The organism is Seohaeicola zhoushanensis, assembly GCF_014656415.1.
GTDB lineage: Bacteria > Pseudomonadota > Alphaproteobacteria > Rhodobacterales > Rhodobacteraceae > Seohaeicola_A > Seohaeicola_A zhoushanensis.
The window spans coordinates 1-54,871 of sequence record NZ_BNCJ01000020.1 but is presented as its reverse complement, the minus strand read 5'-3'; the positions used below and the strand labels follow the sequence as shown (position 1 = coordinate 54,871).

General features: G+C 67.4%; 53 protein-coding genes, 1 other RNA gene and 1 pseudogene (1 of these 55 cut by a window edge). 25 read left to right on the top strand and 30 right to left on the bottom strand.

Annotated elements, in window-relative coordinates; genetic code table 11:
- The 7 genes from IE266_RS21990 to IE266_RS21960 all read right to left on the bottom strand — a co-directional run.
- A protein-coding gene (locus tag IE266_RS21990) for an aminotransferase class V-fold PLP-dependent enzyme (protein WP_189682282.1) crosses the window boundary here: on the bottom strand, window positions 1–406 show its start. Its footprint begins 818 nt before the window's first position; 406 of the gene's 1,224 nt are visible here — the first part of the coding sequence; the start codon lies at window positions 404–406; its stop codon lies beyond the left edge, outside the window.
- A gap of 77 nt (window positions 407–483) precedes the next feature.
- Entirely contained in the window at window positions 484–2,127 is a 1,644-nt protein-coding gene (locus IE266_RS21985; protein WP_189682281.1) for a BCCT family transporter, read from the bottom strand.
- A gap of 46 nt (window positions 2,128–2,173) precedes the next feature.
- Window positions 2,174–2,590: a universal stress protein gene (locus tag IE266_RS21980; RefSeq protein ID WP_189682280.1), complete on the bottom strand. Its 417-nt coding sequence runs from the start codon at window positions 2,588–2,590 to the stop codon at window positions 2,174–2,176.
- A gap of 205 nt (window positions 2,591–2,795) precedes the next feature.
- Complete coding sequence (acuI, locus tag IE266_RS21975; protein WP_189682279.1) at window positions 2,796–3,791, bottom strand: acryloyl-CoA reductase; 996 nt, start codon at window positions 3,789–3,791, stop codon at window positions 2,796–2,798.
- 41 nt (window positions 3,792–3,832) lie between these two features.
- Window positions 3,833–4,339, bottom strand: coding sequence for a DinB family protein (locus tag IE266_RS21970; protein WP_189682278.1), 507 nt, complete (start codon window positions 4,337–4,339; stop codon window positions 3,833–3,835).
- On the bottom strand, window positions 4,336–5,040 hold the full coding sequence (locus tag IE266_RS21965; protein WP_189682277.1) for a DUF1326 domain-containing protein: 705 nt from the start codon (window positions 5,038–5,040) through the stop codon (window positions 4,336–4,338). Before IE266_RS21965 ends, IE266_RS21970 begins: the two co-directional genes overlap by 4 nt.
- 3 nt (window positions 5,041–5,043) lie before the next feature.
- Window positions 5,044–5,826 (bottom strand): DUF2182 domain-containing protein, encoded by a 783-nt coding sequence (locus IE266_RS21960; protein ID WP_229864387.1) that lies wholly within the window; start codon window positions 5,824–5,826, stop codon window positions 5,044–5,046.
- Between the two features lie 102 nt (window positions 5,827–5,928).
- Here IE266_RS21960 and IE266_RS21955 point away from each other — a divergent pair, with 102 nt between their 5' ends.
- From IE266_RS21955 to IE266_RS21930, 6 genes are all read left to right on the top strand, one after another.
- Window positions 5,929–6,153, top strand: coding sequence for a hypothetical protein (locus tag IE266_RS21955; protein WP_189682276.1), 225 nt, complete (start codon window positions 5,929–5,931; stop codon window positions 6,151–6,153).
- Between the two features lie 126 nt (window positions 6,154–6,279).
- Window positions 6,280–6,628: a transfer-messenger RNA gene (gene ssrA / locus IE266_RS21950) on the top strand.
- Window positions 6,629–6,724: 96 nt separating this feature from the next.
- Window positions 6,725–7,126, top strand: a complete 402-nt coding sequence (locus IE266_RS21945; protein ID WP_189682275.1) for a hypothetical protein — start codon at window positions 6,725–6,727, stop codon at window positions 7,124–7,126.
- 118 nt (window positions 7,127–7,244) lie between these two features.
- Window positions 7,245–8,060, top strand: a complete 816-nt coding sequence (locus tag IE266_RS21940; RefSeq protein WP_189682274.1) for a chromate resistance protein ChrB domain-containing protein — start codon at window positions 7,245–7,247, stop codon at window positions 8,058–8,060.
- Window positions 8,057–9,334, top strand: coding sequence for a chromate efflux transporter (gene chrA, locus IE266_RS21935; RefSeq protein ID WP_189682273.1), 1,278 nt, complete (start codon window positions 8,057–8,059; stop codon window positions 9,332–9,334). The genes IE266_RS21940 and chrA overlap by 4 nt, the downstream gene beginning before the upstream one ends.
- A gap of 42 nt (window positions 9,335–9,376) precedes the next feature.
- Entirely contained in the window at window positions 9,377–9,850 is a 474-nt protein-coding gene (locus tag IE266_RS21930; RefSeq protein ID WP_189682272.1) for an SspB family protein, read from the top strand.
- Window positions 9,851–9,875: 25 nt separating this feature from the next.
- Here IE266_RS21930 and IE266_RS21925 read toward each other — a convergent pair whose 3' ends face one another.
- Window positions 9,876–10,418 (bottom strand): hypothetical protein, encoded by a 543-nt coding sequence (locus IE266_RS21925; protein ID WP_189682271.1) that lies wholly within the window; start codon window positions 10,416–10,418, stop codon window positions 9,876–9,878.
- Window positions 10,419–10,582: 164 nt separating this feature from the next.
- Here IE266_RS21925 and fumC point away from each other — a divergent pair, with 164 nt between their 5' ends.
- From fumC to IE266_RS21905, 4 genes are all read left to right on the top strand, one after another.
- Window positions 10,583–11,977 (top strand): class II fumarate hydratase, encoded by a 1,395-nt coding sequence (gene fumC, locus IE266_RS21920; protein ID WP_189682270.1) that lies wholly within the window; start codon window positions 10,583–10,585, stop codon window positions 11,975–11,977.
- 111 nt (window positions 11,978–12,088) lie between these two features.
- Window positions 12,089–12,265 (top strand): DUF4169 family protein, encoded by a 177-nt coding sequence (locus tag IE266_RS21915; RefSeq protein WP_189682269.1) that lies wholly within the window; start codon window positions 12,089–12,091, stop codon window positions 12,263–12,265.
- On the top strand, window positions 12,262–12,474 hold the full coding sequence (locus IE266_RS21910) for a ribbon-helix-helix domain-containing protein (RefSeq protein WP_189682268.1): 213 nt from the start codon (window positions 12,262–12,264) through the stop codon (window positions 12,472–12,474). Before IE266_RS21915 ends, IE266_RS21910 begins: the two co-directional genes overlap by 4 nt.
- Window positions 12,475–12,508: 34 nt before the next feature.
- A complete protein-coding gene (locus IE266_RS21905) occupies window positions 12,509–12,739 on the top strand; it encodes an N-(5'-phosphoribosyl)anthranilate isomerase (RefSeq protein ID WP_229864386.1) in 231 nt (76 codons plus the stop codon).
- Window positions 12,740–12,790: 51 nt separating this feature from the next.
- Here the strand turns inward: IE266_RS21905 and IE266_RS21900 are convergent, their stop codons facing one another.
- Genes IE266_RS21900 through IE266_RS21890 form a run of 3 tightly spaced genes read right to left on the bottom strand, consistent with a single transcriptional unit; the run spans window position 12,791 to window position 16,170 of the window.
- Complete coding sequence (locus IE266_RS21900; protein WP_189682267.1) at window positions 12,791–14,131, bottom strand: cytochrome P450; 1,341 nt, start codon at window positions 14,129–14,131, stop codon at window positions 12,791–12,793.
- The gene (locus tag IE266_RS21895; protein WP_189682296.1) at window positions 14,128–15,357 is read right to left on the bottom strand and encodes a hypothetical protein; all 1,230 of its coding nucleotides are present in this window, start codon (window positions 15,355–15,357) and stop codon (window positions 14,128–14,130) included. Before IE266_RS21895 ends, IE266_RS21900 begins: the two co-directional genes overlap by 4 nt.
- Window positions 15,358–15,417: 60 nt before the next feature.
- The gene (locus IE266_RS21890) at window positions 15,418–16,170 is read right to left on the bottom strand and encodes a cytochrome c biogenesis CcdA family protein (RefSeq protein ID WP_189682266.1); all 753 of its coding nucleotides are present in this window, start codon (window positions 16,168–16,170) and stop codon (window positions 15,418–15,420) included.
- 104 nt (window positions 16,171–16,274) lie between these two features.
- Between IE266_RS21890 and IE266_RS21885 the strand changes: the two genes are divergently transcribed.
- On the top strand, window positions 16,275–16,508 hold the full coding sequence (locus IE266_RS21885) for a sulfurtransferase TusA family protein (RefSeq protein ID WP_189682265.1): 234 nt from the start codon (window positions 16,275–16,277) through the stop codon (window positions 16,506–16,508).
- Window positions 16,509–16,564: 56 nt separating this feature from the next.
- On the opposite strand, the gene IE266_RS21880 is transcribed toward IE266_RS21885, so the two are convergent.
- The 4 genes from IE266_RS21880 to IE266_RS21865 all read right to left on the bottom strand — a co-directional run bounded on the left by IE266_RS21880 (window position 16,565) and on the right by IE266_RS21865 (window position 23,349).
- Complete coding sequence (locus IE266_RS21880; RefSeq protein ID WP_189682264.1) at window positions 16,565–19,327, bottom strand: Rne/Rng family ribonuclease; 2,763 nt, start codon at window positions 19,325–19,327, stop codon at window positions 16,565–16,567.
- A gap of 594 nt (window positions 19,328–19,921) precedes the next feature.
- Window positions 19,922–21,391 carry a carboxypeptidase M32 gene (locus IE266_RS21875; protein ID WP_189682263.1) on the bottom strand — a complete coding sequence of 490 codons (1,470 nt, stop codon included), beginning with the start codon at window positions 21,389–21,391 and terminating at the stop codon, window positions 19,922–19,924.
- Window positions 21,388–22,542: a heme A synthase gene (gene ctaA, locus IE266_RS21870; RefSeq protein ID WP_189682262.1), complete on the bottom strand. Its 1,155-nt coding sequence runs from the start codon at window positions 22,540–22,542 to the stop codon at window positions 21,388–21,390. Before ctaA ends, IE266_RS21875 begins: the two co-directional genes overlap by 4 nt.
- Window positions 22,543–22,608: 66 nt before the next feature.
- Window positions 22,609–23,349 carry an RNA methyltransferase gene (locus IE266_RS21865; protein WP_189682261.1) on the bottom strand — a complete coding sequence of 247 codons (741 nt, stop codon included), beginning with the start codon at window positions 23,347–23,349 and terminating at the stop codon, window positions 22,609–22,611.
- Between the two features lie 126 nt (window positions 23,350–23,475).
- Between IE266_RS21865 and IE266_RS21860 the strand changes: the two genes are divergently transcribed.
- Window positions 23,476–24,096, top strand: a complete 621-nt coding sequence (locus tag IE266_RS21860) for a thiamine phosphate synthase (protein WP_189682260.1) — start codon at window positions 23,476–23,478, stop codon at window positions 24,094–24,096.
- Between the two features lie 11 nt (window positions 24,097–24,107).
- Here IE266_RS21860 and IE266_RS21855 read toward each other — a convergent pair whose 3' ends face one another.
- Window positions 24,108–25,247, bottom strand: a complete 1,140-nt coding sequence (locus IE266_RS21855; protein WP_189682259.1) for a HupE/UreJ family protein — start codon at window positions 25,245–25,247, stop codon at window positions 24,108–24,110.
- Here IE266_RS21855 and IE266_RS21850 point away from each other — a divergent pair.
- Window positions 25,246–26,058, top strand: a complete 813-nt coding sequence (locus tag IE266_RS21850; RefSeq protein WP_189682258.1) for a DUF4198 domain-containing protein — start codon at window positions 25,246–25,248, stop codon at window positions 26,056–26,058. The two genes, IE266_RS21855 and IE266_RS21850, sit on opposite strands and share 2 nt — an antisense overlap.
- Before the next feature lie 155 nt (window positions 26,059–26,213).
- A complete protein-coding gene (locus tag IE266_RS21845) occupies window positions 26,214–26,693 on the top strand; it encodes a PaaI family thioesterase (RefSeq protein WP_189682257.1) in 480 nt (159 codons plus the stop codon).
- A 10-nt stretch (window positions 26,694–26,703) separates the two neighbouring features.
- Here IE266_RS21845 and IE266_RS21840 read toward each other — a convergent pair whose 3' ends face one another.
- From IE266_RS21840 to IE266_RS21825, 4 genes are all read right to left on the bottom strand, one after another.
- The gene (locus IE266_RS21840) at window positions 26,704–27,450 is read right to left on the bottom strand and encodes an SDR family oxidoreductase (protein ID WP_189682256.1); all 747 of its coding nucleotides are present in this window, start codon (window positions 27,448–27,450) and stop codon (window positions 26,704–26,706) included.
- Window positions 27,451–27,543: 93 nt separating this feature from the next.
- Window positions 27,544–28,617 (bottom strand): T6SS phospholipase effector Tle1-like catalytic domain-containing protein, encoded by a 1,074-nt coding sequence (locus IE266_RS21835; protein ID WP_189682255.1) that lies wholly within the window; start codon window positions 28,615–28,617, stop codon window positions 27,544–27,546.
- Complete coding sequence (locus IE266_RS21830; RefSeq protein WP_189682254.1) at window positions 28,595–30,892, bottom strand: xanthine dehydrogenase family protein molybdopterin-binding subunit; 2,298 nt, start codon at window positions 30,890–30,892, stop codon at window positions 28,595–28,597. Before IE266_RS21830 ends, IE266_RS21835 begins: the two co-directional genes overlap by 23 nt.
- A gap of 85 nt (window positions 30,893–30,977) precedes the next feature.
- A complete protein-coding gene (locus IE266_RS21825; RefSeq protein WP_189682253.1) occupies window positions 30,978–31,952 on the bottom strand; it encodes a zinc transporter ZntB in 975 nt (324 codons plus the stop codon).
- Between the two features lie 149 nt (window positions 31,953–32,101).
- Here IE266_RS21825 and IE266_RS21820 point away from each other — a divergent pair, with 149 nt between their 5' ends.
- A complete protein-coding gene (locus IE266_RS21820) occupies window positions 32,102–35,224 on the top strand; it encodes a valine--tRNA ligase (RefSeq protein WP_189682252.1) in 3,123 nt (1,040 codons plus the stop codon).
- 18 nt (window positions 35,225–35,242) lie between these two features.
- Window positions 35,243–35,569 (top strand): DnaJ family domain-containing protein, encoded by a 327-nt coding sequence (locus IE266_RS21815; RefSeq protein WP_189682251.1) that lies wholly within the window; start codon window positions 35,243–35,245, stop codon window positions 35,567–35,569.
- 121 nt (window positions 35,570–35,690) lie between these two features.
- Here the strand turns inward: IE266_RS21815 and IE266_RS21810 are convergent, their stop codons facing one another.
- Complete coding sequence (locus tag IE266_RS21810; RefSeq protein ID WP_229864382.1) at window positions 35,691–36,764, bottom strand: NAD(P)H-dependent flavin oxidoreductase; 1,074 nt, start codon at window positions 36,762–36,764, stop codon at window positions 35,691–35,693.
- Window positions 36,761–37,543 (bottom strand): crotonase/enoyl-CoA hydratase family protein, encoded by a 783-nt coding sequence (locus IE266_RS21805; RefSeq protein WP_189682250.1) that lies wholly within the window; start codon window positions 37,541–37,543, stop codon window positions 36,761–36,763. The genes IE266_RS21810 and IE266_RS21805 overlap by 4 nt, the downstream gene beginning before the upstream one ends.
- Window positions 37,544–37,685: 142 nt before the next feature.
- Here IE266_RS21805 and IE266_RS21800 point away from each other — a divergent pair, with 142 nt between their 5' ends.
- The 3 genes from IE266_RS21800 to IE266_RS21790 all read left to right on the top strand — a co-directional run bounded on the left by IE266_RS21800 (window position 37,686) and on the right by IE266_RS21790 (window position 39,468).
- Entirely contained in the window at window positions 37,686–38,072 is a 387-nt protein-coding gene (locus tag IE266_RS21800) for a YbaN family protein (RefSeq protein ID WP_189682249.1), read from the top strand.
- A gap of 36 nt (window positions 38,073–38,108) precedes the next feature.
- Complete coding sequence (locus IE266_RS21795; RefSeq protein WP_189682248.1) at window positions 38,109–39,215, top strand: pyridoxal phosphate-dependent aminotransferase; 1,107 nt, start codon at window positions 38,109–38,111, stop codon at window positions 39,213–39,215.
- A 70-nt stretch (window positions 39,216–39,285) separates the two neighbouring features.
- Window positions 39,286–39,468 (top strand): hypothetical protein, encoded by a 183-nt coding sequence (locus IE266_RS21790; RefSeq protein ID WP_189682247.1) that lies wholly within the window; start codon window positions 39,286–39,288, stop codon window positions 39,466–39,468.
- A gap of 150 nt (window positions 39,469–39,618) precedes the next feature.
- Here IE266_RS21790 and IE266_RS21785 read toward each other — a convergent pair whose 3' ends face one another.
- The gene (locus IE266_RS21785) at window positions 39,619–40,827 is read right to left on the bottom strand and encodes a pyridoxal-phosphate-dependent aminotransferase family protein (protein WP_189682246.1); all 1,209 of its coding nucleotides are present in this window, start codon (window positions 40,825–40,827) and stop codon (window positions 39,619–39,621) included.
- Window positions 40,828–40,986: 159 nt separating this feature from the next.
- Here IE266_RS21785 and IE266_RS21780 point away from each other — a divergent pair, with 159 nt between their 5' ends.
- Window positions 40,987–42,843, top strand: a complete 1,857-nt coding sequence (locus IE266_RS21780; protein WP_189682245.1) for an ABC transporter ATP-binding protein — start codon at window positions 40,987–40,989, stop codon at window positions 42,841–42,843.
- Between the two features lie 58 nt (window positions 42,844–42,901).
- On the opposite strand, the gene IE266_RS21775 is transcribed toward IE266_RS21780, so the two are convergent.
- Window positions 42,902–43,582 carry a TIGR04283 family arsenosugar biosynthesis glycosyltransferase gene (locus tag IE266_RS21775; RefSeq protein WP_189682244.1) on the bottom strand — a complete coding sequence of 227 codons (681 nt, stop codon included), beginning with the start codon at window positions 43,580–43,582 and terminating at the stop codon, window positions 42,902–42,904.
- Window positions 43,583–43,654: 72 nt separating this feature from the next.
- Between IE266_RS21775 and ygfZ the strand changes: the two genes are divergently transcribed.
- Window positions 43,655–44,392 (top strand): CAF17-like 4Fe-4S cluster assembly/insertion protein YgfZ, encoded by a 738-nt coding sequence (gene ygfZ / locus IE266_RS21770; protein ID WP_189682243.1) that lies wholly within the window; start codon window positions 43,655–43,657, stop codon window positions 44,390–44,392.
- 1 nt (window position 44,393) lies between these two features.
- Here ygfZ and IE266_RS21765 read toward each other — a convergent pair whose 3' ends face one another.
- Window positions 44,394–44,768, bottom strand: coding sequence for a hypothetical protein (locus IE266_RS21765; protein WP_189682242.1), 375 nt, complete (start codon window positions 44,766–44,768; stop codon window positions 44,394–44,396).
- Window positions 44,769–45,016: 248 nt separating this feature from the next.
- On the opposite strand from IE266_RS21765, the gene IE266_RS21760 reads away from it, so the two are divergent.
- The gene (locus tag IE266_RS21760; RefSeq protein WP_189682241.1) at window positions 45,017–45,589 is read left to right on the top strand and encodes a hypothetical protein; all 573 of its coding nucleotides are present in this window, start codon (window positions 45,017–45,019) and stop codon (window positions 45,587–45,589) included.
- Between the two features lie 50 nt (window positions 45,590–45,639).
- Here the strand turns inward: IE266_RS21760 and efp are convergent, their stop codons facing one another.
- Window positions 45,640–46,203: an elongation factor P gene (efp, locus tag IE266_RS21755; RefSeq protein WP_189682240.1), complete on the bottom strand. Its 564-nt coding sequence runs from the start codon at window positions 46,201–46,203 to the stop codon at window positions 45,640–45,642.
- A 215-nt stretch (window positions 46,204–46,418) separates the two neighbouring features.
- Between efp and IE266_RS21750 the strand changes: the two genes are divergently transcribed.
- Both IE266_RS21750 and IE266_RS21745 read left to right on the top strand, forming a co-directional pair.
- Window positions 46,419–46,739, top strand: coding sequence for a DUF6280 family protein (locus IE266_RS21750; RefSeq protein WP_189682239.1), 321 nt, complete (start codon window positions 46,419–46,421; stop codon window positions 46,737–46,739).
- Window positions 46,740–46,858: 119 nt separating this feature from the next.
- Window positions 46,859–48,322, top strand: a complete 1,464-nt coding sequence (locus IE266_RS21745) for a cobyric acid synthase (protein ID WP_189682238.1) — start codon at window positions 46,859–46,861, stop codon at window positions 48,320–48,322.
- Here IE266_RS21745 and IE266_RS21740 read toward each other — a convergent pair.
- The 3 genes from IE266_RS21740 to IE266_RS21730 all read right to left on the bottom strand — a co-directional run bounded on the left by IE266_RS21740 (window position 48,307) and on the right by IE266_RS21730 (window position 51,834).
- A complete protein-coding gene (locus IE266_RS21740; RefSeq protein ID WP_189682299.1) occupies window positions 48,307–49,605 on the bottom strand; it encodes a hypothetical protein in 1,299 nt (432 codons plus the stop codon). The two genes, IE266_RS21745 and IE266_RS21740, sit on opposite strands and share 16 nt — an antisense overlap.
- A gap of 75 nt (window positions 49,606–49,680) precedes the next feature.
- Complete coding sequence (locus IE266_RS21735; protein ID WP_189682237.1) at window positions 49,681–51,099, bottom strand: TolC family outer membrane protein; 1,419 nt, start codon at window positions 51,097–51,099, stop codon at window positions 49,681–49,683.
- 81 nt (window positions 51,100–51,180) lie between these two features.
- Window positions 51,181–51,834, bottom strand: a complete 654-nt coding sequence (locus IE266_RS21730) for a protein-L-isoaspartate O-methyltransferase family protein (RefSeq protein ID WP_189682236.1) — start codon at window positions 51,832–51,834, stop codon at window positions 51,181–51,183.
- Window positions 51,835–52,262: 428 nt separating this feature from the next.
- Between IE266_RS21730 and IE266_RS21725 the strand changes: the two genes are divergently transcribed.
- The gene (locus IE266_RS21725) at window positions 52,263–52,895 is read left to right on the top strand and encodes a hypothetical protein (RefSeq protein ID WP_189682235.1); all 633 of its coding nucleotides are present in this window, start codon (window positions 52,263–52,265) and stop codon (window positions 52,893–52,895) included.
- Window positions 52,896–54,257: 1,362 nt separating this feature from the next.
- Here IE266_RS21725 and tcmP read toward each other — a convergent pair.
- A pseudogene (tcmP, locus tag IE266_RS21720) lies at window positions 54,258–54,803 on the bottom strand (three-Cys-motif partner protein TcmP); the annotation flags it as partial.
- Window positions 54,804–54,871: the final 68 nt, after the last annotated feature.

Below are 54,871 nucleotides of genomic sequence, written 5' to 3'. Positions count from 1 at the left end.
CCTCGATCCCGTCCGCCTCCAGCCGCCGCCAGGGGCCGGTATTGGCCTCGTGGTCCTGGTTGGTGACGACGATCGCCTCGCCCGGCTTCATCCACTGCCGGAAGGCCTGCGCCAGCACATAGGTATTGGCGGTGGTCGAGGGGCCGAAGCTCAGCTCGTCCGGGGCAACCCCGAGGATCGCCGCCATCCGGCTGCGCGCCTCGTCCATCTCCTCGCCGCCCAGCCGCGTCGGTGCCGCGGGGCCATAGGGCTGCACCTTGCGCTCGCGGTAGAACCGCGTCAGCCGGTCGATCACCGGCGCGCAGGCGTAGGAACCGCCGGCATTCTCGAAATGCGCGATGTTTGCCAGGGAAGGCTCGGAAAAGGCGGGGAACTGCGCCCGCACGAAATCGATATCGAGTGTCATGTGCGAACTGAAATACGAAACGGCCCCGCAGCGCAAGCTGCAGGGCCGTTCCCCGTCAGGCTATTTTTGGAGCCAGATCAGCGCGGTTCCTCGCGCAGCCCGCGCCAGATCGCCCAGCACATCACCAGCAGGACCACGGTGAAGGGCAACCCGGTCGAGATCACCATCGACTGCAGCGATTGCAGCCCACCGGCCGAGAGCAGCAGCACGATGGCCACCGCGCCCTCGAAGACGCACCAGAACACCCGCTGCGGCACCGGCGCATCGACCTTGCCGCCGGCGGTGATCGTGTCGATCACCAGCGAGCCGGAGTCCGACGAGGTGACGAAGAACACGATCACCAGCACGATGGCGATGACCGAGGTGATGTTGGCCAGCGGCAGCCCCTCCAGCATCGCGAACAGCGACAGCGGCGGGTTGTAGCTGTCGATCACCTGCGCCTTGACCTGGCTGGTCGCCGGGTCGCTCAGCACCTGGTCGATGGCGACGCCGCCAAAGACCGCCATCCACAGCACGCAGACCAGGCTCGGCACGATCAGCACGCAGGTGATGAACTCGCGCACGGTGCGGCCACGGCTGACCCGGGCGATGAACATGCCCACGAAGGGCGACCAGCTGATCCACCAGGCCCAGTAGAACGAGGTCCAGCCCTGCACGAAGCCGGTATCCTCGCGTCCGACCGGGTTCGACAGCGGTACGATCTCGCGCACATAGGCTGCCAGCCCCTGTCCGAAGTCCGTCAGGATCAGCATCGTCGGCCCCGCCAGCAGCACGAAGAGCAGCAGCAGCGCGGCAATCGCGATGTTGATCTCCGAAAGCACCTTCACGCCGCCGTCCAGGCCGCGCAGCACCGAAATCAACGCGATGGCCGTGATCCCGGTGATGAGCATGACCTGCGCCGTCGGCCCGATCGGAACCCCGAAGACATGGTTCAACCCCGCATTCGCCTGCTGCGCCCCGAAGCCGAGCGATGTGGCCAGCCCGAAGAGCGTGGCAAAGACCGCCAGCACGTCGATCACATGGCCCCACCAGCCCCAGACGCGCTCGCCCAGCACCGGGTAGAAGGCCGAGCGGATGGTCAGCGGCAGCCCCTTGTTGAACGAGAACAGCGCCAGCGCCAGCGCCACCACCGCATAGATCGCCCAGGGGTGCAGCCCCCAGTGGAAGATCGTCGCCGCCAGCCCCATCTGCTTGGCCGCCTCGACGTTCTCGGGGATCAGGTTGCCATCGGCATCAAAGGGCGATGGCACCCCCAGCGGCGCGGAGATCGCCATGTGATAGACCGGCTCCAGCACGCCGAAAAACATCAGCCCGATGCCCATGCCGGCCGCGAAGAGCATAGCGAACCAGCCGATATAGCTGTAATCCGGCGTCGCCTCGGCCCCGCCAAGCCGCACCTTGCCCACCGGGGTCACGATCAGCAGCAGGCAGAAGATCACGAAGATGTTCGCCGCCCCGAGGAAGAACCAGTCAAAGCCCTTCGTCACCGCCGAGAACAGCCACGAGAAGGCCGCTCCCGCCTGATCCGGCAGCGCCAGCGTGTAGAAGACAAAGGCCACGATGGCCAAACCCGAGATCAGGAAGACCGGGTTGTGGATGTCAAACCCGAAGGGCCCGACCTGCCCGTCGATATTGTCCTGCCCGATGTTGTAATCGGTTTCGATGATCGCTGCCGCGCCTTCCGGTTCGGGTATGCCCTGGTCGCTTGACGTGTCGGTCATGACGTCTCTCCCTCGAATTGTTCTCTTTGTTCCGCCGCGTGCCGCCTCATCCGCGCACCACCATGACCGAGGCCGCCGCATGGGCAGCGATCTTGCCGCCGTTCGAAGGCCAGAGATAATCGGCCAGCCCCGGAACGTGGCTCGCCATCACCACGAGGTCCGCGCCGGTATCCTTCACCGCCGCCAGCAGGACATCGTCGAGATCGGCGGTCGGGTCATGCGAGACAACGGCATGGCTCTGTGCCGTGATCTGCCGCGCGGCGCCCTGCGCCTCGGCAAAGGCCGCCAGCTTGCGGGCGTATTCCTCGGGATTGTGCGCGATGCTGCCCGGCGTCTGGGCTGTGACGCCCACATAGGTCACGGGAATGCCCCACAACCGCGCCAGTGCGGCCCCGCAGACAAGGCTGCGTTCCAGCCGGTCGGCATGGGCCAGGTCGACCGGCGTCATGATTTTCGTGAACAAGGTTGTCCCTCCTCCTGTGCTGGCGCCGCTGGACCTGATGGTCGCGCTCCGGAAGGGGACCGCAGACGCCCTGGATGTGCCGGGCGCGCGTTGATCTGAACGCCCGTTGGGGGCTCAGACTATGGGCGATCCGCCGCCGAGGCGCAACCTCAGCGGCGGAACTAATTCAAAAAGCGACACCCGATGTCGAAATCGAGCAAAGCGCTCAGGCGTTTACATCCACCACGATACGCCCTTGGACCTTGCCCTTCAGGATATCGGCCCCCAGCTGCGGCAGGTCCGACAGGACCGCCGGCTGCACCATCGCCTCCAGCCGGTCCATCGGCAAGTCGGCCGCGATCCGCTGCCAGGCGCGCAGGCGGTTGTCATAAGGCTGCATCACGCTGTCGATGCCCAGCAGGTTGACCCCGCGCAGGATGAAGGGCGTGATCAGCGCGCCCTCGATGGCCGCGCCGCCGGCAAGGCCGATGGCCGCGACCGAGGTGCCGTATTTCATCTGCTTCAGCACCCGCCCCAGCATCGCGCCCGCCACCGCATCGACGCAACCGGCCCAGAGCTCGCTTTCCAGCGGCTTGCGCGTCACCTCGGTCAGCTCCTCGCGCGGCACGATCTGCGTGGCGCCCAGCGACGTGAGGTAGTCCGCCGTCTCCGGCCGCCCCGTCACCGCCGCCACCTCGTGGCCGAGGTTCGCCAGCAGCGCCACCGCGACCGAGCCGACGCCGCCCGCGGCCCCGGTGACCAGCACCGGCCCATGCCCCGGCTTCAGCCCGTGGTCCTCCAGCGCCATCACCGCCAGCATCGAGGTCAGCCCGGCGGTGCCCACCGCCATGGCCTGCCGCGTGGTCAGCCCCTCGGGCAGCGGCACCAGCCAGTCGGCCTTGACCCGCGCCTTCTGGGCATAGCCGCCCCAATGCGCCTCGCCCACGCGCCAGCCGGTCAGCACCACCTTGTCGCCCGGCTTGTAGCGGCTGTCCTCGCTCGCCTCGACCGTGCCGGCAAAGTCGATGCCCGGAACATGCGGATACTTGCGCACCAGCCCGCCGCCAGGGCCGATGCAGAGCCCGTCCTTGTAGTTTACCGTGGAATATTCGACCGCCACCGTCACCTCGGCATGGGGCAGATCGTCGAGCCCGATCTGACGCACGGCGGCGCTGGTCTTGCCGCTGGCCTCGTCCTTGTCCACCAGCAGTGCATTGAACATGGTATCTCTCCCTTTGAAGTGTATATCCCGCCCGCCGTCTCTCAGGCGTCGTCCGGCATCAGGAACAGGTCGCTCACCGGCGCCTTCGACCCGGTCGCGGTCAGCATCGCATGGACCTGTCCGCGATGGTGCGTCTGGTGATTGAAGAAATGCACCACCAGCAGGCTCAGCGGCTTGCTCACCTCGCGCCCCGCCGCGCCCGAATACCAGGTCAGCGTGCCACGCAGCTCCGCGTCGGTCAGCCCTGCGGCCCAGGCAGCAATGCGCGCGTCGAGCCTGCTGCGCATCTCGGCCCATGCCGCCAGGTCGGCGACATAGCTTACGCTCTCCGAGGCCCCGATGCCCGGCCCCGAGCCACCATCGAAGCGCGACAGCCAGATGTGATCGCCCCAGCAGAGGTGGCTCAGCGTCTTCAGGATCGACCCGAAGAACGCGCCGCGCTCCAGCACCAGCTCGCCCGCCGGCTGCAGTTCAAGGAAACCCAGCAACTGCCTGTTCTGCCAACGGTTATACCGGGCCATCGTCATGGCATAGGCGGTGTCGATCATTTCGGCCCCCGCCAGTCGATCGGGCAGATCTCGGCCGACTTGCCGCCGAAATCCCAGACCCGGCCATAATCGCGCACCTTCGACTTCAGGCCCTTGGCGACGATGATGTCCGGCCCCATCCAGTATTTCGAGTTCGACACCATCACCGGGTGATCCGCGTCCTTGCCAGTGATCATCTCGATCTCGCCCTGGATCCGCCGCCCGATGCTGATGCGCCGCTTGTTGCCGTCGCGCTCGATCTGCACCGGCGCGCGCTCGGCGCCGATGATCTCGCTCACCAGCATGGTGAAGAGGCCCGTGGTCCCGCCCGCCTGGCCGCTGAAGATCTGCAGGATCCCGTTATAGGCCTTGCCGCTGGCACGCTCGTCGACATAGGCCGCAACCTTCCAGTTGCCCTCGCCCATGCGCCCCGGAATGTCGACCAGCAGCCCGACATTCAGCCCCGAGAGATCCTCGCCCTCGTAATGCCCCTCGTCGATGATGATCCCCATCCAGGCGTGGCAATGCCCCTCGGTCGGGGGATGCGCGCCCAGCGAGACCACACAGGGGCAGAACACCTCGCACGAGCAGTTCAGGAACAGCTCGCCCTTGATCGCCCAATGCGTCGGCGTCGCCTCGCGCCGGCGCGGGTTCGGCATCCGGCTGTCGATCCGCTGGCTGACCGGCAGGCGGTCGGCCTCGGAAAGTCGGTTGGTTGCCATGCTCTATCCTTCCATCACGAGGGGCGCCGCAACCACCGCCATTCCGGCGAGGATCAGCAGGACGCCCATGGGCTTCACCACATAGTGTCCGATCTGCGGCAGTTTCTCCACCACCATGAAAACCGTCGCGAGCCCCATCCACAAGAGGCTCATCATCCCGCCGACAAAGCCCAGCACCATGAAGCCCCAGCAGCAGCCGACGCAATAGACGCCGAGCGCGAGACCCATCCGCAAACCGCCGGCGGCACCGGGGCGCCAGTGGCTCAGGAAATAGCCCATCGGGCTGTGGCAGACGCCGTGGCAGGTCTCCTTCAGCCGGGTGAACTGGAACAGCCCGACCACGGCCAGCAGGCCACCGGCGAACCAGCGCGACCGGGCGATGCCCAGCATGTCGATGATCCCGCCATGCAGCAGCGCCAGCTGCACCCCCGCGATCAGCAGCGCGAAGCCGCCCCAGACCAGGCCATAGCCTGCCAGCAGCCCCAGCCAGCCCGCGCGCGAACCGTTGGCGCTGGCCATCAGGTCCTCGTAGGTGGTCAGCGTCGGCACCATGGTCGGCAGCATCATCGCCGCCATCATCAGCGCCCACATGCCCACCAGCGGCCAGAAGGCGGCCATCGGCATGTACATGTCCATGCCCGGATCCATCCGCCGCATCATCTCGGCCGCCGCATCGGGACGGCCAATCAGGTCCAGGCCCATGCCGGTGCTCATGCTGTAGAGCAGGACCCAGGATAACAGGATCGCGGCAAAGTACCCGCCCCAGAGTGTGTTGCGCCAGATCATGCCCTGCTCCCCTTCCTCTCCAGCGGTGTCGCAAGAAAAGCGGTTTCGAACAACGGCGAATTGCGTAACGGAGCGTTAACCAGGCGCGTGCAAGCTGGTGCAATGCAAGGCTCGCCCATCTCTCCCGAAACCTGGCTGCGCGATCTCTTTCTCTGCAAGGCGGTCGCCGAAGGCCATGTGATCCGCCGCAAGCGCCGGGATATCGAACGCTATGTCGGCATGGACCGCTTCACCGAGGAGGTGCAGCGCCGCGGCTTCCGCGCGCTCGAGAATCGCGGCCAGGTGCTCGTCATCTGCAACCAGGAACCGATTCGGCGCCTCGTCTGACGCCCGACGGTTTCCTTCGAGGAAACCGTCCGAAATCCTGCGAGGATTTCGCAACCCTCAACCCATAGTCCCTGTTTTCCTCGCAGGAAAACAGACCGAAATCCTCGCAGGATTTCGGCGCGCCCACCCGTTGCAACACCGATTGAAAGCTCTATATTGTGCCCTGTCCTTCGGGACTATGGACATAAACGCGCCTGTAATAAGCGGATCGGACCCGGGGGCGGTACCCGGCGGCTCCACCAATCACCCCTCGTTGGGGGGACATGGGGCCGAAACAGGATCGACGAACGTGTAAAGAGGATGGCTTTGTCCCGGTGAGGTACCACCGTTATCGGTCCGTAAAGCATAATTGCCAACGACAATCGTGCTCCGGTGGCTCTGGCCGCGTAAGCGGTCGGAAATGCCGAAACTTAAGCCCTTGCGCCTAGCAGCGTAAGGCGGGGTCCGCAGGCACCTGGCAACAGAAGCCTGCACCTTCCCTCACACTTGGCATGTTCCATTTCGCCCGCTAGGCTTCCGCAACGGAACCCCGTTCCGCTTCCGGCCCCTTTACACGAAGGATTGCAGCCCAATGGCGAAAGACCTCAAGGCCCTCGAAAAGGACGTGGCATCGCTCAGCAAGGACCTTGCCGATGTCCTCAAGCGGCTGCGCTACAACGAAGACCGCATCAAGATCCTCGCCGATGCCCTGACCAGCGAGAAGGACATCGAGAAGCTGCTCGACGCGCTCTACGACAAGATGAGCCGCGAGGCCTCCGACAACGTCAAGTCGACCTACAACGACACCGTGCGCGAGATGGAACTGCGGGAGAAGCGCGAGGCCGCCCGCAACAAGGAGTTCGACGCCGAGATCGAGAAATCGAAGAAGGAAGCGCAGAAATACACCGACGAGGCGCTGAAGGAGTTCGAGAAGATGAAGATCGAATCCCGCCTTCAGGTGCTCGAAGCCAAGGTCGCCTCGCTCGGCCGCTGAGCCGATTGACGCACCGGCCGCCGCTCCGGTAATCTGTCCTCATGGGGACCGAACGCGAACGCCCCGTGAGGCCCAGGCCCAAGGTTCGCATGTTTGCCTTGCCACAGGAGACATGCCCATGCCTGCCCCCAACGAGATCACCTGCGAACAGTTGCTGCGCCTGATCGGCACACCGCAGGCACCGGTGATCGTCGACATTTCGACCGATCCCGATTTTGCCGAGGATCCCTTCCTGATTCCGGGCGCCTTCCGCCATCCCCATAGCGATATCGCGGGATTGAAGGCCCGCCTCGACGGCCGCGCCTGCGTCGTCACCTGCCAGAAGGGCCTCAAGCTCAGCCAGGGCCTTGCCGCCTGGCTGCGCAACGATGGCATCGCCGCCCAGTACCTCCAGGGCGGCATGTACGGCTGGCGCGAGACCGCCGGCGCTCCGCGCCTGCCCGCCAGCGCCCTGCCCGCACCGGTCGGCGGCGCGACGCTCTGGGTCACGCGGCACCGCCCCAAGATCGACCGCATCGCCTGCCCCTGGCTGATCCGCCGGTTCGTCGACCCGGCCGCGCGCGTCCTCTACGTCGCCCCCGCCGAGGTGCCGGGCGTGGCCGAGCGTTTCGGCGCCACCCCCTTCGATGTCGAGGGCGCCTTCTGGAGCCACCGCGGCGAATCCTGCACCTTCGACACCATGCTCGACGAATTCGGCCTGCGCACCGAGGCGCTCGACCGCCTTGCGACGGTTGTCCGGGGCGCCGATACCAACCGCCATGACCTCGCGCCCGAGGCCGCCGGGCTGCTGGCCATCTCCGTCGGCCTCAGCCGCCAGTTCCGCGACGACCACGACCAGCTGGCAGCGGGAATGGTGCTCTACGACGCGCTCTATCGCTGGGCGCGCGACGGCCAGGGCGAAGGCCATGACTGGCCCGCGGGGCGCGCGGCATGAGCAGGCCATCCTGGGCCGAGATGGCCCGCGTCTTCGGCCGCATCGGGGTGCTCAGCTTCGGCGGCCCCGCCGCGCAGATCGCGCTGATGCACCGTGAACTGGTGGAAACCCGCCCCTGGCTGGACGAACAGACCTACCTGCGGGCGCTCTCGCTCTGCATGCTGCTGCCCGGCCCCGAGGCGATGCAGTTGGCGACCTATGCCGGCTGGCGGCTGCGCGGCGTGCCGGGCGGTCTGCTCGCCGGCCTGCTCTTCGTGCTGCCCGGCGCGGCGGTGATCGCCCTGCTGGTGGCCGGCTACGCAACATGGGGCGCGCTGCCCGGCGTGCAGGCCGCCTTCGCCGGGATCAAGGCGGCGGTGATCGTCATCGTCCTCCAGGCCCTGCTGAAGGTCTCGAAGAAGGCGCTGACGCGGCCCTCCGCCTGGGTCATCGCCGGGCTCTCCTTCCTCGCCATCTTCGCCTTCAACCTGCCCTTCCCGCTGATCGTCGCGCTGGCCGCGCTCTGGGGCTACGCGAGCGCCAGGGGCGCACCACCACCGGCCGCACCTCCGGTCGCCTTCAACCCGCTCCCGACGCTGGCCACCTGGCTCGCGCTCTGGCTCCTCCCCCTCGTCGCCCTCGATCTCGCCGGGCAGAGCTTCCTCGCCGATCTCGGCTGGTTCTTCGCCCGCCTCGCCGTGGTCACCTTCGGCGGCGCCTATGCGGTGCTGGGCTACATGACCCAGACCGTGGTGCAGGATTTCGGCTGGATCGACACCGCCCAGATGATCGACGCCCTCGGCCTCGCCGAAACCACGCCCGGCCCGCTGATCCTGGTGACCCAGTTCGTCGCCATGCTCTCGGGCCAACTGGCGGGCGGCCCGGCGCTGGCAGCGGCTGCGGGGCTGGTGGCGCTCTGGGCCACCTTCACGCCCTGCTTCCTGTGGATCTTCCTCGCCGGCCCCTACCTCGACCGCATCGCGGCGCGGCCGCGCCTGTCGGCCGCGCTCCAGGCCATCACCGCCGCGGTGGTCGGCGTCATCCTGAACCTCTCGGTCTGGTTCGCCCTGCACGTCGCCTTTGGCCGGGTCGGCCGCCTCGAATCCGGCCCGCTGCATCTTGCCCTGCCCGACTGGACGACACTCGACCCTGCCGCCCTCGGACTGGGCATCCTTGCCGCGGTACTGCTGCTTCGGCTCAAACGGGGCATGGCCGACACACTTGCGCTCATGGCGCTCGCCGGCTGGCTGTTATACTGGTTGGGAATCACCACGCCGGCGGGGTTCCGTTTCTGACGAAATCCCCTATGCTGGCAGCACATAGCCCCGGAAGAGCCCATGGCGCGTCACATAGACTATGGCAATCTGATGCACACAGCGATGCGCGGTCTGATCAAGACCGTGCTGCAGGACGTGGCCGAACACGGGCTGCCGGGCAAGCATCACTTCTTCATCACCTTCGACACCTCGCATCCCGATGCCGAGCTGGCCGACTGGCTCTCCGACCGCTACCCGAACGAGATGACCATCGTGGTGCAGCACTGGTTCGACAACCTGGTGGTGACCGATGACGGCTTCTCGATCACGCTGAACTTCGGCAATGCCCCGGAACCGCTCTACATTCCCTACGATGCGATCATTACCTTCGTCGATCCATCGGTGGAATTCGGGCTGCGTTTCGAATCCGGCGAGGACGGCAGCGACGATCAGCCGCCCGAACCCGAGGGCCACAAGCCGGAAGAGCGCACCGAAAGCAAGGACGCTCCCAAGGCCGACGCCCAGGTCGTCCGCCTCGACACGTTCCGCAAGTAAGGGCCCTTTGGCCGCAAGCAAGCGCCTACTGGCGCTTCAGAACCGTCGTGACCGTGCGGCGAGTCGAGGTGTCTCCCAATGCAGTGAAGTCGAGCCGCAGCCCCTCGGGCACCAGCGTGCGGTCGAACTGTTGCAGCTCGAACCCGCCGCTTTCGCTGACATAGAGCGAATAGACCGTCAGCGTATCGCCCAGCACCCGCGCCCAGACGTATGGCTCGCCCTTCATCGGATCGAGCGGCACCTCATGGCCGAAGACGTTCCGCGTCATGGCCGCCGCGAAGACATTGTCGCGGTCGGTCGGCACGAAGGTGATCTTGTAGGTCTTCTGCTTGCCCTTGCCGTCGCGATAGGTGGTCGAACTCCAGGTGACGGTGAACCCGTCCTTGGCCTCGCGGATCGAAACGCTCATGTCGCGCTGCGCCGTTCCGCCGTCGAAGGTCTGCACCTCCGCGGTGCCGGAATAGTCGCCAACGAAGCGGCTCACCTGCGCCAGGGCGGCAGGCACCAGGATCGCAAGCCAGAGGGCGGCGACAAGCGGCACTGCGAACAGGCGGCGGATAACGGACATGACGGCTCCCCCTTCATCCCGAAATCGGGCATGTGCCTACAGTAGTGAAGCCCATGACACCCGGCAACCGGGGTTTCCTCCGTTCCACGCGCAACTGCGTGATTGCACAGGGATGCGCGGGCCGTTAGACGCCTTGCCAACGTCCTTTCAGAACGGAGTCCGCAATGTCCGACACCCGCACCGAAACCGACAGCTTCGGTCCGCTCGAGGTTCCCGCCGACAAATACTGGGGCGCACAGACCCAGCGCTCGATCATGAACTTCCCGATCGGCTGGGAAAAGCAGCCCGTCGCCATCGTCCGCGCCCTCGGCGTCATCAAGCGCGCCTGCACCGAGATCAACATCTCGACCGGCAAGCTCGACGCCACCATCGGCAAGGCCATGGTCGAGGCCGCGACCGAGGTGATCGAGGGCAAGTTCGACGACAACTTCCCGCTGGTGGTCTGGCAGACCGGCTCGGGCACCCAGTCGAACATGAACGCCAACGAGGTCATCTCGAACCGCGCGATCGAGATCCTGGGCGGCGTGATGGGCTCGAAGAAGCCCGTCCACCCCAACGACCATGTCAACATGGGTCAGTCCTCGAACGACACCTTCCCCACCGCGATGCATGTCGCCATCGGCATGATGGCCCGCGACACGCTGCTGCCAGGGCTGGAAAAGCTGCACGCCGCGCTCGTCGCCAAGTCGGAAGAATTCAAGGACATCATCAAGATCGGCCGCACCCATACCCAGGACGCCACCCCGCTGACGCTGGGCCAGGAGTTCTCGGGCTATGCCAAGCAGGTCGAGAACGGCATCGCCCGCGTGAAGAAGGTGCTGCCCGAGATCTATGAACTCGCCCAGGGCGGCACCGCCGTCGGCACCGGGCTGAACACCGACAAGGGCTGGGACGTCGCCGTCGCCGGCAAGATCGCCGAGATCACCGGCCTGCCCTTCGTCACCGCCCCCAACAAGTTCGAGGCCCTTGCCGCCCATGACGCCATGGTCATGTTCTCGGGTGCGCTCAAGACCGTCGCCGCCTCGCTGTTCAAGATCGCCAACGACCTGCGGCTGCTCGGCTCCGGCCCCCGCTCGGGCCTGGGCGAGCTGATCCTGCCGGAAAACGAACCCGGCTCCTCGATCATGCCGGGCAAGGTCAACCCGACCCAGGCCGAGGCGCTCACCATGGTCTGCGCCCATGTCATGGGCAACGACGCCGCCGTCGGCTTTGCCGGCTCGCAAGGCCATTTCGAGCTGAACGTCTACAACCCGATGATGTCCTACAACGTGCTGCAATCCATGCAGCTGCTGGGCGACGCGGCGGGTTCGTTCACCGACAACATGGTGGTCGGCACCCAGGCCAATACCGCCCGCATCGACAAGCTGATGAAGGAAAGCCTGATGCTGGTGACGGCGCTGGCCCCGACCATCGGCTATGACAACGCCACCAAGGTCGCCAAGACCGCGCACAAGAACGGCACCACCCTGCGCGAAGAGGCCATCGCCCTCGGCTTCGTCGACGGCGAGACCTTCGACCGCGTGGTCCGCCCCGAGGACATGATCGGCCCGAAAGGCTGACCTCCTGCCTTGAGAAACGCGAGGGCCTCCGGATCTCCGGGGGCCCTTTGCATTCGTCTTGCCCAAGACGCTGCCCGGTGGCACGCTGCCGACAGCAACCGGACGCCAGAGATGTCGCAAGTCACCAACCTGAACCAGTTCCGCAAGCAGAAGGCCCGTGCCGAGAAACGCGCGCAGGGCGATGCCAATGCGGCGAAATTCGGCCGCACCAAGGCCGAGCGCGACCTGGAAGCCGCCCGCAAGGACAAGGCACGCCGCGACCTCGACGGCCACAAGCGAGAGACATGAGCCGCCCGGCCAAGCATTCGCTGACACTCAGCGGCCACCGCACCAGCGTTAGCCTCGAACCGGAGTTCTGGGAGGCCTTCCGCGAGATCGCCCAGACCCGCGACATCGCGCTGAACGCGCTCGCCGCCGAGATCGACGCAGGCCGCGATCCCGACACCGGCCTCGCCTCGGCAATCCGGCTCTTCGTACTGCGCCACTATCGCGGTTAACGGATTCGCAAGGAACCTCGGACGATAAACGGGCATGACCGAGACCCGACGTTTCCTGCCGCCCGCGATCTGGATGCAGCGCCTCTTCGACGCCAATGCCGCGCGCCAGGGCGGCGTGGTGCGGCGCAGGCTGCGCGACGTCGAACTGGTCGTTGGCCGCGCCGCTTTCGAGGCGGAAATCCGTCGCCGCGGCTATCACGCCATCCAGAACGGCGACCAGATCGTCGTCTTCTGCAACAACGAACCGATCCGCGTCCTGTGCTAAGGCAAAAGTTTCCCGGAAACTTTTGCCAAGACTTTCCTGGAAAGTCTTGGCTCACCCCCGCGGCATGACTTTCAACCAGATGCCATCCTTCGCCCGCACCGTCAGATGCGCCACCGGAACCGGCGGCTTGCCCTCGACCGGTGCAATCCGAAAGCTCCGCACCAGCAGCGCCAGCAGCAAAGGCCCCTCGATCATCGCGAACCCCGCGCCGGGACAGACCCGCGCCCCGGCCGAGAACGGAATGAAGGCCTCGCGCAGGCAGCTCTGCCCGTTCTCGCTCTGCCAGCGGTCCGGATCGAACCCGTCCGGATCGTCCCACAACCGCTCATGCCGGTGCAGGTGCCAGGGGCTCACCACCAGCTGCGCGCCCTTCGGCACTGCCCGGTCGCGGAACCGCTCGGCCCCCGTCGCCTCGCGCACCATCATCGGCACCGGCGGATAAAGCCGCAGCGCCTCGCGGAACACGTCGCGCGTCACCCGCAGCCGCGACAGCGCCGCGAAACTGCCGTCAAAGGCCGCCGCCTCCGCCGCCACCCGCTCCTGCCAGTCCGGGAACTGCGCCAGCAGGAACAGCGCCCAGGCCAGGGCCGAGGCGCTGGTCTCATGCCCCGCCAGGAAGAAGATCGCCACCTGGTCGACCATCTCGGCCGCATCGAAGCGGTCGCCGGTCTCGGGATCGGGCGTCGTCATGATCTTGGTCGCCAGATCGTCCGGCGCGTTGCCCGCCGCGATCTCGGCCGCCCGCGCCGCCACCAGCCCGCCGATCAGCCGCCGGATATCCCGCGCCGCCGCCTTGGTCGCGCGCCGGTGAAAGCGCGGCATCCAGCGCGGCAGCGGCAGGAAGGCCGCCAGGTTCAGGATCGGCTGGCTGCGCTGGTAGTCACGGAAGCGTTCAAAGACCTCCGCCGCCACCGGCGCGTCGATCGGCAGCGAGAAGAGCGTGCGAAAGATCACGTCCGCCGCCAGATGGCTGGTTACCGCCTCGATCTCGGTCTCGCCCGTCCCGAGCCGCGCCACCGCCGCCTGCCCCGCCGCCACCATCGCGGGGAAAGTATCGCGCAGCCGCCCGCCCTCGAAGGCCGGGTCGATGATGCTCCGCTGCCGCTTCCAGGTTTCGCCATTGCTCAGGAAGACCGAATTGCCCAGCAGCGGCCGCAGCCCCTCGCCCACCCGGTCGGATTTTGGAAAGTCAGAAGGCCGCCGCTTCAGCACCTCGGCCACGAGGTCCGGCTGGTTCAGCAGGAAGCTGCGGAAGAAGGGCGTGCGGAACTCGGCCATCCACGCCCGGTACAGCCGCGCCGGCTGCGCCGAGAGGATGTCCCGCCGGAACAGCCGCAGGTACCGCCAGAGCGAAACCTTGTCGGCGCGCGCGGCGGGCTTCGGCGGGATCATGCGGCGACCGAGGTGTATTTCGACACCGCCGCCTCGATCCGCGATTGCGACGGCGCCCGCCCCTCGAATCGCGCCGCCAGCGTCCTAGGCCCGGCAGTGATGCGGAAATAGTCATAATCCCCGGGCCGGTCGAAGGCGCAGAGATACTGGAAATGCAGTCGGAAGAACCGCCAGCGCAGGGCACGCCACCTCTCGGGGCTCAGCGTCTGGGTGAAGGCGGCCGAGAGCACCAGCGGCCACCGCTTGCCCGCGGGCGCAACCCCCGACACCGCCACCGGATCGCACAGCGCAAAGGCGCAGCCATCCCCCGGCGCGGTCACATCGACCCAGGCCAGCTCGTCCCGCCCCGACAGAAAGGCCAAGTCCCCCCGCAGCCGCTCCGCCCTCGGCAGGAACGACACCATCGGCACCACCTGCCCCAGCGACAGGAACCCCAGCGCCGGCCCGCCCGCCGGCACGTGGCCCGCGCGGATCAGGTCGGCCAGAACCGAGACCGCCAGATGCGCCCCCGAGGAATGGCCCACCACCAGCACTTCATCGGTCTCACCTGCCAGCGCCGCCGCGATGACTTCGCCGAACTCGGCCATCCGCGCCTCCAGCTCGGGCGGGTTGGCGCCGCCGAACTGCGCCGAATAGGCATAATCGTGCATCAGGTAGAAGATGAAGGTCCGCCCGTCCCGCGCCCTGACCCATTCCATCAGGCCCCAGCCCGCCGCGCCCCCGGCCAGAAGGCCGAAAATCCCGCCCGGCGGCCCGAACAGCCCCCAGCCGCCCCAGCCCCCCCCGACGGTCAGGACCAGCGCCACCAGCGCCAGCAGCACCAGCGCCCCGACCGGGTAAAGCGCCGCGATCACCGGCCCTTTGCGCAGCCGCATCAGCCGCCTCAGCGCCCCCGACCCGATATAGGCCCAGGCCGTGCGCAGCATCTGCCCGTAGGTCGCCGCCAGCGTATTCGCCATGCTGCCCCGCACGATATCCGACCAGACCAGCACCTCGACATCGCTCTCGACCCGCGCGCCCTCGATCTCGGCCGCGACATGCCAGCCGTAGGGGCCGGGCGTCGCCTTCGGCGTCAGCTCCAGCGCATAGCCCGAGATCGCCGCCTGCGCCTGCCCCTCCTTGCGGTAGAGCTCGCGGTAACGGCGGGGATGAATCGGATCGTAGCCGGGGATGTAGAACACCCGCCGGCGGCGCACCTGCCGCTCTGTCCCTGCCTGCCCGTTCATGCCGTGCCCTGCCGCGGTCTTGGCCCGCAGCATAGCGCGCATTTCCGGCGAGAGTAAGGCTCAGCCCAGGGCGCCGAGGGCGGGGAAGGTTTCGAGCAGCCAGAACGAGAAGCTGGTGAAGGCCCCGGTGACCAGCGCCAGGCCGACCACCACCAGCAGCAGGCCCATCACCTTCTCGATCACGCCCATGTGCCGCTTGATGCGGTTCATCAGGGTCAACGAGCGCGCCAGGAACATCGCAGCCAGCAGGAAGGGAATGCCCAAGCCCGCCGCATAGACCCCCAGCAGGAAGGTGCCCCGCGCCACCGATCCCTCGGCGGCGGCCAGAGACAGGATCGCGCTCAGCTGCGGGCCGATGCAGGGGGTCCAGCCAAAGGCGAAGGCCAGCCCCAGGATATAGGCGCCGAAGGCCGAGCCGCCGTTGTCACCGGCCTCGATCCGCGCCTCGCGGTCGAGGAAGGGAATCCGGAACAGCCCGAGGAAATGCAGCCCGAAGACGATCACGATCACGCCGGACACCTGCCCGAAGGTCTCGCGGTACTGCAGGAACATCCGCCCCAGCGCCGAGGCGGTGAAGCCGAGCAGCAGGAAGACCGTCGACAGCCCCAGCACGAAGAAGACCGAGGCCAGAACCGCCTTGCGCCGCCCCGCCGCCTGGCCTTGGATCTCGCCCAGGCTCACGCCGCTCATATAGGCCAGATAGGGCGGCACCACCGGCAGCACGCAGGGCGACAGAAAGCTGATGAGGCCGCCCAGCAGCGCCACGGTCATGGCGGGCAGCAGGCCCGCGTCGATGATGTCTATACCGAACATGCACAGGCACTTAGGCCATCGCGTCCGCCCCGTCACGCGCCGTGATGCCGCGCCCCGATCACAAGGCTGTGGACAGCGCCCGGCGCGCCGCATAGTGAATCGGCATGACCGAGATATCCGAGACCCTCGACGCCACCGGGCTGCTCTGCCCCCTGCCCGTGCTGAAGGCCCGCAAGCGGCTCAAGGCGCTGCCCGCCGGGGCGGTGCTGCGCATGCTCGCCGACGATCCAGCGGCGATCATCGACGTGCCCCACTTCTGCGCCGAGGCCGGCCATGCCCTGCTCGACCAGGGCGAGGCCGAGGGCGCGCAGGTCTACCTGATCCGCAAGGGCGGCTGATCCCCAAAGCAAAAGCCCCGGCACCTGGCCGGGGCTTTCATCATCTCAGCGTGGTCTCAGCGCGAGCCGATCGACCACCAGCCGCGCCGTTTCGGCTTGGCGTCTTCCTGGGCGGCCTCGGCCATCTCGGGCTCGGGCGTTTCCGTCACTTCCGCCGCCGGTTCCGGCGCAGCCTCGGCAACCGGTTCCGGCGCGGCTTCCACCACCACCTCGGGGGCAGCTTCGGCCACCACCTCCGGCGCAGGCTCTGCCACCGGGGCAGCTTCTGCGGCGGGCGCAACCTCGGCAACCGGCTCTGCAGCCACCGGCGCTTCGGCGGCTTCCGCCGCCGCGCTGGCCGCCGTCTTGCGACGCGAGGACGACCGGGTGGACGAGCGGGTGACCTTCGGCTTGGCCTTGGGCGCCTCGGCTTCCGGCTCGGCAGCAACCGGCTCTGCCGGTGCGGCCTCTTCCGCCGCGGGTGCCTCTTCGGCAGCCGCCTTGGCCTTGCTCGACCGCGAGCGCGAGCGCGACCGGGTCGTCTTCTTCGCCGGCGCCGCCTCTTCGGCCGCAACGGGCGCTGCCTCGGCCTCGGCGGGCGCTTCGCTCACCTCGGCAACCGCCGGCGCTTCCGGTTCCGCAGCGGGTGCGGCCTCGTCGCCCGAAGCGGCCTCGGCAGCGGCCTCTTCCGCCGCATCCTCCTCGGCCCCGCCATCCTCATCCGAGGACTCGCCCGAGGTCTCGCCGTTCTCGCCGTTCGACGACTTGCCCGAGCGACGACGACGACGCCGGCGCTTGCGCTTCGGCTTGCTCTCGCCTTCGGCGGCAGGCGCTTCGGCCGAGGTCTCGGCAGCGGCTTCCGCAGCGGCTTCCACCTCGTCCTCGTCCTCCTCGACGATATCCTCTTCCTCGGCGTCCACCTGGTCCATGATCGAGGTATCGACCGAGATCACCGGAGCAACCGGCGCCGGGATCGCCCGGGTCGCGGTCTTGAACTTCTCCATGGTGACGTCCGGGCTGACCAGATGCACGTCGCCTTCGATCCGCACGGCCATGCCATAGCGGGCCTCGATCTGGGCGATATGTTCGCGCTTCTGGTTCATCAGGAAGTTGGCGATGGCGACCGGGCACTTGACCAGCACCTCGCGCGAACGGTTGCGCGTGCCCTCTTCCTCGATCTGGCGCAGCACCGACAGCGCCAGGCTGTCGTCCGAACGGATCAGGCCGGTGCCGTGGCAGGCCGAACAGGGCTGCGTCGTGGCTTCCAGCATACCGGGCCGCAGGCGCTGCCGCGACATCTCCAGCAGGCCAAAGCCCGAGATGCGGCCGACCTGGATGCGGGCGCGGTCTGTCTTCAGCTTGTCCTTCAGCTTCTTCTCGACGGCGGCGTTGTTCTTGCGCTCGTCCATGTCGATGAAGTCGATGACGATCAGCCCGGCGAGGTCACGCAGACGCAGCTGGCGCGCCACCTCTTCGGCGGCCTCCAGGTTGGTCTTCAGCGCGGTCTCCTCGATCGAGCCTTCCTTGGTCGCCCGGCCCGAGTTCACGTCGATGGCCACCAGGGCCTCGGTCACGCCGATCACGATGTAACCGCCCGACTTGAGCTGCACCACCGGGTTGAACATCGCCGCCAGGTAGCTCTCGACCTGGTAGCGCGCGAACAACGGCAGGTTCTCGGCGTAGGGCTTCACGTTCTTGGCGTGGGACGGCATGATCATCTTCATGAAGTCCTTGGCGATGCGGTAGCCGCGGTCGCCCTCGACCAGAACCTCGTCGATGTCACGGCTGTAGAGGTCGCGGATCGACCGTTTGATCAGGTCGCCTTCCTCGTAGATCTTCGCCGGTGCGATGGATTTCAGCGTCAGGTCGCGGATCTGCTCCCACAGGCGCTGGAGGTATTCATAGTCGCGCTTGATCTCGGCCTTGGTGCGCTTGGCACCCGCCGTGCGCACGATCAGGCCCGCGCCGGGCGGCACGTCGATCTCGCCAGCGATTTCCTTGAGTTTCTTGCGGTCCACCGCATTGGTGATCTTGCGGGAAATCCCGCCGCCACGCGCGGTGTTCGGCATCAGCACGCAATAGCGGCCGGCGAGGCTCAGGTAGGTGGTCAGCGCGGCGCCCTTGTTGCCGCGCTCTTCCTTGACGACCTGCACCAGCAGGACCTGGCGCACCTTGATGACTTCCTGGATCTTGTAGCGGCGCGGACGCGGCCGGCGCTGCGGGCGCAGGTCCTCGACGTCATCCTCGACGGCGACCGATTCGATGGTGTCGTCGCGGGCGGCGGCGTCATTCTCTTCGGCGGCCTCGGCGGCGTCGTCCTCGGCCTCTGACTCTTCTTCCGGCTCGGCCACCGGGGTCTCGGCGACGCGCTCCATCGGCGAGGAGCCTTCCGGCACCTGCTCGTTCTCGGCTTCTTCCGAGAAATCGATGGTCTCCATCCCGTTGATCTCGGTGATGGCGTCCTGGCCGCCCGTGGTCTCGGGCTTGGCGCGTTCCTTCCGCTTTGCCGCGCGGGCGCTTTCCTCTTCCTCGCGGGCGTGCTGCGCTTCGGCATAGGCACGCTCTTCCTCCATCAGCGCCTTACGGTCGGCGACGGGGATCTGGTAGTAATCCGGGTGGATCTCCGAGAAGGCGAGGAAGCCATGCCGGTTTCCGCCGTAATCGACGAAGGCCGCCTGAAGCGACGGTTCGACCCGGGTTACCTTTGCGAGATAGATGTTGCCGGCGAGCTGCCGCTTGTTTTCGGACTCAAAATCGAATTCCTCGACCTTGTTTCCGTCAACCACCACGACGCGGGTCTCTTCCGCGTGGGTGGCATCGATAAGCATTTTCTTGGCCATTTTTCCTTGGTGCACAAACGCCGCCGCCCGTCCCCTGGCGGGGCCGGACGGTGCAGTGTGTGTCTGATGAGGGCGACATGTGACGCGGCGCGACAGGGCAGGCCTTCGGGCCTTCCTGCCTGAACTTCCAGTGCTCGCACGCGCGTCATCGCGGTTCTTCTCCGACAGACCGGGATCATCCCCGGAATGCCCATTCGACCCCTCGTCAATTCGTTGCGACGAAGGTAGTTCACTGACCCTTTCTGAGGGCCAAATCAGCACATCCGAACCCTGCGGCGCATTGCGCGCATATGGCTCGAAAATGAGAAACTCTATCGGTGCCGGTGCGGATACACCCGCGTCACCGTGTCTTTACATAAGGCCATGGGCCGGAGAAATACAATGGGCATGTTGGCGCCCTGCCCCGAATGTGGCGTGCCGCAGCGTCGCACCGGCCGGCTTTGGCCGCTCCGACATGCCTCCGAACAGCGCCCCCAAACCCCGAAAAACACATGTTTCCCTGGTAATTTGGCGACCGGAACAACCGCCCCGGAACCACGGGGCGGATGTCTCGGGAATACGCGCGAATTCTCTGCGCACGACCGTCCGCTGCCGTCAGAGCCCGTAAAGCGCCCCGAACTTGGCCTCCAGGTAATCCAGCAGCGCGGTTTCACTCACCGCCGCGCCGCTGGCCCGCTCGATCACCTCGCGCGGGGCGTAGAGCCCGCCATGGCGCTGCAAGTTCTCGCGCAGCCAGCCCGTGGCCCCGCTGGTGTCGCCTTCCGCCAGTTGCGCATCCAGCCCCGGCACCGCCTTGCGCAGCGCGGCATAGAGGCATCCGGCATAGACATTGCCCAGGCTGTAGGTCGGGAAATAACCGAACAGCCCGGCCGACCAGTGCACATCCTGCAGGCAGCCGTTCGAGGGCACGTCGACCGCATAGCCGAAGTCCGCCTTGAACCGGTCGTTCCAGGCAGCTTCCAGGTCGCCGACCTGCAGATCGCCCGACATCAGCGCGCGTTCGAGGTCGAAGCGCAGCATGATGTGGAGGTTGTATTGCACCTCGTCCGCCTCGGTGCGGATATAGCCGCGATGTACCCGGTTCACGGCGCCATAGAAGGCCTCGGCATCGGCAATCCCGAAATCGCCGAATAGACCTTTCATCTCGCCGAACAGCCAGCCGGTGAAGGCGCGGCTGCGGCCGAGCTGGTTCTCATAGATCCGGCTCTGGCTCTCATGCACGCCCATCGACACGCCCTGCCCCAGCGGCGTCAGCGCATAGGCGGCGTCGATCCCTTGTTCATAGGCGGCGTGGCCGGTCTCGTGGATGGTCGAGTAGATGCAGTTGAACGGATCCAGCGGGTTGGTCCGCGTGGTGATCCGCACATCAGACCCCGACCCGGAGGAGAAGGGATGCACCGCCTTGTCGACCCGGCCCCGGTGCAGGTCATAGCCGAAGGTCTCGGCCAGCTTGCCCGCGAGCTGCATCTGCAACCTGTCATCGAACTCGCCGCTCACACCCTTTGGCGCCGGCTTCTCCAGCACGGCTGCTCGCAGCGCCACCTGGCGCGGGCGCATGGCGTCGAACAGGGTGGCGATCTCGCCGCCGGTCATGCCCGGCTCGTAATCGGCGACCATCGCGTCATAGACATCGCCGCCCGCCGCCAGCGCCTGGCCCTCCTCGCGCTTCAGCGCAACGATCTTCTCCAGCATCGGCAGGAAGGCGGCGACATTCTCGTCCGCCCGCGCAGCCGCCCAGACGCCATGCGCCTCGGAAGTGATCTGCGCGATGGCCCGCGCCAGCGCCGCCGGTACCTTGCGGTTGCGGTCCCAGTCGCGCCGGATTTCGCGCAGCTGCGCCGCACCGGCCGCGTCCGGGGCCTCGGCCTTATCCAGCCACTCGCCGATCTCGGGCGCCGTGCGGCGCGCATGCAGCACGCCCTCGATCGCTGCCACCTCGGCGCCGCGCTGCGCGGCCGCGCCCTTCGGCATGGTGGTCTCCATGTCCCAGTGCAGCCGCCCCGAGACCTGCGCCAGCGCGCAGGTGTCGCGCTGGAAGGCCATCAACTCGTCAAACGCGCTCATTTCGCCTCTCCTCTGATCGAAACGGCCTTCGGATAGGCCGCCAGGTACCGCGCCCGCAGGATCAGCACGAAGACCACGACCGCCATCAGCTGGTGGGTGATCGCCACATGCAGCGTCGCGCCCTGCAGCACGGTGAGAATGCCCAGCGCCACCTGCACCGCCATCGCCGCGAAGGCGGCATTGAAGGCGAACCGCGTTGCGGCGTGTACGCTCTTACGACCCCGCGTCCAGGCAAAGATCGCATAGGCGAACAGCGCATAGGCCACCATCCGGTGGATGAACTGCACGAGGCCGGGGCTTTCGAGGAAGTTCAGCCAGAGCGGCGTCACCGGGAAGGCATTCGGCGGGAACCACTGCCCGCCCATGGTCGGCCAGTCGTTATAGCTGCGCCCAGCGTCGATACCGGCCACCAGCGCGCCGATCAGGATCTGCAGGAAGGCGAAATGCATCCAGCCCGTCGCCACCCCGAAGATCCGCGCCTCCTTGGCGCGCCGCGCCTGCATCAGCGCCCGCTCGGACCGGCCCAGCAGGAAGACATACCAGGCGATGAAGCCGAGGATCGCAAAGGCCAGGCCCAGGTGCACCATCAGCCGATAGCTCTTGACCGAGGTGATGCCCTCGCCCGAGGTCACGCCCGAGGCGACCATCCACCAGCCGATCGCGCCCTGCGCCCCGCCCAGCGCGCCGATCCACAGCAGCCGCCGCGTCCAGCCCGCCGGGATCTGCCGCGCCACCAGGAAACCGAAGAAGCCCAGCGCCCAGACCAGCCCGATCACCCGGCCCAGCTGGCGATGGCCCCATTCCCACCAGTAGATTTCCTTGAAATCGGCCAGCGTCATCCAGCCGTTCATGATGCGGAACTGGTCGATCTGCTGGTATTTCTCGAATTCCGATTGCCACTCCGCCTCGCTCATCGGCGGCAGCGCGCCCGTCACGGGGCGCCATTCGGTGATCGAGAGGCCCGCATCCGACAGACGCGTCAGCCCGCCCACGACGATCATGGCGACCACCAGCGCGAACAGCACCACCAGCCAGGCTCGGATGCCGCGCCGCGCGCCGCCCCTGCCCTTGTCGATCAGCCCCGGCTGCGCGACGGGTCGCGCCGCGCCCTGTTCCGAGACCTCTTCGAAGATGCTGCGCTTGCCGCTCATCGCACGTACCCCGTCATTTGCTTGGCACGGTTATCTATGGCCCGCGGCGGCTGGCGTCCAGCCGGCTCAGCCCCTTTCCTTCCAGCGGACCATCTGTCGCAGCACCCCGTGCAGCATCCGCACGTCGGCCTGGGTCAGCGGCAGACGCGACCAGAGGTTGCGCAGGTTCATCTTCATGCTGTCGGCCTTGTGCTCGGGGAAGAAGAACCCGGCCTCCTCCATCCGCTGCTCGTAATGGTCGCCCAGCTTCTCGATCTCGCCCGCATTGGCCCAGTCCGACCCGCCCGGCTCGCGCAGCTCGTGCACCACCTCGCCGGTCTTGCGCATCCACTCGTAGGCCACCAGCAGCACGCATTGCGCCAGGTTCAACGAGGCGAAGACCGGGTTCACCGGCACCGAGATGATGGCGTTCGCCCGCGCGATCTCCTCGTTCTCCAGCCCGGCGCGCTCGGGGCCGAAGATCACCGCCACCTTCTCGCCCGCCGCGATCCGCTCGGCGGCCAGCGCCATCGCCTGCTCGGGGCTCAGCACCGGCTTGGTCAGCCCGCGCGGCCGCGCTGTAGTGGCCAGCACCAGCGTGCAGTCGGCCACCGCCTCGGCCATCGTCTCGGTCAGTTGCGCCTCGTCCAGCAGCCGCCCGGCGCCGCTGGCCATCGCCACCGCCTTCTCGTTGGGCCAGCCATCGCGCGGTGCGACAATGCGCATCCGGTCGAGGCCGAAATTCCACATCGCCCGCGCCGCCGCGCCGATATTCTCGCCCATCTGCGGGCGGACAAGGACGAAAACGGGCAGCACAGGGTCAGTCATCGGCGGATCTCCGGGAAAATCCGCCCTCCTCTAAAGGGCCAGACGGCTCAGGGCAAGGCGGCGGCATTTGCAAGGCGGCGCACAACGCGCTAGAGCGGCGCGATACGCCTCGCCAGGACGAGAGACATGAGCACCCAGGATCGCCCGCAGCTTTACCTCATCACGCCCCCCGCCTTCGAACTGGAGAGCTTCCCCGACCGTCTCGCCGCGGTGCTCGACAGCGCCGAGATCGCCTGCGTGCGCCTCGACCTCGCAACCCGCGACGAGGACACCATCCTGCGCGCCGCCGATGCGCTGCGCGAAGTGACCATCGCCCGCGACGTCGCGCTGGTGATCTCCGAGCATGTCCTGCTCGCCCAGCGCCTCGGCCTCGACGGCGTCCACCTGCGCGATGCCGCCCGCTCGGTGCGCGCCGCGAGGAAGACGCTCGGCCCCGACGCCATCGTCGGCTGCTTCTGCGGCACCTCGCGCCATGACGGCATGACCGCGGGCGAGGCCGGTGCCGACTACGTCGCCTTCGGCCCGGTCGGCACCAGCGCGCTCAGCGACGGCAGCCAGGCGCCCTTCGAGCTGTTCGAATGGTGGTCCGAGATGATCGAGGTGCCGGTCGTCGCCGAAGGCGCGCTGACGCTCGATCTGATCCGCACCCTCGCGCCGGTCACCGATTTCTTCGGCATCGGCTCCGAGATCTGGGAGGCCGAGGACGCCGTAGCAGCCCTGAAGACCCTCAACGCCGCAATGGGCTGAGGGCCGGGCGTTCAGAAGAACGCCCGCTCCACGAACCAGTAGGCCCCCACGGCGGCGATCGCCAGCGACGCCGGCACCGCGATCGCCCGCCGATACCATGGCTTGCCGCCGAACCAGTAGCCGACCGCCAGGAAGGCCATCGCGATCACCGTGATCTGCCCCAGCTCGACCCCGACGTTGAACCCCAGCAGCGCCGGGACGAACTGGCCCTCGGGCAGGCCGAATTCCTCCAGCACGCTGGCAAAGCCCAGCCCGTGCAGCAGCCCGAAGCAGAACACCACCGCCGGCCGCCAGGCGTGCAGAGCATTGGTCAGCACGTTCTCGACCGCCACATAGGTGATCGAGGCCGCGATCAGCGGCTCGACGATCCCCGCCGGCACGCTGACCCAGCCCAGCGCGCCCAGCGCCAGGGTGATCGTATGGGCCAGGGTAAAGGCGCTGACCTGCCACAGCAGCGGCCGCAGCCGCGTGGACAGGAAGAACAGCCCCAGCACGAAGAGGATGTGATCCAGCCCCTTGGGCAGGATATGGTCGAAGCCCACCGGCACATAGCCCGCAAAGGCCGAGAGCGCGCCCTTCATGCCACCGCCTCCGATCTCGATCGGCCCGCTGGTGCCGCCCGCCTCGATCAGCCCGGTATAGGGTTTCTCCACCCCCTGCTGGCGCAATACCAACTGCCCCGAGCCCTCGGGCCAGGCCACCTCCAGCACCCGCGTGCCCTCCGGCACCTCCGCCGCGATCACCAGGTGCGAATTGCGCGCAAAGGACAGGTCGCCCACCTCGGGAATGACCACCTCCGCCAGCCGCGTCGCCAGCGGCGCGCCATCGGCGCTCACCCGCACCCCCGGCAGCCAGCCGCCGGCCCAGTCCCGCGCCTCGGCCTCCAGCGCCGCCGGCTCCATCGCCCGCAGCGCGTCATAACGCGCGGCCTCCTCGGCGGTGCTGGTGTCCAGCACGCTGCCCAGGTCGATCCCGGCGACGAAAACCTCGAGGTTCATCCGCAGATCGAGGCGCATCTCGCCATCCTGCACCACCAGGTCGGCGATCACCGGCACCACCTCATGCGCCTCGGCGCGCGCGCTCCAAAGGCTTGACAGCAGCGCCAGCAGCAACAGCTTGATACGCAAGGATCTCAAAAGGCCGTTCCACATGCGCATCTTCCTCGCCGCCCTGGTGCTCCTGCAGTCCACACTCCAGGTCGCCGCGCACGAATACTGGATCGAACCCGAGAATTTTCAAGTCGAAAGCGGCGCGCCGCTGGTGGCCGACCTGCGCAACGGCCAGCAATTCAAGGGCGGCACCCTGGCCTATTTCAGCAAGCAGACCGCCCGTTTCGAGCTGATCACCCGCGACGGCATCACCCCGGTCGAAGGCCGCATGGGCGACATCCCCGCGCTGCATACCGCCGCGCCCGAAGACGGGCTGCTGGTGATCCTCTACGAGACCACCGCCTCGACGCTGAAATACACCAAGTGGGAAACCTTCGCCGATTTCACCACCCACAAGGCCTTCCCCGAGGCGCAGCAGACCCACCGCCAGCGCGGCCTGCCCGAGAGCCTGTTCACCGAAACCTACCGCCGCTTCGCCAAGGCGCTGGTCGGCGTCGGAAGCGCCGAAGGCGCCGATGCCGAAACCGGGATGGAGACCGAATTCGTCGCCCTGACCAACCCCTATACCGAAGATTTGTCAAATGGCATGGCCGTCCGCCTGCTCTACCAGGGCCAGCCGCGCGCCGATGCCCAGGTCGAGGTCTTCGACCGCGCCCCCGACAAGACCGTCACCACCAGCACCCTGCGCACCGACGCCCAGGGCGAGGCGCTGGTCCCGGTGACACCGGGCCATGTCTACCTGCTCGACGGCGTCGTCCTGCGCCCGATGAACGAAGGCGCAGACTTCGCCGAGGACCTGCCGGTCTGGGAATCGCTCTGGGCCGCGATGACCTTTGCAGTGCCAACGGAGTGAGCCGTCCCGGATCTGCACGTCCTCGCCCGGAGAGAGCCATCCCCGCAGGGTCCGAGCGCGCCGACTGACGTTGCGGAACATCGTTCCGCAATCCGCTTCCACGTCTTCACTCCCGAGCCCCGGCCCAATAGCCTCCCCGCCAAAGGGAGAACCACATGACACACGCGAATTCACCGGAAGAGCTTCTGAGCCAGGCCGAAGTCCTGAAGATGTCGGGCCTCGAGTTCATGCAGGGCGTGCTCGACGGCCGCCTCCCCGGCCCGCCGATCTCGCGCACCATGGGCTATCACCTGCACGAGGTCGCCGAGGGCCGCGTCGTCTTTCGCGGCGCGCCCCGTTTCGAGATGTCCAACCCGCTCGGCACCGTTCACGGCGGCTGGTACGGCACCCTGCTCGACAGCGCCATGGCCTGCGCGGTGATGACCCGCGTGCCGAAGGGCTCGGTCTACACGACGCTGGAATACAAGATCAACATCGTCCGCTCGATCCCGCTCGGCACAATGATCGAATGCGTAGGCGAGGTGGACCACGCCGGACGATCCTCCGGCGTCGCCCACGGCGAGATCCGCGGCATCGAGGACGGCCGCCTCTACGCCACCGGCTCGACCACCTGCATCATCATGAAGATGGCCTGAGCCGCCCGGCTCAGCGCATTTCCTCGAACCCCTGGTAGAAGCGGTTCCAGGTCGGAGAGATCAGGATCTCGTTCAGGCAGGCACGGGGTGGCATCTCGGCCACGAAACGGATGGTGCGGCCCAGGTCATCGGCCTGCAGCATCCGGTCCATCTGCTCCTGCGAGGGCGGCACCGGGCGGGTCCTGAGGATATCGGTCGCCACCTCTCCCGGCATGATGACGGTGCAGCGGATCCCGTTGGCCCCCTCCTCGTCGTTCAGCGACTCGCCCACCGCCAGCACCGCGCGCTTGGTGGCGTTATAGGCCGGCCCGGTCAGCCGCGTCGCATAGCGCCCGGCCCAGCTCGCGATCAGCACGACCAACCCGCCACCGCGCGCCCGCATCCCCGGAAGGGCGGCCTGCACCGGGTAGAAGACACCGTTGAGGTTCACGCCCACCACCTTGTCCCAGCCCTCGGCGGTGATCTTCGCAAAGGACCGGTCGGGCACGTTCAGCCCGGCATTGGCCACGAGGATATCCACCGGCCCGATCGCCTCGGCCGCCGCCTGCACGGCGGCAGAGTCGGCCACGTCCAGCTGCCGCAGATCGGCGCGCCCGCCGGATGCGCGAATACCGGCGACCACCGCCTCCAGCGGTTCCGCGCGCCGTCCCGAGACGATCACCTCGGCCCCCGCATCCGCCAGCGCCCGCGCCGCCGCCGCCCCGATCCCCGACCCGCCGCCGGTGATCCAGGCCCGCTTCCCCTCGAGTGTCGCCATCTCCGTCCTCCCCTGTTGTCGTCCTCACCCTAACCGAAGGGCGCCGGAATTCTGCAAGAATTCCGGACGTTTTCCTTGCAGGAAAACGCCCCCCTATCCCAGCGTCGAGGAGGCATCGAAGCGCGCCAGCACCTTGCGCCCCTCGCTCAGGCGCACGCTCTCGTGGATGCGCTCGCTGCGGTCGCGCCCGACGATCCGGGGCCGGCGCAGCAGGAAGACCTTGCCCCAGGACCGCCAGGTGCCGACCGAAGGCGCATCCGGGTCGGTGTAGAACCGCGCGCGCCAGCCGTCGGGCAGCGGCAGCCCGCATTCCTCGGCCCGCTCCAGCATCCAGACCAGCGGGATATTGGCCAGCGGCCGCGCCGCCTCGTATCCGTCGAGCTGCCCGCCCACGTCGCCATGCGAGCCGCGGAACCAGACCTGCTCCACCCGCCCCGGCCAGACCTCGGGGCAATCCCACATCACCGGCGCATAGACCTCCCGCGTCTCGTCCAGCGCCAGCGCGTGAAAGCCGTTGCGCACCGAACGGCCCAGCTGGTGGTTGTGAAAGCCGTGCTGCTCTTCGGTCGCCATCCACAAGAGCGGCAGCCGCAGCCCCAGCGCCTTCACCGTGTCCCAGACCCCGACCATTTCGATCGGCAGTACCTCGTGGCAGTACTTCCGCGCGAAGGCCTGCGCCGCCGCGCTGTCGGGCGTCAGTTCGTAATGGCGATAGGCGGTGCGGATATTGCGCTCGGTCGCGTGCTCGGCCTTGAGAAGCCCGACCATGTCGATCACCCCGGCCAGCGAGCGCACCGCGAAGGCGCCCCGCGAATAGCCCAGCAGGAAGACCTTGTCGCCCGGCCGGTAGCGCGAGGCGAGATAGCCATAGGCGCGCCGGATCTGCCGGTTGATGCCCCGCCCCATCGACACGTCGAGAACCGAGCGCCAGCCCAGCCACTGCACCCCGCTCTCGTAGTAGACCGAGACATCCGCCCCCATCTGCGAGCAGAGCCGGAAGGCCACGCCGGCATTGGTCTCGAACCCGTGTTCCAGGCTCGACAGGGTGCCGTCGAGAATGATGACATGGCTGCGCGGCCCCCGCAGGCGCCGTTCCGGAGAATGCGCGCTGCGCAGCGGCCGGCCGAACCAGCCGAGCAGACGTTTACTCAGCCGCGACAGCACCATCCTGCAACAGACCCCACACCTTCAGCGGCGTCAGCGGCATGTCGACCTGCCGCACGCCCTGCACCCAGAGCGCATCCTGAACCGCATTTGCAACCGCCGCCAGCGCGCCCACCGTCCCGGCCTCGCCGCAGCCCTTCATGCCCATCGGGTTGGCGGTCGAAGGCACCGGCTCGGGCGTGAAGTCGATCATCGGCACATCAGCGGCGCGCGGCACGGCGTAATCCATGAAGGTCGCGGTCAGCAACTGCCCGTCCTCGTCGAAGACGACATGCTCGCTCAGCGCCTGCCCGATGCCCTGCACCACCCCGCCATGCACCTGACCTTCGGCCAGCAAGGGGTTGATGAGGTTTCCGAAATCGTCAACCACGGTGTAGCGGTCGACCCGCGAAACCCCGGTCTCGGGGTCCACCACAACCTCGGTGATATGCACCCCGTTGGGGTAGGACCGTCCCGGCAGCGTCGCCCGCGCCTCGTGCTTCAGCAGCTCGGTGCGGCCATCGGCACGGGCCATCTCGGCCGCCTCCAGCATGGTTGGCCGAAGGTTCGACCCCGGCGCACGGAAGCCATCCTCATCGAAGGTGATCTCCGAAGGCTCCACCCCCATCTTCTCCGCCAGGAAGGGCGTGAAGGCCTCGACCATCTTGCTCACCGTCGCCAGCGTCGCATTGGTCTGCGTCGTGACCGAGCGCGACCCGCCGGTGCCGCCGCCCTGGGCGATCAGGTCGCTGTCGCCCTGCACCACGGTGATGAGATGCGCCGGAATCCCGGTCTGGTCCGCCAGGAACTGGGCATAGACCGTCTCGTGGCCCTGCCCGTTCGACTGCGTGCCGACAAAGATGCTCACCGTGCCATCCTCGTGGAACTCCACCCGTGCGCCCTCGCTAGGATCGCCCAGAATGCTTTCGATATAGTAACTGACCCCACGCCCGCGCAGCAGCCCTTGTGCCGCATCCGCCCTGCGCCGCGCCTCGAACCCGTCCCAGTCGGCCTTGGCCGCGCCCTTCATCATCACGCGGGCGAACTCGCCCACGTCATAGGTCTCGCCGGTGGCCGATTTGTAGGGGAACTTGTCCGGCGCGATGAAGTTGATCCGCCGCAGCTCCAGCGGGTCGACCCCCAGCTCGCGCGCGGCACGGTCCATCAGCCGCTCCAGCACATAGATCGCCTCGGGCCGCCCCGCGCCGCGGTAGGCATCGACCTGCGTGGTATTGGTGTAGAAGGCCTGGGTGTTCAGCCAGACCGTCTGCACGTCATAGGTGCCCATCAGCACCCGGCTGAACAGCATCGACTGGATCGCCTGCCCGAACTGGCTGTTGTAGGCGCCCATGTTGGCCTTGTTCAGCACCCGATAGGCGGTGATGCGGTTGTTCCCGTCAAAGGCCATCTCGGCCAGCGAGACCAGGTCGCGCCCGGCATTGTCGCTCAGCATCGCCTCGGTCCGGTCCGCCATCCAGCGCACCGGTCGCCCCAGCGCCCGCGCGGCCTGCACCACCGAGAAATACTCGGGATAGGTGAAGGACTTCATGCCGAAACCGCCGCCCACATCCGGGTTCGTCACTCGCACGTCGTCCTTGTCGAGCTTGAAGGCAGCGGACATCACGCCCTTCAGCCCCCAGACGCCCTGCCCGCCGAAACACAGGTGCATCCGCCCGCCGTCCCACTCGGCATAGGCCCCGCGCGGCTCCATCGAATTGGCGATGATCCGGTTGTCGCCGATCTCCAGGCTGACGGTCTTCGCCGCCGCCTTGAACGCCGCCTCGGTCGCGGCCTCGTCGCCGACGCCGAAATCATAGGCCATGTTGTCCGGCGCCTCGGGGTGGATCGTCTCGCCACCGGGCGCATAGTCCAGCTTGGCGGGCAGCTCGTCGATATCCAGCTCGATCAGCTCGGCCGCGTCCTTGGCCTGCTCCAGCGTCTCGGCCACCACGCAGACCACCGGCTCGCCGACATGGCGCACCCGGCCCTTGGCCAGCGCCGGACGCTGCGGCGCAGCACCCTTCGAGCCGTCCCGGTTCGGCATCTGCACCCCCGGCAGCGAGATATCGATGCCCGCCGCCTCCAGGTCCGCCGCCGTCAGCACCAGCCGCACACCCTCCGCCTCGCGCGCTGCTTCCACGTCCAGGCCGGAAATCTCGCCATGGGCGACCGGACTGCGCAGGAAATAGGCGAAGAACGCACCCTCCGGCGCGATATCATCGACATACCTGCCCCGCCCGGTCAGGAAACGGGCATCCTCGACCCGCCGCACCGGTTGGCTTTTTCCGAACTTCTCCATGGAAGGCACCTTATTCAGCTGACGTTCGGACAGTATCGCCCAAGACGGGGATGTCCAGCGCCTCCCCCGGAATTTCCCGCAGACCTCACCACCTGAGCAGCCCCATCTTCCGGAACAGGATCACCTGCACCACAAGGATCGCCACAAGCAGCCCGCAGACCTCCCAGAAGGCCCAGGGGTTGTCCGCCCCCGGCACGCCGCCGACGTTGATCCCCAGCAGCCCCGTCAGCAGCCCAAGCGGCAGGAAGATCGCCGCCACCACCGAGAGGATCAGCATCTGACGGTTCGCCACCTCGGCGCGCAACTCCAGGATCTGGTCATGCACCACCTCGGCCCGGTCGCGGATCGCGTCGAGATCCTCGGCCAGCCGCGTCACCCGCTCGGTCGCCTCGCGGATGCGCGACCGCGCCGCCGGCGTCAGCCAGTCCATGTCCTCGATCCCCAGCGTCGAAAGCGCATCGCGCAGCGGGAACATGAAGCGCCGCAGGATGATCGAGACGCGCCGGATCTCGCCCACCTCGCCGCGCAGCCTGACGTGATCGGCCGCCTCGAAACGGTCCTCCAGGTCGTCGATCCGCTCGTTCAGCTCGGCCACCACCGGCTCGGCCCGATCCGCCAGCCGCAGCGCCAGCCGCGCCACCAGGTCGCCGGGGGCGCTCGGCCCGGCCCCGCGCTGGCAGGCCTCGATCAGGTCGCCCACCGCCCGCACCTGCCGCCGCTGCACGCTGACCACCAGCCGCCCCGTCACCCAGAGCCGCAGCGACACCATGTCCTCGGGCTGGGCGCCCTCCGACAGGTTGACCCCCCGCAGGTTCAGCAGCACGCCGTCCTCGAAGACCGTGCAGCGGGGCCGCGTCTCGGCGGCGTCCAGCGCATCCAGCACCGGCCCCTCCAGCCCCGCCGTGGTGAGCCAGTCCTGCTCGGCGGGCGTCGGCCGCGCGAAATGCAGCCACAGGAACCCCGCACCCGGCGCGCGCAGCGCGGCCACCGACCGCCTCGCGATCTCGACCTGTTCCGCCCCGCCATGCCCGTCCAGACGATAGGCCGCAATCAGCGCCATACCCTGCCCTCCAATGCCTTTTCCCCCAATCTGCGTCAGCAAACCGCCCATTTCCACGCCGAATTGCCTTCACCGCCCGCCAGCTTGGCCTTTAACTCGCACCCGGCATTCGCTAGACGGAGCCGAACGACTTTCGCAGGGTGACGATCATGGCCATGGAAAAGACATTCGACGCAGGCGCCGCCGAGGCCCGCCTCTACGCCGCCTGGGAACAGGCCGGCTGCTTCACGGCCGGCGCCAACGCGAAACCGGGCGCCTCCGCCTTCTCGATCATGATCCCGCCGCCGAACGTGACCGGCAGCCTGCACATGGGCCACGCCTTCAACAACACCCTGCAGGATATCCTGATCCGCTGGAAGCGGATGAAGGGCTTCGACACCCTCTGGCAGCCCGGCACCGACCACGCCGGCATCGCCACCCAGATGGTGACCGAACGCGAGATGGCCGCCAACCAGGAACCCTCGCGCACCGAGATGGGGCGTGAAGCCTTCCTCGCAAGGGTCTGGCAGCAGAAGGTAAAGTCTCGCGGCACCATCATCGGCCAGCTCAAACGCCTCGGCGCCTCCTGCGACTGGAGCCGCGAGGCCTTCACCATGTCCGGCGCCCCCGGCGCGCCCGAGGGCGAAGAGGGCAATTTCCACGATGCCGTCATCAAGGTCTTCGTGGACATGTACAAGAAGGGCCTGATCTACCGCGGCAAGCGGCTGGTCAACTGGGACCCGCATTTCGAAACCGCCATCTCCGACCTCGAGGTCGAGAACCTCGAAGTCGCCGGCCACATGTGGCACTTCAAGTATCCGCTGGCGGGGGGCGAGACCTACGAATACGTCGAGAAGGACGCCGACGGCACCGTCACCCTGCGCGAGACGCGCGACTATATCTCCATCGCCACCACCCGCCCCGAGACCATGCTGGGCGACGGCGCGGTGGCGGTGCATCCCTCGGATGAACGCTACGCCCCAATCGTCGGAAAACTCTGCGAAATCCCGGTCGGCCCCAAGGCGCACCGCCGCCTGATCCCGATCATCACCGACGAATACCCCGACCCGACCTTCGGCTCGGGTGCGGTGAAGATCACCGGCGCGCATGACTTCAACGACTATGGCGTCGCCAAGCGCAACGACATCCCCTGCTACCGCCTGATGGACACCCGCGCGCGGATGCGCGCCGACGGCGCCCCCTACGCCGAGGCCGCCGCCACCGCCCTGGCCGTCGCCCGCGGCGAGCGCGAGATATCCGAGGCCGAGGCCGACACCATCAACCTCGTCCCCGACGACCTGCGCGGCCTCGACCGCTTCGAAGCCCGCAAGCGGGTGGTCGAACAGATCACCGCCGAGGGCCTCGCCGTCATGATCCCCGGCCCGCGGAACGAAGAGGGCGAGGTCTGCATGGACGGCGGCATGATCCCGCTGGTCGAGAACAAGCCGATCATGCAGCCCTTCGGCGACCGCTCCAAGGTCGTCATCGAACCCATGCTCACCGACCAGTGGTTCGTCGACACCGCCAAGATCGTCGGCCCGGCGCTTGACGCCGTGAAGGACGGCACCGTCAAGATCCTGCCCGAGAGCGGCGAGAAGACCTATTACCACTGGCTCGAGAACATCGAGCCCTGGTGCATCTCGCGCCAGCTCTGGTGGGGCCACCAGATCCCGGTCTGGTACGGCCTCGACCTCGGAACCCACGGCTTCCGCGACGACGAGGGCGATGGCGACCTCGACGCGGTAGAACTCGGCCGCCTGCTGAACGAGGGCGGAATGCTGCACGCCGGCGAAGTCGCCCATTGCGGTTCCTCGCTGGAAGAGGTCACCAAGGCCTTCCTGCACGAGCTTGACGACACGCCGACCCCGATCAACCACTCGCGCATCGTCGAGGTGGCCGACAAGCACGCCGCGATCGAGACGCTCGCCCGCAGCCTCGCCGAATACAACGTCACCCAAGACCCGACCCAGCTGGTCTACCCGGTCTGGCGCGACCCGGACGTGCTCGACACCTGGTTCTCCTCCGGCCTCTGGCCGATCGGCACGCTGGGCTGGCCCGACAAGACCCCGGAACTGGCGCGCTACTTCCCGACCTCGGTGCTGGTCACCGGGCAGGACATCCTGTTCTTCTGGGTCGCCCGGATGATGATGATGCAGCTCGCCGTGGTGAACGAGATCCCGTTCCACACCGTCTACCTGCATGGCCTCGTGCGCGACGCCAAGGGCAAGAAGATGTCCAAGTCGCTCGGCAACGTGGTCGACCCGCTGGAAATCATCGACGAATACGGCGCCGACGCGCTGCGCTTCACCAACGCGGCGATGGCCTCGCTCGGCGGCGTGCTGAAACTCGACATGGAGCGCATCAAGGGCTACCGCAACTTCGGCACGAAGCTGTGGAACTTCGCCCGCTTCGCCGAGATGAACGGCGTATTCGAGGCCGCTTCAACGACGCTGCCCAGGCCCTCGCAGACACTCAACAAGTGGATCGTCGGCGAGACCGCCAAGGTGCGCGCCGAAGTCGATTCCGCACTCGACGCCTACCGCTTCGACGACGCCGCCAACGCGCTCTACCGCTTCGTCTGGGGCAAGGTCTGCGACTGGTACGTGGAATTCTCCAAGCCGCTGCTGCTCGATCCGGGCCCGCACCAGGCCGAGACCCGCGAAACGATGAAATGGGTGCTCGACCAATGCCTGGTCCTGCTGCACCCGATCATGCCCTTCGTGACCGAGGAACTCTGGGCGCTCTCGGGCAGCCGCGACCGGATGCTCACCGTCTCCGACTGGCCGTCCTACGGCACCGAACTCGTCGATGCCGCCGCCGACCAGGAGATGAACTGGGTCATCAACCTGATCGAACAGGTCCGCTCGGCCCGCGCCCAGATGCATGTCCCCGCCGGCCTGCAGGTGGCGATGCTGGTCAGCGACCTCGACGCCGCCGGCCAGGGCGCCTGGGAGCGCAACCAGACGCTGATCCAGCGCCTCGCCCGGATCGAGAGCCTCGACCAGGTCGACGCCTTCCCCAAGGGCACCGTCACCATTGCGGTGCCCGGCGGCACCTTCGGCCTGCCGCTCGCCGGCCTGATCGACATCGCCGAGGAAAAGGCGCGACTCGAAAAGACCCTGGGCAAGCTCGCCAAGGAGATCGGCGGCCTGAACGGACGCCTCACGAACCCCAACTTCGTCGCCTCCGCTCCCGAAGAGGTGGTCGAGGAAGCCCGCGACAACCTCGCCGCCCGCGAAAGCGAGGCCGCGCAGCTGCGTGCGGCATTGGACCGCCTCGCCGAGCTCGGCTGAACCGGCTATGACGGGGCCATGCCCGGCCCCTTCGACCGCCTCGTGGAACGCCAGATGCTCAAGGCCTCGGCCGATGGCAAACTCACGGGCCTCGCCGGCGAGGGGCAACCGCTTCCCGACCGCTCCGGCGAAGGCGACGCGGCCCTCTCCGCCGCCATGCGGGTCATGGCCGAAGCCGGGGTGCGGCCGCAGGAATTCGACCTCAAGGCCCAGCTCGACGCCGCCCGCGCAGCCTATGCCGCGCTGACCGACCCGGCCGAGAAGAAGGCCGCCATGGCCCGCATCGCCGATCTCGACATGCGCTACACCATGGCCCGCGACGCCCGCCGCAGCTTCTTCCGCTAGGACGCCTATCCCCCTTGCCACAGCAAGGATATCCGGGTGCCCCACCCCTGATTTCTCTTCTTCAAAAATACCTCCGGGGGGGCCGCGCCCCAAGGCGCGGCGGGGGCAGCGCCCCCAACGACTACACCAGCCCCAGCAGCGCCCGCGCCTCTTCCCAGAGCCGTGTCACCACCTCGCCCGCCGGCTCGGCCCGCGCCAGCCCCGCCGCCTGCCCGGCCCAGGCCTGCATCGCCTCGAGCCGCCCGTCCTTGGCCGCCTGCGCCCGCATCGGCCCGGTCAGGCCGCGCTGCACCGGATAGGGTGCCGCCTCGGGCCCGGCCTCCGCCGCCTCGGCAAAACCTGCGCGCAGCGCCCGGCCAAGCCGCCCGGAATAGGCCCGGGTCGCCAGCGTGTCCTCGGGCCGCGCGCGGGCCAGGCCATCGGCCCAGGCCGGGGCGATCCCCGCCTCGGGCGTGCGCAAGAGGCCGGTGCCGATCTGCACCGCGCTCGCCCCCAGCATCAAAGCCGCCGCCACGCCACGCGCGTCGGCGATGCCGCCGGTGGCCACCACCGGCAGCTTCACCGCATCCGCCACCGCCGGCAGCAGCGCGAAAAGCCCGACCAGTCGCCGCGCCGCCTCGCCCGCCTCGAAGGCGCCGCGATGCCCGCCCGCCTCCATGCCCTGGGCCACGATCACATCCGCACCCGCCGCCTCGGCCTCCAGCGCCTCGGCCACCGTGGTCACCGTAGCGAACCAGCGGATGCCCGCCGCCTTCATCCGCGCCACGAACTCCGGCGGATAGACCCCCATGATCGACGAGATCACCGCCGGCCCCGCCGCCAGCATCGCGGCGCATTGCGCCTCGAAATCCTGGCCCTTGGGGTCGCCTGCCTCCGCCGGCACCTCCGGCCCCCAGCCGCCGAGAAAGCCGCGCAGCGCCGCCTCCTGCGCCGCATCCCGCACCGGGGCCGGGTCGGGAATCCAGAGGTTCATCTGGAACGCCCCGTTGCTGGCCGAGCGCACCTGCGCCGCCCAACCGGCAATCTCCTCCGGCCCCATCAGCAGCGCCCCGCAGGCGCCCATGCCGCCCGCCGTCGCCACCGCCGCCGATAGCGCCGGCGGGCAGGCCCCGGCCATCGGCGCCATCAGGATCGGCAGCTGCAGCGCATAGGCCTCGCAGAAGGCCCGGACCCGCGCCTCCAGCGCGGCGCTCACTTGAACACCGGCTTGCGGCCCTGCATCTGCGCCGCGATCACTTCCATCTGGTCCGCCTTGCCGATCAGCCCGACGCTCTCATGCGACTCGTTCCACAGAACCTCCGAGCGGTCCGAGCTCTCGGCCACCTCGATCAGCCGCTTGGCCGCCCGGATCGCCGAGGGGCTCTTGCCAGCGATCTCCGCCGCCATCGCCAGCGCCGCCTTCAGCGGCTCCTCGTCCAGCGTGGTCACCAGCCCCCAGCGTTCAGCCTGCTCGGCCCCGATCGGCGCGGCGGTATAGACCAGCTGGCGCAGCACGTCCGACCGCACCAGCCGCGGCAATAGCGCCATGCCGCCCATGTCGGGCACCAGCCCCCATTTCATCTCCATCACCGAGAGCCGCGCCTCGGGATGGGCGATGCGGATATCGGCCCCCAGCGCCAGCTGCAGCCCGCCGCCATAGACCGCGCCCTGCAGCGCCGCGATCACCGGCACCTGCACCCGCCGCCAGACCATGGCCACTTCCTGCACGTCATTGGTGTCGCCGTGCTTGCGCGGCATCAGCCAGCCCTCGGCATCCATCTTGCCCATCTCGGCAAAGCTCGACAGGTCCAGCCCGGCGCAGAAGCTCCTGCCCTCGCCCGCCAGGACGACGGCCCGCGCGTCCGAGGCCGCCACCTCCTGCCCGGCGCTGATGATCGACTGGATCATCGCACTGTCGAGCGCATTCATCTTGTCGGGCCGGGTCAGCGTGACCCTGGCAACGTGATCTTCATATTCCACCGATACGCGTGACATGCCCGGCCTCCTCTTTCCGCAACACGGCCAGCTTGCCCAAAGCGACGGGCCGGCGCCAGTGCAACCTCGCGGCAGGGCGCGCGGGGGGCGAATTTACTTTCACACCATCCCGCCCTATCTCTGGCCTCTGGAGTTTTCGCCCATGCCCACAGACCAGCCCGCCCCGAACCGAAGGACGCGCCCGCTCTGGACGCTCGCGGGCATCCTGTCGCTGGTTCTCGGCGTGATCGGCATCGTGCTCCCGGTGTTGCCCACCGCCCCCTTCGTGATCCTCGCCGCCTTCTGCTTCGGCAAGGGCTCGCCGCGGCTGCGGGCCTGGCTCATGTCGCACCGCCAATTCGGCCCGATGATCGCCGATTGGGAGGCCACCGGCGCCATCCCCCGCCGGGTCAAGCTCTGGGCCTGCTCGGTCATGGTGATGAGCTTTGCCGCCTGCGCCGCGCTCGGCGTGCCGGGGCGGGTGCTGATCGCGCAGGCCCTGCTCATGGGCATCGGCGCGGCCTATGTTCTGACCCGCCCCGACAGATAGCTTGCCTGCCTCCTGGCAGTTGGATTATCTGCCGTCATGACAGATCCGCGCTACACCCCGCTTGCCGCCGCCCTCCCCTCCACCGTGCCCTTCGTCGGGCCCGAGACGCAGGAGCGCGCCCGTGGCGCGGCCTTCCGCGCCCGCCTCGGCGCCAACGAGAGCCTCTTCGGCCCCTCGCCGAAGGCCATCGCCGCAATCGAAGCGGCGGCGCGCGACATCTGGATGTATGGCGACCCCGAGAACCACGACCTGCGCGCGGCGCTCGCCGAGGCTCATGGCGTGACCCCGGCCCACGTGGTGGTGGGCGAAGGCATCGACGGGCTGCTCGGATACCTTGTGCGCCTGCTGGTCGAACCGGGCGACGCGGTGGTCACCTCGGAGGGCGCCTACCCGACCTTCAACTTCCATGTCGCGGGCTTCGGCGGCGTGCTGCACAAGGTACCCTACCGCGACGACCGCGAGGATCCCTCGGCGCTCTTCGCCAAGGCCGCCGAGACCGGCGCAAAGCTCGTCTACCTGGCAAACCCCGACAACCCGATGGGCAGCTGGCATTCGGGCGCCGATATCGCCGCCGCGCTCGACAGGCTGCCCGAAGGCTGCCTGCTGGCGCTCGACGAGGCCTATGTCGAATGCGCCCCCGAGGGCACCGCGCTGCCGATCGATCCCGACGATCCGCGGGTGATCCGCTTCCGCACCTTCTCCAAGGTCCATGGCATGGCCGGCGCGCGGGTCGGCTATGCGCTCGCGGCGCCGGGGCTCGCCTCGGCCTTCAACAAGGTGCGCAACCATTTCGGCATGAACCGATGCGCGCAGATCGGCGCGCTGGCTGCTCTGGCCGATACCGACTGGCTCGACCACGTGCGCGGAGAAATTGCCCGCGCCCGCGACACCATCGCCGGCATCGCCCGCGAGAACGGCCTGACCCCGCTGCCCTCGGCCACCAACTTCGTCACCATCGACTGCGGCTCCGACGGCGCCTTCGCCAAGGCGGTGCTCGACAACCTCGTCGCCCAGGGCGTCTTTGTGCGGATGCCCTTCGCCGCCCCGCAGAACCGCTGCATCCGCGTCAGCTGCGGCCGCCCGGAAGACCTCGCGATCTTCGCCGAGGCGCTGCCCCAGGCCCTCGCGCGCGCACGCGGCTGATCTGCCAGGCGCCCCCTGACTTCCGCCGAGGGCGCGCTATCTCTTGGCGCGGATCCCTCGGAGATGCGCCATGCAGCACCAGCCCCTGGGCGTTGCGCCGAATTACACCACTGCCGCGCTGGTCATGCTCGGCGTCAATTTCGCCTGGGTGTTCTTCGCCCTCTGGGCCGCCGCCGGGCTGATCCCGGTGCTGCTTCTCGCCGCTGGCATCAACCACCTGATCTCGCGCCTCGCCGCCCGCCGCCGCGCCTGAGGCGCGCCCGCCCGGAACCGGCGCAAACGGAGAGGCCGGACTGGAGTATTTTTGAAGAAGAGAAGCCAGGAGCGCGCGCCCCTGGCTTCTCTTCTTTCCAAATACTCCAAAGCACCCGCGTCGCCGCCGCGCGCGCGGGCAAGGGCGCGCTCAGCCCTCGGCCAGCACCTTGGCCGCCGCTTCCAGGCCACCCTTGCCATGCGGCACGCCAATTGCGCAGAGCCCGGCCTCGATGCCGCCCAGCATCCCCATGATCATCTGCCCGTTGACATGGCCCATGTGCCCCAGCCGGAAGAAGCCGTGCCAGGCCGGATCGTTGCTCTCCGCCATGCCGAGGCCGATGCCCAGCGTCAGGCCGATCTGCCCGGCCACCCACTCGCGCAGGGCCGTGCCGTGCGGCGCGCCCAGCCGGGCCGCGGTCACCGCGTGGCTGCGCAGCGAGGGGTCGGCGATGTTGAGGGCGAAGGGCCCCTCCTGCCCCCAGGTCTCACAGGCAGCCCAGACCGCGCGGGCGAGATGGGCGTGGCGGGCCCAGACCTGCTCCATCCCCTCGCCCAGGATCATGTCCAGCGCCGCACGCAGGCCGAAGATGTGATGCGTGGGCGCGGTGCCGCCGAAATGCTGGTAATATTCCGCCGGGTTCGCCCGCGGCGCCCAGTCCCAGTAGCGGCTGACCCGCGCCATCCTGGCGCGCGCCTCGGCCGCCCTGTCCGAGAACCAGACGAAGGAGACGCCCGGCGGCACCATCAGCCCTTTCTGACAGGCCGAGACCATCACGTCGACGCCCCAGGCATCCATCTCGAAGACGTCGCAGCCCAGCGAGGCGATGCAGTCGACCATCAGCAGCGCCGGGTGGCCGCATTCGTCGATGACCCTGCGCAGCCCCGCGATGTCGTTGCGCACCGAACTGGAGGTATCCACGTGGGTGGCCAGCACCGCCTTGAAGCGGTGGCCGGTATCCGCCTTCAGCGCCGCGCCGATCCGGTCGAGGTCGAAGGTCGAGGCTCGGCCGAACTCGATGATCTCGGTCTCGGCGCCCAGGCCGCGGCACTGGTCGGCCCAGCCATGGGCAAACCGCCCGGTGGCCGGCACCAGCACGCGGTCGCCCGGCCCGATCACGTTCGACAGCGCCGCTTCCCAGGCGCCATGCCCGTTGGCGATGTAGATCGCCACATGCTGCGAGGTGCGCGCCACGCGGCGCAGGTCGGCCACCACGCTGTGGGTCATGTCCACCAGCTCGCCGGCATAGATATTGGGGGCCGCGCGGTGCATCGCTTGCAACACCGCGTCCGGAATCACCGAGGGCCCCGGAATGGCGAGGTATTCACGCCCCGCGGCGAGAGTCTTCTGTCTGGTCATGGAGAGGGTCCGTTCAATAAGCGGCGCCAGCCTAGCGGCCCGCCCGGCGGCGTCAATGGCACATCTCGGCACGCTTGCGCCCGGCCGCGCGGGCCTTTACACCGGTCGGACCGCAAAAAGGCCGCCCATGACCCGAGATCACAACGTATCCGAGCGCCGATGAGCACGCCCCCGAAATCCTCCGGCGAACTGCTGGGCTGGCTCTGGCGCGGCTACCTGCGCCATCACCTCGGCCTCCTGGCCATCGCCGTCCTTTTCATGCTGATCGAAGGCAGCATGGTCGGCGCGGTCAGCTACATGATGCAGCCGATGTTCGACCTGGTCTTCGTCGAAGGCAATACCGACGCGCTGGTCTGGGTCAGCCTCACCTTCCTGGTGATCTTCTGCCTCCGGGGCTTCTCGGGGATGATCCAGAAGGTCACGCTCACCCGTATCGCCCAGCTCACCGCCGCCTCGCTGCGGCTCGACCTGCTGCGCCGGCTGATCCGGCAGGACACCGCCTTTCACCAGACCCATCCGCCGGGCTTCCTGATCCAGCGCGTGCAGACCGACGTCAACGCGGTGAACGACGTCTGGCGCAGCATCATCACCGGCGCCGGGCGCGATGCCATCTCGCTGGTCATCCTGATCGGCGTGGCGGTCAACGTCGACTGGCGCTGGACTGCGGTAATGCTGGTCGGCCTGCCACTGCTGATGCTGCCGATCGGCTTTGCCCAGCGCTATGTGCGCAAGAAGGCCTCGCTCGCCCGCGACCTCGGCGCCAAGCTCGCCACCCGGCTCGACGAGGTCTTTCACGGCATCGTGCCGATCAAGCTCAACAGCCTGGAAGACTACCAGGCCGAGAAGTTCCGTGAGCATACCGATACCTTCGTGCGCTCCGAGATCCGCGCCTCCTTCGGCACGGCCTCGATAACCGCCATGGTCGATGTGATGGCCGGCGTCGGCTTCATGGGGGTGCTGCTCTATGGCGGGGCCGAGATCATCGAGGGCGAGAAGACCGTCGGCCAGTTCATGAGCTTCTTCACCGCCATCGGCCTCGCCTTCGACCCGATGCGCCGCCTCGCGGCGGTCAGCGGCATCTGGCAGACGGCGGCGGCGGCGCTGGAACGGCTCAAGGAACTGATGGACGCTCCGATCCTGATCCAGCCGCCCGCCAAGCCCGCGGCCAAGCCCAAGGGCCTGCCCGAGATCCGGCTCGAGAACGTGCAGCTCAGCTACGGTGACGCACCGGTGCTGCGCGGGCTGAACCTGACCGCCGAGGCCGGCAAGACCACCGCGCTGGTCGGGGCCTCGGGCGCCGGCAAATCGACCGTGTTCAACCTGCTGACCCGCCTGGTCGACCCGCAGCAGGGCAGCGTGAAGATCGGCGGCGTCAACGTGCGCGACCTCGCGCTCGAAGATCTGCGCGACCTGCATTCGGTGGTCAGCCAGGAGGCGCTGCTCTTCGACGAGACCCTGCGCGAGAACATCCTGCTCGGCCGCACCGACGTCAGCGAGGCGCAGCTCAAGGAGGTGCTCGACGCCGCCCATGTCTCCGACTTCCTGCCCAAGCTGGCCGAGGGGCTCGACACGCTGGTGGGCCCGCGCGGCTCGGCGCTCTCGGGCGGGCAGCGCCAGCGGGTGGTGATCGCCCGTGCCCTGCTCCGGAACACGCCCGTGCTGCTGCTTGACGAGGCGACTTCGGCGCTGGATGCGCAATCCGAACAGGTGGTGCAGGCCGCGCTCGACAAGCTGGCGGGCGGGCGCACCACGCTGGTGATCGCGCACCGCCTCTCGACCATCCGCAACGCGCACAAGATCGTGGTGATGGACCGTGGCCGTGTCGTCGACGAGGGCAGCCATGACGAGCTGTTGGCCCGTGGCGGCATCTATGCCGACCTCTACCGGCTGCAGTTCCAGGAAGGAAAAACGGTGATCGACCCGGTCGGCGCCGCCGCCCTGGCCGCGCGGATGCCGACCAACGAGGACCGCCCCCCGACCCTGCTGCGCCGCCTGACCTTCGGCCTCTTCGGCTGAACCGGGAGGCGTTTTCCGGCACGGAAAACGTCCGAAATCCTCGGAGGATTTCGGCTCCCTAGCGGCGATAGCTCTCGGCCAGACGTGCCGGGTCGGCGCCCCCCATGTAGCGCGCCAGCGTCCAGAGGTTGCGCGCGCCCCGCCGGAGCCAGCCGGCGCGCTGATAGCGTTCCGCCCCGGTCAGCGCGACGCAGGGCAGCGCCGTCGGCCGCGCCGCAAGCGCCCGCACCAGGGCCACATCCTCCATCAGCGGCTGGTCGGGATAGCCCCCCGCCCGGTCATAGTCGCGCCGGCTGACCAGCAGCCCCTGGTCGCCATAGGGCAGCCCGAAGAGCGCCGAGCGCAGGTTGGCCCAGCCGGCCACCCAGGCCGGCATCACCCCACGCGCCCGGAACCGCAGCCGGAAATGCGCCGCTCCCTCGCTCTGGGCGATATGGCGGGCGACCGCCTCGGCCCAGCCCGGCGCCAGTTCGGTATCGGCGTGCAGCACCAGCAGCCAGGCCCCCCTGGCCTCGGCCACGCCCCGCCGCAGCTGACCGCCGCGCGAGGCCGGCCCACGCACGATCACCGCCCCCGCCTCGTCGGCAATCGCCAGCGTCGCGTCGGCGGAGCCCCCATCGCTCACGATCAACTCGCGGATCAGCCCCGCGTGCAGCCCCTCCATCAGCGACATTAGGCAGGCCGGCAGCACCTTCTCGGCGTCGAGGGTCGGGACGACGATACTGATCTGTGCACTCATCGGCCGGGCTCTCCCCTGTTCACGGGCGGTCCCTTTCCTATATGACGGGGCACGAGACGCAAGGAAAAGCCCATGAATGCCCGCCGAATCCTCCGACTGACCGGAAAAGACACCGAAGATTTCCTGCAGGGCCTCGTCACCAACGATGTCCGCAAGCTCGACCAGGGCCTGGTCTATGCCGCGCTGCTGACGCCGCAGGGCAAGTATATCGCCGACTTCTTCCTGCTGCGCGACGGCGACGGCGTGCTGCTCGACGTGGCCGAACCTTTGGCCGACGACCTGCTGCGCCGCCTCTCGATGTACAAGCTGCGCGCCGACGTGCGGATCGAGCCGACACCGCTCGGTGTCCGCCGTGGCACCGGCCCCGCCCCCGAGGCCGCCCTGGCCGACCCGCGCCACCCCTCGCTCGGCTGGCGGCACTACGGCGATTTCGAAAGCTCCGATGACGGCACCGACTGGGACGCTCTGCGCGTGGCGCAGGTGATTCCCGAAACCGGCATCGAACTCACGCCCGACAGCTTCATCCTCGAAACCGGCTTCGAGGCGCTGAACGGCGTCGATTTCCGCAAGGGCTGCTATGTCGGCCAGGAGGTCACGGCGCGGATGAAGCACAAGACCGAGTTGCGCAAGGGCCTGCGCCAGGTGGTCGTCGAGGGCGAGGCCGAACCGGGAACCGAGATCCTCGCCGGCGGCAAATCCGCCGGCACCCTGCTCACCCGGTCAGGCGACCGCGCGATCGCCTATCTCCGCCTCGACCGCGCCACCGAAGGCATGACCGCCGGCACCGCCACGGTCCGCCTGGAGCAATAGCTCAGCGGTCGCTGTAAACCGGCGCGGTCGACGTGGTGGTCGACGAGTTCTTGCTGCCGATCAGCGCACCAAGAGCCCCCACGGTGATGACGGCGATCGCGGCCGGCTGAGCACCCAGCCCGCCCTCGAGCGGATTCCTGCCGTTCCGGCTCTGCCGCTGATCCGGGCCATCCTGCCGGCAGGTCACACGCAACGAACCATTGCCCAGATACTGCGCCGAAACCAGCGTTGCCGTGCCGCAGACCAGCCGCGACCGGGCCTCGCCCAGAGCCCCCGAAGCAGCGCTTCCGCCTACGGCGACAGCCTGCGCCGAGGCAATCTGCGGAAGCGAAGACAGCGACAGCCCGACCGCCACGATACCTGCAATCCATTTCATGTTGTCATCACCCCGAGCTGCAATATCCTCTGACCCGCGCTGACGGCGCGAGTCACTCCAATCACTCTAAACCTTCCAACAAACGCGGCAGGAAAACAACGCCATACCGGTCAAGGCGGCAGGTTCCGGCCCATTTCCGGCCGTTTGGGACCCCGTTTGCGCGAATGGGCCGGCCACGGACACCCCCGGCCTTTTCATCTGGCCATCGCTGGTGTTCAATTCCCGCGTCAACAGAAGGCGAATCGATCATGATGAAACCGCTGCGCACCACGCTCGTCTCCGCCGCCATGCTGGCCCTTGCCGTTCCGGCGCCGCTGCTGGCGCAATCCCCGGCCGGCGCCCTGCTGACCTTCATCATTCCCGCCGGCAAGTTCGGGTCGAACAATTACACCAATACGATGGTGAGCTCCTTCGCTGCCGCCAAGAAGTTCTGCGGCGCGCTGGACAAGGCATATCAGGTCGACTGTCTGGCCGAGCGTATCGGCGAGATTGCCAAGGACATTCCGGCCGACAGCGACTATGCCGAGGTCCGCTCCATCCTGACCAAGACCTCCGAGGACATGGCAGCCTTGGCCCGCGCCAACCGCGACTCCGCCCTGCCCCGCGCCAAGGCGACCTCGGGCGCCACCCAGACCAGCCGTCCGCTGACCCCGGTCTCGCAGGCCAGCGCCGATGCGACCAACGCCCAGGCGGCGGCAATTCTGGATGCGACCACCACGCTGCTGCTGCGCAGCCCCGACGACGAGAGCGGCAAGAAACTGCACTACGCCCGCATCGCCGAGGCGCTCGGGTCGAACAAGACGCTGCTGCGCTCTGCCTGAGACCGGCGCACGCCCCGAAGGGCGCGCATCCTCGCGTTCCGGGCCGCGCCTCAGGCGCGCTCGGAATACTCCATGCTCTCGGTGTTGACGACGATCAGTTCGTCATTGCCGATGAACGGCGGCACCATCACCCGCAGACCATTGTCCAGCAGCGCCGGCTTGAACGAGTTCGCGGCGGTCTGCCCCTTCACCACCGGCTCGGTCTCGACGATCTTGCAGGTGACCTTGGGCGGCAGACGCGCGCTCAGCGCCTCGTCCTCGTAGAATTCCATCACGACCTTCATGCCGTCCTGCAGGAACGGCCGCCGCTCGCCCAAGATATCGCCCGGCAGTTCGATCTGCTCGTAGGTCTCGGTGTCCATGAACACCAGCTTGCCGTCGGTCTCGTAGAGGAACTGCTGGTCCTTGGTGTCGAGCTTCACGCTCTCCACCTTGTCGACGCTGCGGAAGCGTTCGTTCAGCTTGGTGCCGGTGCGCAGGTTGCGCAGCTCGACCTGCGCGAAGGCGCCACCCTTGCCGGGCTTGACGTGGTCGCATTTCACCGCGAGCCACAGGCCGCCATCATGCTCGATGATGTTGCCCGGACGGATTTCGTTGCCGTTGATCTTAGCCATGACAGCCCTGTGCACAGAGGTTGAACCGGAAATGCGGCGAGCTATATATCGCGGGACCACCCGAAGCAAGCTAACGAGATAGCGATCAAGAGCCCCACAAGCCATGCGCAGAACGCATAAGGGTCATGCATCAAAGCTGTATCCGAATCGATGCTCATAGGTCATAAGGTGCTTCGCGCCGAAAACTCAAGAGCAAGAAAAACAAGGGAAACGAGATGAAAGATTTCGTTGACGGCACTGCCTTCAATAACGAGCAAGGCAATCGTGCACGCAAACTCTTCGCAGCCGTTGTGTTGGCTGCACTCGATGACGCCATCGCCGACGACAAGAAGTACGGCAATGGTCCGGAACAGATCGCCCGCTGGGCACGCTCGCGCGATGGCCGCGAAGTGCTGAGCTGCGCGGGGATCGACCCGAACGAACGCGTCGTCACCGGTCTGATGGAATTCGTGGGTCGCGGTGTCCGCACCTCGGTCGCGCTCTCGCGCGAGGAAAGCGAACGCCGTCACGCCGCCGAACAGGCCGAAGCCGCCTGACAAGGACCGATCCGCAGGATCCGAAGAGCGCGCCCAGAAGGGCGCGCTTTTTCCTTCTTTTCGGCCTTTTCACGCCTGGCCAAATCGGGTCATGTGCCCTCGGATCACGAGGGTAGGACATGGCACGCGCGATCATGATTCAGGGCACCGGCAGCAATGTCGGCAAGTCGATGCTGGTCGCCGGCCTCGCCCGCGCCTGTGTCCGTCGCGGCCTGCGCGTCGCGCCGTTCAAACCGCAGAACATGTCGAACAACGCGGCCGTCACCATCGACGGCGGCGAGATCGGCCGCGCCCAGGAGCTGCAGGCCCGCGCCGCCGGGCTGGCGCCGCATACCGACATGAACCCGGTGCTGCTGAAACCCGAAAGCGAGACCGGCGCACAGGTCATCGTGCAGGGCCAGCGGCTCGGCCATACCCAGGCCCGAGCCTGGCAGAAGGACCGCACGGCGCTGATGCCGCGCGTGCTCGAAAGCTTCCGCCGCCTTGCGTCCAGCGCAGACCTCGTGCTGATCGAGGGCGCCGGCAGCCCCGCCGAGATCAATCTGCGCGCCGGCGATATCGCCAACATGGGCTTTGCCCGCGCCGCCGGGATTCCCGTGGTGCTGGTCGGCGACATCGACCGCGGCGGTGTCATCGCGCAGATCGTCGGCACCCAGGCGGTGCTCGACCCCGAGGATGCCGCGCAGATCCGCGCCTTTGCCGTCAACCGCTTCCGCGGCGACGTCTCGCTCTTCGACAAGGGCCGCGATGCCATCGCCGAGCGCACCGGCTGGCCCTGCCTCGGCGTGGTGCCCTGGTTCCCCGACGCCTGGCGCCTGCCCGCCGAGGATATCCTCGACATCGCCAACCGCCCCGGCGGCGCCTGCAAGATCGTGGTGCCGCAGCTGCCCCGCATGGCGAATTTCGACGACCTCGACCCGCTCGCCGCCGAGCCCGAGGTCACGGTCGAGATCGTGCCCCCCGGCCGCCCCCTGCCCGGCGATGCCGACCTGATCCTGCTGCCCGGCAGCAAGACCACCATGGGCGACCTCGCCGCCTTCCGCGCCCAGGGCTGGGACATCGACCTCGCCGCCCATATCCGGCGCGGCGGCCATGTGCTGGGCCTCTGCGGCGGCTACCAGATGCTCGGCCGCCTGATCTCCGACCCCGAGGGCGTCGATGGCCTGCAGGGAGAGGTCGCCGGTCTCGGCCACCTCGACATCACCACCCAGATGGCGGGCCGCAAGCGCCTCGCGCTGCAATCGGCCACCGCCCTGCCCGGCGGCGAGGCGGTCACCGGCTACGAGATCCACATGGGCGAGACCTCCGGCCCCGACTGCGCCCGCGCCTGGCTAGACATCGACGGCCGCCCCGAAGGCGCCGCCTCGGCAGACGGCCGCGTCATGGGCTGCTACCTGCACGGGCTCTTCGCCTCGGACAGCTTCCGCAAGAGCTTCCTCGCCCGCATCGGCGCGCGGTCGAGCGCCACCTATGAAGAAGGCGTCGAAGCCACCCTCGACGCCCTCGCCGCCCATCTCGAACGGCATCTCGATATCGACCTGCTGCTCTCGCTCGCGGCCGAGCCGGCTCAGTTCAACCCGTGAGCCGCCAGGGCCCGCTGGATCTCTAGCCGCACCAGCTTGCGCACATTGCGGGTGATCCGCTCGCCAAGCGCGCCCTGCAGCTCCTCGCGGACGATCTCGGCCACCAGCTCGCGCAGGCTATCCTCGTCGAGGAAGCTGTCCTCGCCGCCGGCAACCGCCTCGCTTGTCTTCCCGGAAGCCGGAACCTCGGGCTCCTCGGCTACAGGCTCTTCGACCTTGGTGACAGGCTCCTCAACCTCGGCAACAGAGGTTTCGTCCTCGACCACCCGCGCCGCGACCTCGGTCACAAGCTCTTCGACCGCCGATGCCACGGCCTCCTCGACAGTCTGCATCACCGGCTCCTCGGCCTCTACCTCATCGTCGGCCTCGAATGCCTCGTCACCGTCCATGTCCAGCAGGAACCCGTCGTCTGCCGGCCCGTCCTCCTCGACCGCATCGACCAGCGCCGCCGCGCCTTCCCACGGAGCGGTCTTGATCGGCGCGGCATCGTGATCGTCCATGCCCGAGCCATCCGGCTCCCAGGGACCCGGCGTCTGGGCAATCGCCGCTTCCAGCGCCGCGATCTTCGACTTCAGGCTGTTGCCCCGTGCCTCCAGATCGACCGCCTCTGCCTTCGGTGCAGCGGCCATCCGGGCCTCCAGCGCGGCGATCTTGGTTTCCAGCCCGCCGCCGCGCGCCTGCAGATCCGCTGTCTCGGCAACGGGCGCCTCCGGCTCGGCCACGATCTCCGGGGCGGTCACCGCAGGCTCTTCGGCAACCACCGGCTCCGCCGCGGCCTCGACGTCCTCGGCTACGGCCTCCGGGTCAACCGCCTCGGCCTCCGCCACATCGGCCTCTGCCTCGATCTCCGGGGTCTCTTCCTCCTCGGCCGGCTTCAGCGCCCCCGACAGGATCAGCGGCACCCGCAGCGAGGTGGCGGCCTTCGGTTCCTCCGGTTCCTCGGCCACGGGATGCGCGGCGGCCCCGAGCAGGGTCGCCTTCGGATCGCGCCAGGGCTCGCGCATCGGGGCCTTGCGGAACTGGATGTCATCCGCCCCCGCCAGCCGCCCGAACCGGTCATGCACCGAGGCGGTGTCGGCCTGCCCCGCATCTTCCTTGTTCACCCGCAGCGAAGGCGTCAGCAGCAGCCGCGTCGCCGCGGTCGAGGAACTGTCCCCCGTCCGGATCGCCTGCGACGGCTGCAGCTTGATCCGCCGCACCGGCGCCCGCGACTCGTCTGCCACGAGCCGCCTAATCGAGGACAGCACGTCCTCGATATCCACATTCGTTACCGGTTCCGACATGTTTTCATTACCGCTCTTGCCCCATCCGCAAGTGTAACCGCATCAAGGGATTCTCACAACAGGTGGGGTAGGATCCTACTCCTTGCCCAGCCTCTTGAGCACCCGGTCGAGTTCCTTGCCCTGCCGGCTCACCGCCGCGGGCGCCTTCTTGACCATGTTGTAATAGGCTTCCGGGTCATAGAGCGCGACCTTCAGCCCCAGCTTTTCCGCCGTCAGCAACCCCTGCGCCGCCAGCAGCTGATAGGCCGCCACCGATTCCTCGGCGCGGGCGGAAATCTGCGCAGTCTGCGCGTTCTGCAGCTCCTGTTCCGCCGCCAGCACGTCCAGCGTGGTCCGCGCCCCCAGCGTCGCCTCCTCGCGGATGCCGTCGAAGGCCACCTGCGAGGCGCGCACCTGCTCGATCGAGGCGGCAAAGGCCGCCCGCGCGACCTGCAGCCGGACATAGGCGTCGTTCACCCCCTGCACCACGTCGCGCTGCGTGGTGATCAGCGCCCCGCGCGTCGCATCCCGCGAAGCCATCACCCGCCGCACCGAGGCCGCAATCCCGCCGCCCTGGTAGATCCGCTGCTTCAGCTGCAAACCGACCGAGGCGCTCTTGTCGAAGTCGCTCGAGGTCATGTCGTCGGAATAGGAGGTATCCGCGACGATCGACAGCGAGGGCCGCAGCTTCGAATTCGCCACCGCCACGGCATGTTCGGCCGCCTTCACCTTGTGCTGCGCTGCAAGCACGCTCGGATGCGTGCGCACCGCAAGCTGCACCGCCGCTTCCAGCGATTTCGGCATCGCCGGCAGGCGCGGCTGGCCGTGCAGGTTCAGCGCCCGGCGGCCGATAACCGCCTGGTATTCCGCCTGCGCGGTCATCAGCTGGCCCTGCGCCGTCGACAGGTTGCTGCGCGCCGCGGCGACCCGCGCCTCGGCCAGCGCCACGTCGGTGCGCGTCACCTCGCCCACGTCGAAACGGTCCTGCGCGGCGCGCAATTCCTCGCCCAGCACCCGCAGGTTGTTGCGCTGCAGGGCAACGTTGTCGTTCTGCAGCAGCACGTTCACATAGGCTGCCGTGGCCCGGAACAGCACCTGCTGTTCGATCGCCAGCAGATCCTGCCGCGTCGCCAGCACCGTCTCGCGCGCCTGCTCGATCCCGTAGAACCGCTCGCCGGCATCCAGGATCGTCCAGCTCAGGCTCAGCCGCGCCGTCAGCGCCGTGCTGCCCCGCGACAGGCTGGTGGCATTGTTGGTGCCCGACCCGGAATAGGACCGGCCCATGCTCACCGTATAGTCGATGATCGGCCGCAGCGCCGAGACAGAGAGCGCGTAATCCTCGTCGATCGCCCGCAGCAGCGCGCGGTTCTGCTCGAGCAGCCCGCTGGTGTTATAGGCACTGATGAGCGCATCGGCGAGATTGTCCGCCCGCGCCGCCGGGGCCGCCAGGATCACCGCGGCGGCCGCAGCCACCAGTCCCCGCCGCAACCGCTTGCCCGCACCCAGCATACCCATCATCGTCTCCAAATACTCATCGCGCCAATGCCGACTGCCGGAGCCTGATACGAAACGCGGCCACTGGCAAGCGCACAGCCGTTACAGGGCGAAGGCGGTCTTCCGCTCGAACCCCGGCAGAACCGGTGCGCCCGCGTTGAACGAGAACCGCCAGGACACCACGCCACCGGCCTTGTGGCCGATCTTCACCGCCCCCAGCGCGCCTTCCATGAACAGGCAGGCGATACGCCCGCCGTCCTTCAGCTGCGCCACCAGCGCCTCGGGCAGCTCGCCCACGCCGCCCTGCACAAGGATCACGTCATAGGGCCCATGCTCGGCCGCACCCGCGGCCAGCGGCCCGGTGTGCACGATCACGTTGTCCGCGCCGGCCTCCGACAGCAGCGCCGTGGCTTCCTCGGCCATGCTCTCGTCTTCCTCGACGCCGACCACGGCCTGCGCCATCCGCGCGACCACGGCCGAGGAGTAGCCAAACCCACAGCCCACATCGAGCACCAGCTCATCCGCCTCGACCGCCAGCGCGTCGAGCATCTTGGCCAGCGTGCGCGGCTCCAGCATCACCCGGCCCCGGCCAAGCTCCAGGTTGTCGCCGGCATAGGCGGCTTCCCGGCGCGAATCCGGCACGAAGATCTCGCGCGGAACGCTCAGCATCGCTTCGATGATCGGGAATTTGGTCACATCCGAGGGACGAACCTGTGTATCCACCATCATGCGGCGGCGGGCGGCGAAGTCGGTCATGGGCTAAACTCTTCGGTTCACTGGGCCAGTTGGCGACAGGTTTACGACAAGCAGCGCGCCCCGGCAACGCCTTCGGCACGCCATTTGGCCGCAGAGCCACGGCAGATGCTCTGCCCTCCCCGGCGCTTGGCGACATGGACTGCGGCTTCTGCGCTGCCCATGCAATCCGAACTACCCTCCCCGCAGGCTCAAGCGCCGTCAGCCTGGCGGCACGCGAAAAGCTCATCTTGCGCGCGCTTCGCACAAGGAAGTGCAATCGGTTTCAGAGAGGCGCCCCAATGGAAATGATATTGGAGACTGCGAGTCCAATTCTTGCTGAAAATTGCCGCAAATCGCGCGCCCCCAAAGCCCAGAGTTCACGAGTTGATTAATAGCTTGACCGGAATCGACTCACCTGCCCTGTTAACGAAGATTAATGGGGGACTATCATGAAACTGTTTGCAGCACTTTGCGCGCTTTTTATTGCCACGACTGCTCAGGCCGCGACACACAACTACAACTTCACCATGCATTTTAAGGAAGGCGATATCGGGCCCGTCGAAAGCGCGACACAGTACTACGACTATATTTCCATAACGCCCGGCAACAATCTCTTTGGTTTCAAGGTCGGCCATGGCCTCGACAAGACCGTGGATGGACAGACCTACAGCGGAAGGCTTGTGATCGACGACACCCGACCTCAGTCCGTTGTGCATTGCACGATTGCTGGCGCGCAATGCTTCACATTCGGGCTCGATCTATTTGAGGACAGACCGGGCTACACCAGCATTCATATCGGAGTGCTTGGCTGGTACGGGTATGAGTTTAGCTTTCGGAAAGATGGCTCCGGAACCCTGTTGGAAAACGGAATTCTCCGCGTGTACGGAGGAGGATACAAATACGGCATTGATCCGGTCACGGGCGAGTCGGTCTCCACAACTGACGATGGCCTTTGGCTGTACGAGTATGATCTCACGATGACCTCAGTCCCGCTTCCCGCGACCAGCCTGATGCTCATCGCGGGTATCGCCGCGCTGGCAGGAGCGGGCCTGCAGCGCAAGCGGACCAGAAGGCACGTCTGACCACCCCTCAACGAGGATCGCCTACAACATCAGCTCGGACGTCGCGCAGACAATGACGTCCGGGCCCGCGCCTCCCACAGACAATCGCCTCGCGAAACCAACACCCTGAACCAGGCTGGCTACATAAAATAGCCCGAAACCCTAGCCCTGAAGGCCTTGTAGCCCAGCTAGGACCGCCCAACGGCAACCGTGGATCCGAACTGAGGCGGAAACACCAAATTTGGGACTTGCGTTAGGACTGGAGCGCCGATAATCCCTAGGCCACTGATCCGGCGGGTTGGCGGAGAGGTTACGCAGCGGATTGCAAATCCCAGCGATTTCCCCGGAAAAACAACACAATACGCCGGAATAGGTTATCAGACATTCCGTGAACGCAGGGTGAACGTGAAAACCGGTCTCCTGAGCCAAATCAGTCTTATCCTTAGCCGTACGAGGTCTGTCTCAGCCCAAAGCCTCTTGTGCAGAGGTGACGAGTTTAACCAGGAGACCCGCAGCGTCACGCTCAGAAATGGGCCGCACTCTGGTTGCTCGCTCGAGGTTGGGGGCCTAGAAGCGACAACTGAGAGTGCACGCCCTAATAGCTCACGCTAAGCTAAGGCTGAAATGCTTAGAAGCAGCCTGATCCGCAGTTTCAAAAACGAGAGACCGTTCGAACGACTATCTCAACGCGACCTCGACTCGAAAGGACGCGCACCGATCAGCCGATGCAGCCCGCCAGGCGTAACTGGATGCAAACCGACCGTCTTCGATGCGCGCCCTCGGCAGCTCGCGCTGCCGCTGCCCCGGCAGTCTTGACCCGATTCTGCCGGGACATCACCCTCCCCCGAGCGTTGGCTAGAGACCCAATACCAATCCGACGCCAAGGACGGACAATATCAACGATATCAAGATGGATACCAGGTCTCGACGCAACATAGCTGTCTCCCCTCATGTAGCAACCAGCGAACAAGTCAATCGCCGGTTTCATGTCTGTTAGAGATTCGAGTGTTCTTGTTGCTGCCCGCCGTTGAGCGTAGGAGCATTTGCCGGGAGGTCCAAACGAACTTTTGGTGGCGCTCCAGAACCGGCCATTATTGGCCACCTCCCACGCGACCGCCCCGGCGCCCGCGACGGCCGGGGCGGTCAACGGTCCATTGCGGCAAGGGTTGCATCCGGGATATTGGCGATCCCTGGAGGACGGCGCGAATCCAGAGAAAACAGGCACTTAAGCCGTAAACCGACGGTGCGGGGTGCCATTGATTTTCAATGGAAATTTTCGCGCCCTGTAAACCAAGAGCGCCATGCGATTCCGAAGAAACTTCATCGGATATCGATCGGATACCAGCAAGGTGTAACATGCCGGTCGGTGATAGGCGTAATGCCCTACTCGAATAGGTCACCTTGGCTGTCTGACGGGGCGCCGCTTCTGTCCCCACAGATCTTCTTGTATGCCCGGAGCATGAGTTTTGGCGCTTCGGGATGATCGCTCGCGTGGATTAAATAGAATGCTACCTTCTTTCCGGCCTCTCGCTGGTATATCGGGAACGGCTTAACAAACTTGTAGCCGAGCTCCTGGCGGAACCGCTCTGTGACCGCTTGAACAATTTCTATTTGAGACAGCTCCACAATGTCGCGCCATCCGTCGCCACCCCACCAGCGATCAATTTCACCCAATCTCTCAGCCGACTTTGACGTCTTCAATGACCGATGAAGCCACGCCGTGCCGAGAAAGTAGAGGAGCTCAATCTTCAGCTTTCCAGCGCGCTTGGCCAGAGCACGAACAGTCTCCCAGTGACATTCGGTGTTACGCTGATCCAAAAGAGCAAAAATCGCCGCGCTTCGCGTCAAGCGGTGGCTCTTGAGTATGATCTTGACTGTTTCGTTGAAGTCGCCCGCCATCACGAAAACGCGTCGTTGCGCCTTGGGATTGTGGTGGACGGTAAGCGCCTCGGCGGTCCCCTACGCGGCGCGGCTTGACGCGGTTCGGAAGTTCCAAG

What these genes read in the sequence shown, in the direction of transcription:
- IE266_RS21985 (WP_189682281.1), bottom strand. Translation starts at nt 2,127, where the DNA reads ATGACCGACACGTCAAGCGACCAGGGCATACCCGAACCGGAAGGCGCG.
- acuI (WP_189682279.1), bottom strand. Translation starts at nt 3,791, where the DNA reads ATGTTCAATGCACTGCTGGTGGACAAGGACGAGGCCAGCGGCAAGACC.
- IE266_RS21970 (WP_189682278.1), bottom strand. Translation starts at nt 4,339, where the DNA reads ATGATCGACACCGCCTATGCCATGACGATGGCCCGGTATAACCGTTGG.
- IE266_RS21965 (WP_189682277.1), bottom strand. Translation starts at nt 5,040, where the DNA reads ATGGCAACCAACCGACTTTCCGAGGCCGACCGCCTGCCGGTCAGCCAG.
- IE266_RS21960 (WP_229864387.1), bottom strand. Translation starts at nt 5,826, where the DNA reads ATGATCTGGCGCAACACACTCTGGGGCGGGTACTTTGCCGCGATCCTG.
- IE266_RS21955 (WP_189682276.1), top strand. Translation starts at nt 5,929, where the DNA reads ATGCAAGGCTCGCCCATCTCTCCCGAAACCTGGCTGCGCGATCTCTTT.
- IE266_RS21945 (WP_189682275.1), top strand. Translation starts at nt 6,725, where the DNA reads ATGGCGAAAGACCTCAAGGCCCTCGAAAAGGACGTGGCATCGCTCAGC.
- IE266_RS21940 (WP_189682274.1), top strand. Translation starts at nt 7,245, where the DNA reads ATGCCTGCCCCCAACGAGATCACCTGCGAACAGTTGCTGCGCCTGATC.
- chrA (WP_189682273.1), top strand. Translation starts at nt 8,057, where the DNA reads ATGAGCAGGCCATCCTGGGCCGAGATGGCCCGCGTCTTCGGCCGCATC.
- IE266_RS21930 (WP_189682272.1), top strand. Translation starts at nt 9,377, where the DNA reads ATGGCGCGTCACATAGACTATGGCAATCTGATGCACACAGCGATGCGC.
- IE266_RS21925 (WP_189682271.1), bottom strand. Translation starts at nt 10,418, where the DNA reads ATGTCCGTTATCCGCCGCCTGTTCGCAGTGCCGCTTGTCGCCGCCCTC.
- fumC (WP_189682270.1), top strand. Translation starts at nt 10,583, where the DNA reads ATGTCCGACACCCGCACCGAAACCGACAGCTTCGGTCCGCTCGAGGTT.
- IE266_RS21915 (WP_189682269.1), top strand. Translation starts at nt 12,089, where the DNA reads ATGTCGCAAGTCACCAACCTGAACCAGTTCCGCAAGCAGAAGGCCCGT.
- IE266_RS21910 (WP_189682268.1), top strand. Translation starts at nt 12,262, where the DNA reads ATGAGCCGCCCGGCCAAGCATTCGCTGACACTCAGCGGCCACCGCACC.
- IE266_RS21905 (WP_229864386.1), top strand. Translation starts at nt 12,509, where the DNA reads ATGACCGAGACCCGACGTTTCCTGCCGCCCGCGATCTGGATGCAGCGC.
- IE266_RS21900 (WP_189682267.1), bottom strand. Translation starts at nt 14,131, where the DNA reads ATGATCCCGCCGAAGCCCGCCGCGCGCGCCGACAAGGTTTCGCTCTGG.
- IE266_RS21895 (WP_189682296.1), bottom strand. Translation starts at nt 15,357, where the DNA reads ATGAACGGGCAGGCAGGGACAGAGCGGCAGGTGCGCCGCCGGCGGGTG.
- IE266_RS21890 (WP_189682266.1), bottom strand. Translation starts at nt 16,170, where the DNA reads ATGTTCGGTATAGACATCATCGACGCGGGCCTGCTGCCCGCCATGACC.
- IE266_RS21885 (WP_189682265.1), top strand. Translation starts at nt 16,275, where the DNA reads ATGACCGAGATATCCGAGACCCTCGACGCCACCGGGCTGCTCTGCCCC.
- IE266_RS21880 (WP_189682264.1), bottom strand. Translation starts at nt 19,327, where the DNA reads ATGGCCAAGAAAATGCTTATCGATGCCACCCACGCGGAAGAGACCCGC.
- IE266_RS21875 (WP_189682263.1), bottom strand. Translation starts at nt 21,391, where the DNA reads ATGAGCGCGTTTGACGAGTTGATGGCCTTCCAGCGCGACACCTGCGCG.
- ctaA (WP_189682262.1), bottom strand. Translation starts at nt 22,542, where the DNA reads ATGAGCGGCAAGCGCAGCATCTTCGAAGAGGTCTCGGAACAGGGCGCG.
- IE266_RS21865 (WP_189682261.1), bottom strand. Translation starts at nt 23,349, where the DNA reads ATGACTGACCCTGTGCTGCCCGTTTTCGTCCTTGTCCGCCCGCAGATG.
- IE266_RS21860 (WP_189682260.1), top strand. Translation starts at nt 23,476, where the DNA reads ATGAGCACCCAGGATCGCCCGCAGCTTTACCTCATCACGCCCCCCGCC.
- IE266_RS21850 (WP_189682258.1), top strand. Translation starts at nt 25,246, where the DNA reads ATGCGCATCTTCCTCGCCGCCCTGGTGCTCCTGCAGTCCACACTCCAG.
- IE266_RS21855 (WP_189682259.1), bottom strand. Translation starts at nt 25,247, where the DNA reads ATGTGGAACGGCCTTTTGAGATCCTTGCGTATCAAGCTGTTGCTGCTG.
- IE266_RS21845 (WP_189682257.1), top strand. Translation starts at nt 26,214, where the DNA reads ATGACACACGCGAATTCACCGGAAGAGCTTCTGAGCCAGGCCGAAGTC.
- IE266_RS21840 (WP_189682256.1), bottom strand. Translation starts at nt 27,450, where the DNA reads ATGGCGACACTCGAGGGGAAGCGGGCCTGGATCACCGGCGGCGGGTCG.
- IE266_RS21835 (WP_189682255.1), bottom strand. Translation starts at nt 28,617, where the DNA reads ATGGTGCTGTCGCGGCTGAGTAAACGTCTGCTCGGCTGGTTCGGCCGG.
- IE266_RS21830 (WP_189682254.1), bottom strand. Translation starts at nt 30,892, where the DNA reads ATGGAGAAGTTCGGAAAAAGCCAACCGGTGCGGCGGGTCGAGGATGCC.
- IE266_RS21825 (WP_189682253.1), bottom strand. Translation starts at nt 31,952, where the DNA reads ATGGCGCTGATTGCGGCCTATCGTCTGGACGGGCATGGCGGGGCGGAA.
- IE266_RS21820 (WP_189682252.1), top strand. Translation starts at nt 32,102, where the DNA reads ATGGCCATGGAAAAGACATTCGACGCAGGCGCCGCCGAGGCCCGCCTC.
- IE266_RS21815 (WP_189682251.1), top strand. Translation starts at nt 35,243, where the DNA reads ATGCCCGGCCCCTTCGACCGCCTCGTGGAACGCCAGATGCTCAAGGCC.
- IE266_RS21805 (WP_189682250.1), bottom strand. Translation starts at nt 37,543, where the DNA reads ATGTCACGCGTATCGGTGGAATATGAAGATCACGTTGCCAGGGTCACG.
- IE266_RS21800 (WP_189682249.1), top strand. Translation starts at nt 37,686, where the DNA reads ATGCCCACAGACCAGCCCGCCCCGAACCGAAGGACGCGCCCGCTCTGG.
- IE266_RS21795 (WP_189682248.1), top strand. Translation starts at nt 38,109, where the DNA reads ATGACAGATCCGCGCTACACCCCGCTTGCCGCCGCCCTCCCCTCCACC.
- IE266_RS21790 (WP_189682247.1), top strand. Translation starts at nt 39,286, where the DNA reads ATGCAGCACCAGCCCCTGGGCGTTGCGCCGAATTACACCACTGCCGCG.
- IE266_RS21785 (WP_189682246.1), bottom strand. Translation starts at nt 40,827, where the DNA reads ATGACCAGACAGAAGACTCTCGCCGCGGGGCGTGAATACCTCGCCATT.
- IE266_RS21780 (WP_189682245.1), top strand. Translation starts at nt 40,987, where the DNA reads ATGAGCACGCCCCCGAAATCCTCCGGCGAACTGCTGGGCTGGCTCTGG.
- IE266_RS21775 (WP_189682244.1), bottom strand. Translation starts at nt 43,582, where the DNA reads ATGAGTGCACAGATCAGTATCGTCGTCCCGACCCTCGACGCCGAGAAG.
- ygfZ (WP_189682243.1), top strand. Translation starts at nt 43,655, where the DNA reads ATGAATGCCCGCCGAATCCTCCGACTGACCGGAAAAGACACCGAAGAT.
- IE266_RS21765 (WP_189682242.1), bottom strand. Translation starts at nt 44,768, where the DNA reads ATGAAATGGATTGCAGGTATCGTGGCGGTCGGGCTGTCGCTGTCTTCG.
- IE266_RS21760 (WP_189682241.1), top strand. Translation starts at nt 45,017, where the DNA reads ATGATGAAACCGCTGCGCACCACGCTCGTCTCCGCCGCCATGCTGGCC.
- efp (WP_189682240.1), bottom strand. Translation starts at nt 46,203, where the DNA reads ATGGCTAAGATCAACGGCAACGAAATCCGTCCGGGCAACATCATCGAG.
- IE266_RS21750 (WP_189682239.1), top strand. Translation starts at nt 46,419, where the DNA reads ATGAAAGATTTCGTTGACGGCACTGCCTTCAATAACGAGCAAGGCAAT.
- IE266_RS21745 (WP_189682238.1), top strand. Translation starts at nt 46,859, where the DNA reads ATGGCACGCGCGATCATGATTCAGGGCACCGGCAGCAATGTCGGCAAG.
- IE266_RS21740 (WP_189682299.1), bottom strand. Translation starts at nt 49,605, where the DNA reads ATGTCGGAACCGGTAACGAATGTGGATATCGAGGACGTGCTGTCCTCG.
- IE266_RS21735 (WP_189682237.1), bottom strand. Translation starts at nt 51,099, where the DNA reads ATGGGTATGCTGGGTGCGGGCAAGCGGTTGCGGCGGGGACTGGTGGCT.
- IE266_RS21730 (WP_189682236.1), bottom strand. Translation starts at nt 51,834, where the DNA reads ATGACCGACTTCGCCGCCCGCCGCCGCATGATGGTGGATACACAGGTT.
- IE266_RS21725 (WP_189682235.1), top strand. Translation starts at nt 52,263, where the DNA reads ATGAAACTGTTTGCAGCACTTTGCGCGCTTTTTATTGCCACGACTGCT.